Source organism: Bradyrhizobium murdochi, from assembly GCF_000472965.1.
Lineage (GTDB): Bacteria > Pseudomonadota > Alphaproteobacteria > Rhizobiales > Xanthobacteraceae > Bradyrhizobium > Bradyrhizobium murdochi.
Map to the genome: position 1 here is coordinate 959031 of NZ_AXAU01000001.1, position 57671 is coordinate 1016701.

The 57671-nt window shown below is 63.6% G+C and carries 47 protein-coding genes (2 of these 47 cut by a window edge); 31 read left to right on the forward strand and 16 right to left on the reverse strand.

The features are described from left to right. Positions 1-899, forward strand: partial view of an MFS transporter gene (locus YUO_RS0104895; RefSeq protein WP_028346280.1) — the 3' portion only. It extends 349 nt beyond the left edge of the window; the window shows 899 of its 1248 coding nt (coding positions 350-1248); its start codon lies beyond the left edge, outside the window; it ends in the stop codon at positions 897-899. Here the strand turns inward: YUO_RS0104895 and YUO_RS0104900 are convergent, their stop codons facing one another. Further along, the gene (locus tag YUO_RS0104900) at positions 900-1802 is read right to left on the reverse strand and encodes a LysR family transcriptional regulator (protein ID WP_028346281.1); all 903 of its coding nucleotides are present in this window, start codon (positions 1800-1802) and stop codon (positions 900-902) included. It lies immediately after the preceding gene. A 113-nt stretch (positions 1803-1915) separates the two neighbouring features. Between YUO_RS0104900 and bla the strand changes: the two genes are divergently transcribed. Together bla and YUO_RS45960 are read left to right on the forward strand one after the other, a co-directional pair. Continuing rightward, positions 1916-2809, forward strand: coding sequence for a class A beta-lactamase (bla, locus tag YUO_RS0104905; protein ID WP_028346282.1), 894 nt, complete (start codon positions 1916-1918; stop codon positions 2807-2809). Positions 2810-2984: 175 nt separating this feature from the next. Next, on the forward strand, positions 2985-3239 hold the full coding sequence (locus tag YUO_RS45960) for a hypothetical protein (protein WP_156908477.1): 255 nt from the start codon (positions 2985-2987) through the stop codon (positions 3237-3239). 69 nt (positions 3240-3308) lie between these two features. Here the strand turns inward: YUO_RS45960 and YUO_RS39760 are convergent, their stop codons facing one another. Beyond that, positions 3309-6965, reverse strand: coding sequence for a YhdP family protein (locus YUO_RS39760; protein ID WP_051379219.1), 3657 nt, complete (start codon positions 6963-6965; stop codon positions 3309-3311). Positions 6966-7181: 216 nt separating this feature from the next. Between YUO_RS39760 and YUO_RS44515 the strand changes: the two genes are divergently transcribed. Together YUO_RS44515 and YUO_RS0104920 are read left to right on the forward strand one after the other, a co-directional pair. Next, entirely contained in the window at positions 7182-7955 is a 774-nt protein-coding gene (locus tag YUO_RS44515; protein WP_083754460.1) for a peroxiredoxin, read from the forward strand. A 113-nt stretch (positions 7956-8068) separates the two neighbouring features. Continuing rightward, the gene (locus YUO_RS0104920) at positions 8069-9421 is read left to right on the forward strand and encodes a M23 family metallopeptidase (RefSeq protein WP_028346284.1); all 1353 of its coding nucleotides are present in this window, start codon (positions 8069-8071) and stop codon (positions 9419-9421) included. A gap of 44 nt (positions 9422-9465) precedes the next feature. Here YUO_RS0104920 and YUO_RS0104925 read toward each other — a convergent pair whose 3' ends face one another. Together YUO_RS0104925 and YUO_RS0104930 are read right to left on the reverse strand one after the other, a co-directional pair. Next, entirely contained in the window at positions 9466-10659 is a 1194-nt protein-coding gene (locus YUO_RS0104925) for a DUF5666 domain-containing protein (RefSeq protein ID WP_028346285.1), read from the reverse strand. Further along, positions 10656-11528, reverse strand: a complete 873-nt coding sequence (locus YUO_RS0104930) for a DUF6502 family protein (protein WP_028346286.1) — start codon at positions 11526-11528, stop codon at positions 10656-10658. The genes YUO_RS0104925 and YUO_RS0104930 overlap by 4 nt, the downstream gene beginning before the upstream one ends. Before the next feature lie 109 nt (positions 11529-11637). Here YUO_RS0104930 and YUO_RS47005 point away from each other — a divergent pair, with 109 nt between their 5' ends. From YUO_RS47005 to YUO_RS0104950, 4 genes are all read left to right on the forward strand, one after another. Further along, complete coding sequence (locus tag YUO_RS47005; RefSeq protein ID WP_198027967.1) at positions 11638-11793, forward strand: hypothetical protein; 156 nt, start codon at positions 11638-11640, stop codon at positions 11791-11793. A gap of 56 nt (positions 11794-11849) precedes the next feature. Continuing rightward, positions 11850-12299, forward strand: a complete 450-nt coding sequence (locus tag YUO_RS0104940; RefSeq protein WP_028346287.1) for a hypothetical protein — start codon at positions 11850-11852, stop codon at positions 12297-12299. Positions 12300-12818: 519 nt separating this feature from the next. Further along, positions 12819-13268: an SRPBCC family protein gene (locus YUO_RS0104945; RefSeq protein WP_028346288.1), complete on the forward strand. Its 450-nt coding sequence runs from the start codon at positions 12819-12821 to the stop codon at positions 13266-13268. A 263-nt stretch (positions 13269-13531) separates the two neighbouring features. Next, positions 13532-15700 (forward strand): carbamoyltransferase C-terminal domain-containing protein, encoded by a 2169-nt coding sequence (locus tag YUO_RS0104950; RefSeq protein WP_035726128.1) that lies wholly within the window; start codon positions 13532-13534, stop codon positions 15698-15700. Between the two features lie 35 nt (positions 15701-15735). Here YUO_RS0104950 and YUO_RS0104955 read toward each other — a convergent pair whose 3' ends face one another. From YUO_RS0104955 to YUO_RS0104990, 7 genes are all read right to left on the reverse strand, one after another. Next, complete coding sequence (locus YUO_RS0104955; protein WP_198027968.1) at positions 15736-16230, reverse strand: cupin domain-containing protein; 495 nt, start codon at positions 16228-16230, stop codon at positions 15736-15738. Then, positions 16227-16910: a helix-turn-helix domain-containing protein gene (locus tag YUO_RS39765; RefSeq protein ID WP_051379222.1), complete on the reverse strand. Its 684-nt coding sequence runs from the start codon at positions 16908-16910 to the stop codon at positions 16227-16229. Before YUO_RS39765 ends, YUO_RS0104955 begins: the two co-directional genes overlap by 4 nt. Positions 16911-16963: 53 nt before the next feature. Further along, entirely contained in the window at positions 16964-17902 is a 939-nt protein-coding gene (locus tag YUO_RS0104965) for a DMT family transporter (RefSeq protein ID WP_028346291.1), read from the reverse strand. A gap of 224 nt (positions 17903-18126) precedes the next feature. Beyond that, a protein-coding gene (prfB, locus tag YUO_RS0104975) for a peptide chain release factor 2 (protein ID WP_156908478.1) occupies positions 18127-19258 on the reverse strand; the annotation gives its coding sequence in 2 pieces (ribosomal slippage) (positions 18127-19188 and positions 19190-19258; 1131 coding nt in all). A 228-nt stretch (positions 19259-19486) separates the two neighbouring features. Further along, positions 19487-21976 carry a penicillin-binding protein 1A gene (locus YUO_RS0104980; protein ID WP_028346293.1) on the reverse strand — a complete coding sequence of 830 codons (2490 nt, stop codon included), beginning with the start codon at positions 21974-21976 and terminating at the stop codon, positions 19487-19489. Positions 21977-22182: 206 nt separating this feature from the next. Beyond that, positions 22183-24690, reverse strand: a complete 2508-nt coding sequence (locus tag YUO_RS0104985; protein WP_028346294.1) for a penicillin-binding protein 1A — start codon at positions 24688-24690, stop codon at positions 22183-22185. Positions 24691-24929: 239 nt separating this feature from the next. Further along, positions 24930-26255, reverse strand: coding sequence for an N-acetylmuramoyl-L-alanine amidase (locus YUO_RS0104990; RefSeq protein WP_028346295.1), 1326 nt, complete (start codon positions 26253-26255; stop codon positions 24930-24932). A gap of 725 nt (positions 26256-26980) precedes the next feature. On the opposite strand from YUO_RS0104990, the gene YUO_RS0104995 reads away from it, so the two are divergent. Continuing rightward, the gene (locus YUO_RS0104995) at positions 26981-30085 is read left to right on the forward strand and encodes an Rne/Rng family ribonuclease (RefSeq protein WP_028346296.1); all 3105 of its coding nucleotides are present in this window, start codon (positions 26981-26983) and stop codon (positions 30083-30085) included. Between the two features lie 67 nt (positions 30086-30152). Here YUO_RS0104995 and YUO_RS0105000 read toward each other — a convergent pair whose 3' ends face one another. Together YUO_RS0105000 and YUO_RS0105005 are read right to left on the reverse strand one after the other, a co-directional pair. Beyond that, complete coding sequence (locus YUO_RS0105000; RefSeq protein ID WP_051379223.1) at positions 30153-30755, reverse strand: biotin transporter BioY; 603 nt, start codon at positions 30753-30755, stop codon at positions 30153-30155. Positions 30756-30822: 67 nt separating this feature from the next. After that, on the reverse strand, positions 30823-32010 hold the full coding sequence (locus YUO_RS0105005; RefSeq protein ID WP_028346298.1) for a pyridoxal phosphate-dependent aminotransferase: 1188 nt from the start codon (positions 32008-32010) through the stop codon (positions 30823-30825). A 227-nt stretch (positions 32011-32237) separates the two neighbouring features. Between YUO_RS0105005 and YUO_RS0105010 the strand changes: the two genes are divergently transcribed. The 9 genes from YUO_RS0105010 to YUO_RS0105050 all read left to right on the forward strand — a co-directional run bounded on the left by YUO_RS0105010 (position 32238) and on the right by YUO_RS0105050 (position 41513). Then, entirely contained in the window at positions 32238-33641 is a 1404-nt protein-coding gene (locus tag YUO_RS0105010; protein ID WP_028346299.1) for a M48 family metalloprotease, read from the forward strand. 170 nt (positions 33642-33811) lie between these two features. After that, positions 33812-34579 carry a DsbA family protein gene (locus YUO_RS0105015; protein WP_028346300.1) on the forward strand — a complete coding sequence of 256 codons (768 nt, stop codon included), beginning with the start codon at positions 33812-33814 and terminating at the stop codon, positions 34577-34579. A gap of 184 nt (positions 34580-34763) precedes the next feature. Next, positions 34764-35576: a DUF1236 domain-containing protein gene (locus YUO_RS0105020; RefSeq protein ID WP_028346301.1), complete on the forward strand. Its 813-nt coding sequence runs from the start codon at positions 34764-34766 to the stop codon at positions 35574-35576. Between the two features lie 254 nt (positions 35577-35830). Then, positions 35831-36310 (forward strand): type II 3-dehydroquinate dehydratase, encoded by a 480-nt coding sequence (gene aroQ, locus YUO_RS0105025; protein ID WP_028346302.1) that lies wholly within the window; start codon positions 35831-35833, stop codon positions 36308-36310. 86 nt (positions 36311-36396) lie between these two features. Beyond that, the gene (accB, locus tag YUO_RS0105030) at positions 36397-36894 is read left to right on the forward strand and encodes an acetyl-CoA carboxylase biotin carboxyl carrier protein (RefSeq protein WP_028346303.1); all 498 of its coding nucleotides are present in this window, start codon (positions 36397-36399) and stop codon (positions 36892-36894) included. An 82-nt stretch (positions 36895-36976) separates the two neighbouring features. Continuing rightward, a complete protein-coding gene (gene accC / locus YUO_RS0105035; protein ID WP_028346304.1) occupies positions 36977-38329 on the forward strand; it encodes an acetyl-CoA carboxylase biotin carboxylase subunit in 1353 nt (450 codons plus the stop codon). Positions 38330-38455: 126 nt separating this feature from the next. After that, positions 38456-39988, forward strand: a complete 1533-nt coding sequence (locus tag YUO_RS0105040; RefSeq protein WP_028346305.1) for a sensor histidine kinase — start codon at positions 38456-38458, stop codon at positions 39986-39988. Further along, entirely contained in the window at positions 39985-40425 is a 441-nt protein-coding gene (locus YUO_RS0105045; RefSeq protein ID WP_028346306.1) for a response regulator, read from the forward strand. Before YUO_RS0105040 ends, YUO_RS0105045 begins: the two co-directional genes overlap by 4 nt. Beyond that, complete coding sequence (locus YUO_RS0105050; RefSeq protein WP_028346307.1) at positions 40422-41513, forward strand: sensor histidine kinase; 1092 nt, start codon at positions 40422-40424, stop codon at positions 41511-41513. The genes YUO_RS0105045 and YUO_RS0105050 overlap by 4 nt, the downstream gene beginning before the upstream one ends. Positions 41514-41669: 156 nt before the next feature. On the opposite strand, the gene YUO_RS0105055 is transcribed toward YUO_RS0105050, so the two are convergent. Continuing rightward, complete coding sequence (locus YUO_RS0105055) at positions 41670-42458, reverse strand: IclR family transcriptional regulator (protein ID WP_028346308.1); 789 nt, start codon at positions 42456-42458, stop codon at positions 41670-41672. Between the two features lie 171 nt (positions 42459-42629). Here YUO_RS0105055 and YUO_RS0105060 point away from each other — a divergent pair, with 171 nt between their 5' ends. The 6 genes from YUO_RS0105060 to YUO_RS0105085 are packed head-to-tail and all read left to right on the forward strand — an operon-like array spanning position 42630 to position 47252. Then, entirely contained in the window at positions 42630-43607 is a 978-nt protein-coding gene (locus YUO_RS0105060; RefSeq protein WP_028346309.1) for a Bug family tripartite tricarboxylate transporter substrate binding protein, read from the forward strand. Positions 43608-43618: 11 nt separating this feature from the next. Beyond that, positions 43619-44236: a flavin reductase gene (locus YUO_RS0105065; protein WP_028346310.1), complete on the forward strand. Its 618-nt coding sequence runs from the start codon at positions 43619-43621 to the stop codon at positions 44234-44236. Between the two features lie 46 nt (positions 44237-44282). Continuing rightward, a complete protein-coding gene (locus YUO_RS0105070; protein WP_028346311.1) occupies positions 44283-45137 on the forward strand; it encodes a fumarylacetoacetate hydrolase family protein in 855 nt (284 codons plus the stop codon). 3 nt (positions 45138-45140) lie between these two features. Next, entirely contained in the window at positions 45141-45944 is an 804-nt protein-coding gene (gene hpaH, locus YUO_RS0105075) for a 2-oxo-hept-4-ene-1,7-dioate hydratase (protein WP_028346312.1), read from the forward strand. Between the two features lie 29 nt (positions 45945-45973). Then, entirely contained in the window at positions 45974-46354 is a 381-nt protein-coding gene (locus tag YUO_RS0105080) for a RidA family protein (protein WP_028346313.1), read from the forward strand. 22 nt (positions 46355-46376) lie between these two features. Then, positions 46377-47252: an amidohydrolase family protein gene (locus YUO_RS0105085; RefSeq protein ID WP_028346314.1), complete on the forward strand. Its 876-nt coding sequence runs from the start codon at positions 46377-46379 to the stop codon at positions 47250-47252. A 61-nt stretch (positions 47253-47313) separates the two neighbouring features. On the opposite strand, the gene YUO_RS0105090 is transcribed toward YUO_RS0105085, so the two are convergent. Continuing rightward, positions 47314-50640 carry an AAA family ATPase gene (locus tag YUO_RS0105090; protein WP_028346315.1) on the reverse strand — a complete coding sequence of 1109 codons (3327 nt, stop codon included), beginning with the start codon at positions 50638-50640 and terminating at the stop codon, positions 47314-47316. A 666-nt stretch (positions 50641-51306) separates the two neighbouring features. Here YUO_RS0105090 and YUO_RS39770 point away from each other — a divergent pair. The 3 genes from YUO_RS39770 to aat all read left to right on the forward strand — a co-directional run bounded on the left by YUO_RS39770 (position 51307) and on the right by aat (position 54465). Beyond that, positions 51307-52140, forward strand: a complete 834-nt coding sequence (locus YUO_RS39770; protein WP_051379225.1) for an MBL fold metallo-hydrolase — start codon at positions 51307-51309, stop codon at positions 52138-52140. A 51-nt stretch (positions 52141-52191) separates the two neighbouring features. Further along, positions 52192-53577: an FAD-binding oxidoreductase gene (locus YUO_RS0105100; RefSeq protein WP_051379226.1), complete on the forward strand. Its 1386-nt coding sequence runs from the start codon at positions 52192-52194 to the stop codon at positions 53575-53577. Positions 53578-53790: 213 nt separating this feature from the next. Beyond that, the gene (aat, locus tag YUO_RS0105105; RefSeq protein ID WP_028346317.1) at positions 53791-54465 is read left to right on the forward strand and encodes a leucyl/phenylalanyl-tRNA--protein transferase; all 675 of its coding nucleotides are present in this window, start codon (positions 53791-53793) and stop codon (positions 54463-54465) included. Positions 54466-54540: 75 nt separating this feature from the next. Here the strand turns inward: aat and YUO_RS0105110 are convergent, their stop codons facing one another. Further along, positions 54541-55524 (reverse strand): DUF2155 domain-containing protein, encoded by a 984-nt coding sequence (locus YUO_RS0105110; protein ID WP_028346318.1) that lies wholly within the window; start codon positions 55522-55524, stop codon positions 54541-54543. 230 nt (positions 55525-55754) lie between these two features. Here YUO_RS0105110 and YUO_RS0105115 point away from each other — a divergent pair, with 230 nt between their 5' ends. The 3 genes from YUO_RS0105115 to YUO_RS0105125 form a co-directional block, all read left to right on the forward strand. Continuing rightward, positions 55755-56534 (forward strand): SDR family NAD(P)-dependent oxidoreductase, encoded by a 780-nt coding sequence (locus YUO_RS0105115; RefSeq protein ID WP_028346319.1) that lies wholly within the window; start codon positions 55755-55757, stop codon positions 56532-56534. Between the two features lie 125 nt (positions 56535-56659). Further along, positions 56660-57607, forward strand: a complete 948-nt coding sequence (locus YUO_RS0105120) for an alpha/beta hydrolase (RefSeq protein WP_028346320.1) — start codon at positions 56660-56662, stop codon at positions 57605-57607. Positions 57608-57668: 61 nt separating this feature from the next. After that, positions 57669-57671: the 5' end (the start) of a citrate transporter gene (locus YUO_RS0105125; protein ID WP_028346321.1), read on the forward strand. The gene runs 1218 nt beyond the window's last position; the window shows 3 of its 1221 coding nt (coding positions 1-3); its start codon is at positions 57669-57671; its stop codon lies beyond the right edge, outside the window.

The window sequence follows — 57671 nt, forward strand, 5'->3', positions numbered from 1 at the left end:
GCGTCGGCGTCTCGGTCGGGATCGGCATCGCTTTCATCGGCAATGTGCCGAACGCGATACTGCTCGGCCGCTGGTTCGGCCCACGCCTGCCGACCGCGATGGCGGTCGTCTATTCAGCGGCCGGCGTCGGTATGCTGGTGCTATTGCCGGCCTCGCAGCTTCTGATCGATCATGTCGGCTGGCGCGGCGCCTACCAGACGTTCGGTATCATTGCGCTGTGCCTGCTGGCGCCGCTGTTGCTGCTACCGTGGCGATTGTTCGCCATGGGCTCGCCGCACATCGCCAAGAAGGCCAACCCCGAATTCGTCGACGACGGCTGGACGCTCGGCAGTGCGATGCGCCACCACACGTTCTGGGCGCTGTTTTCGACTTTCTTCTTCACGGCGGTCGGCATGTATGCGCTTGCGGCACAGATCGTCGCCTATCTGATTGACGCCGGCTTTCCGCCGCTGCAGGCCGCGACGGCCTGGGGCTTTTCCGGCATCGTGCTGCTGTTCGGTATGCTGGGCGTGACCCAGCTCGATGCAATGATCGGGCGACGGCCGTCGGTGCTGCTCAGCTACGCCATCTCGATTGTCGGCATCATCCTGCTCTGGCTGTTGCAGTTCTATCCGAACTTCTGGCTGCTCGCGGCCTTCGTCGTGACCTTCGGCAGCATGATCGGCTCGCGCGGTCCGCTGATCACGGCAACCGCAATGAAGATCTTTCGCGGCGAACGGGTCGGCACCATCTACGGCACGATCTCGATCGGCAGCGGCCTTGGCTCGGGGCTTGGCGCCTGGGCCGGCGGCCTGATCCACGACTGGACCCATAGCTATAACCCGGTGATCGCGTTCGCGCTGGTGGCCGTGGTGCTCGGAATGATTCCGTTCCTGGTCGTGCCGGCGCTGCGGCGGTAGCTACGTCCCGGCCTGCTTGCCAGCGCTGCTCTTTGTTGCTGCGATCGTTTCAAGCAGCCAGCTCTTGAATGAGAGCATCGCGGCTGTCGGTCGCCGGGAGTGCAGCGACGTGATCCAATAATCGCCGAGCGCTACCTCGACCTTGAAAGGACGTACCAGCCGCCGCTGGCGGATCTCGTCCTGAAACAATGCCGCCGGCAACAACGCAACGCCGAAACCGCGCGCCGCTACACTGGCGATTGTGATGGATGAATCGAACACCATTCCCTTGAGGACCGGACTCTGCAGTCCCGCCGCGGCAAACCATCGCGGCCATTCCTCCTGTCGGTAGGAACGCAGCAGCACCTCGCGCTTGAGATCGGCCGGCCGGCTCAGCCTGCGAGCCAACGAAGGCGCGCAGCATGGCGTAAATGGCGCTGCCATCAAGTGCGTCGCCTCAGTGCCGTGCCAAAGGCCATCGCCAAACCTGATAGCGTAATCGAGGCCTTCACCCGCAATGTCGATACGATTGTTGTTGGTGAACAAGCGCAAATCGATCCGTGGATAGGCTTTCCTGAAAGTATCGAGCCGCGGCAGCAGCCAGCCCGAAGCGAAGGTACCGACCACACCGACCGCGATGACGTCCTGGTAGTGGCCGTCTTCAAACCGATTGAGCGTTTCGGTGAGCCGGCCGAAGGCCTCGACAATACTCGGCAGCAGCAACTGTCCTTCATCGGTGAGCGCAACGCCACGGGGTAGCCGGCGAAACAATTGTACGCCTAGCCGGTTCTCCAGCACTTTCACATGCTGGCTGACGGCCGCCTGTGTAACCCGAAGCTCCAGGCCAGCACGGGTGAAACTGAGATGGCGCGCTGTCGCTTCAAAGGCCCGTAGCGCATTGAGCGGAAGGTGCGAAAGCTTCATCCGGCGCCGCATTGCTCGTTCCTAGTTTTTCTTATGCCTGCCCGCAGAACTCATCGTTTGTCAAGACAGCGGCCTGGCGGCACCTTCCTGCGCGCAGCAAGGAGGGATTCATAGTGATCACGAGAAGACGGTTCCAGCTTGGATGCGGCGCAGCGCTGATAACGACTGCTTTGAGCGCCCGGCAAGCGATACGCGCATCGACCGCAAATCAACGACTGAGCGACGAGATCAAGCGTCTGGAGAGCGAGAGCGGCGGCCGGCTCGGTGTTTGTGTCCTCGACACAGCAACGAACACTCGTCATGACCACCGGGGTGACGAGCGCTTTCCGATGTGCAGCACCTTCAAGATGCTGGCAGCTGCCGCGATCCTGGCACGGGTAGACGCCGGCCACGAACAATTGACGCGGCGCATTACCTTCGACGCGTCCGCGCTCGTCGTGTACTCGCCCATAACCGAAAAGCGCGTCGGCGGCGACGGCATGACGCTCGCTGAAATTTGCGAGGCGGCGGTGACGCTGAGCGACAACACGGCCGGCAATCTGCTGCTGGCCAGCATCGGCGGACCGCCAGGGCTGACGGCCTTCGCACGGAGTCTGGGCGACCAAGTCACGCGGTTAGACCGGGATGAGCCCTCGCTCAACGAGGCTTTACCCGACGATCCCCGCGATACCACGACCCCGAATGCGATGGCGTCGAATTTGCAAGCCCTCGTCCTTGGGACTAAAGCGCTGTCGGCCGCATCGCGCGAGCAACTGACGGCATGGCTGATCGCCAACAAGACCGGCGACACGAGACTGCGTGCAGGCCTTGCGAAAGATTGGCGCGTCGGCGACAAGACCGGCACTGGTGCCCGAGGCACAAACAATGACGTCGCTGTGACCTGGCCACCCGGCAAGGCGCCCATCGTGATCACCGCCTATCTGACCGGCTCCACCGTTTCCGCCGCGCAGCAAAACGCCATTTTGGCTTCGGTCGCGCGGGCGGTCTCCGCCATGGCATCTGGCTAGGTGCCGAATGCAAACACCAACTGCCGAATTATCGGTAGCGACCGTCGTTCTGTGCCTTGCAGGGCCTGGTTCGGCTCCATCGATCGCGTCGGAGGATATCTTTGCCGGCAGGCCCGCATTTTCCAAAGCAGAGCAGCCAGCGCGGACGCCAGCCGACTGCAGAGATGTGAGGCGGATGGCGGACGGTATTCCTGAACTTGACTACCGGATCGATCTCTCCGCGGTCGGCAGTCTCACAGCGGTGCAGACGGATCAAGTCTTGTGGTATCTCGTGCTGTGCTCACCGCCGGATATCAGGATCATGTGCGTGACCTACCAATCCAACGGCGTGGCGGTTGGCGACAGGGTCATCGTAAGAGGCGGATATCGACGACGCGACGCCAACCATGTTCTCTTGGATCCTTGTCTGGCAAGCAGACCAGAGCAGTGACGTCAGGTGAACGCAGCTTCCCACCCTGAAGTTTGCATTCGATCACCCACCGCCTGCGGCGGTGGCTGTCTAATTGTTCGGCGGGAATTCGATCGGGGTGTTGTTCTGCTTGCCGGTGTTGAACTCGAAGATCTTTCTGAGCACGCCGGGCGCCATCGCCGAGATCGGATTGACGCGCAGCACCGGCTGGCCGGGGGTGCCGACCACTTCATAGGTGACGCCGATCAGGCCCTCGTTGCTGCCGCCGCCGAGGAACAGTCCGAGCACGGGAATCTGGCCGAACATATTGTTCAATCCGTACATCGGAACGAAGGTACCGCTCATCCGAACTTGATTGGCCACGGTATCGATGCTGCCTTCGATCGTCGCTCCGACCATCGGTCCTTTCACGACACCATCGCGGATCGTGAGCTGTCCATTCTGCCGCGTGAATTCGGCCCGCAACGCCGTAAAGGAAACGCCGCTCTGGGTGCCGGTAGAACCGCCTGCTGCCACACGGTCGAGCGAAGCCTCGCCCTTGATGGAGAAGTCGCGGACGTTGATCAGGCCTTCCTTGGCGCTCGGTTCGACCGTCGGCGGCTCCATCGCGAGCGAGAGCTGGCCACCAATTACCTTCGAGTACATGTCGGTGAAACGGAAGAACGCACCGGCGTCATTGGTCTGCAGGATGATGATGTCGCGGCCTTGTCCCTGGCCCCGGCCGCGCAGATCGGCCGTCATAGGCGTGTCGCGACCGACTTTTCCGGACAGCGTAAAGCTTCTAACGATGCCGTTACGGCGGGAAAACTTGCTATCGACGCTGCGCAGCGCCTCGCCGTTGAAGCCCGCGACCGCGCCAAGCTTGACGTCGATATCGAGGTCGATGTTCCGCGACTTGCTCTTGGGGTCATCCCTGCCTGAGATCGCCGATTTGAGGAAGCCGCGGCCGTCGAACACGTCGCCGCGCATCGTGACCTTCACGACGCCGTCGGCACCGCGCTCGGCCTTCAACGTCGTCTTGTCACCGTCGGACGGCGCGTAGGTCGGGAAGCTCGCCATTAGCAGATCGCCGTTCTGGTCGACCTCCAGCGATCCCTTGATCGACGCGCCGCCGCCTTCGACCACGATGTCCTGGAACAGCGTCGATTGCTCCTTCTTCACGACATTAAATGTCGCCTTACCCGACTTGCCGGGCACCTTGACCCAACCCGGCAGGATGTTGTCGAGCCGCAGCGCGGTCAGATCGGCCTCGATGCCGACGCGGCTGTCGTTCTCGCCGATCTTGCCGACCACCTTGATCGGGATCGAGCCGCTCACGGCGGGTCCGAAGTCCATCCCGAGGCGCGCGCGGCTGGCATCATCCAGCGTCGCCTGCAGCCTGATATCGGCGTCGCCCTCGCTCGGCTTGCGATAGTCCAGCGAAGCCGGCTGCCCATTGATCTTGACGTCGCCCTTGACCTGGTAGCCCGCGTTGTTGGCGAGCACCTTGAGCGTATTGGATTCCAGCTTCTGGTTCATCACGAGCTTGTCGGCGGCAAACCCGGCCAGATCGGCAATCACGGTATAGGTGGTGTCGGCCTTGGTCATCGAGCCCTTGACCGGCATGCCAAGCGTGATGATGGCGGCAACGTTTCCCTTGCTGGCGTTCGGATCGATCAGCGTGCCGGAGAGATCGCTGATGCGGTCGGACGCCAGGATCTCGGCCGCTGCCGGCACGGACGCATCGACCCTGAACTTCACCCGCGAAGGCGATGGCTTCGGCGCCATGTCCGGCACCTCGAAGATGAAATCGGAAATGTTGATCTTGCGGCCGGCGGGTGTGTCGGCAATTCCCTGCCCGATCGTCACCGTCGCCGTTCGCCCGGTAACGCGCGCTTTCAAATCGGCATCGCGGACCGCGGGCATGTCGTCGACTGGACGCGCGGTAACTCCGGAGGCGACGATGTTGACGGCCAGGCCATCGTCCGGAATCGGCGGTCCCTTGCGCGACAGATTGCGCACCGGCGAATTGACGCCGACCTCGATGCGCTGAAGCGTGCCGCGCTCGATCCGCTCGATCACCCATTCGCGCACTTCGGGCACGATCAGGGTCGGCCACATCCGCTTCAGCGCGGATGCCGACATCGGCGTGCCAGCAAACCCGAGCTGGAGACGCGCCTCGTTCGCATAGTCGATGCTGCCGGTGCCGGCGACGCCGATCTCGCCGTTGCTGATATCGGCCTGGGTGAGCAGCACGCGCTTGCGGTCGGTGTCGAACTTCAGCCCGATCGATATCCGGTTGAAGATCAGCGGCGGTTCGTTGTCGGTGCCGGCCAGCAGGATGGTGCCGCCGCTAAGGCCGGCCTGCCATTCGGTGGTGGCGCCGTTCGGCGGCTCGAGATGGCCGAGCAGCGTAATCCGGTTCGAACCGGAAATGACCTTGAAGGGTGCGACCAGCACGCGCCGTCCGGCATCCCATTCGACGCTCATCTCTGCCGAATCGATCGGCATCGGATAGTCAGGCGTATCGCTGTCGATGAGGTTCCCGGCGCCGGCGGTGATCTTGCCGCGGAAATAGGTCGGCAGACCGTCGCGGCCCAGTTCGCCCTTCAGCTCGCCGGAAAGCGGCAGCTCAGCGCTGTAGGTGAGGTCCTTGACCCGCATCGCCAGCAGGATGTTGGCGGCGGGCACCTTGTCGGCGCGAAGATCGACCGACCGCACGCCGTTCTGCTGCGGTCCGACCACGACCTTGAGCGACCAGGGATGGGCACCTTGCTCGCCAAGGCTCACCGCAACCCCGCCGCCGCTCGGACGGCGCATGCTGAGGCTGATATTCTCGAAATTCCATTTGTTGCCGCGCTGCTGATCGTCGACGATGAGATTGCCGTTCTTGAGGCCGATCTCGTTCAGGTTCTGGCCGTCGAGGCCGGTCAGGCTGAGGCTGTCGAGCCAGTCAAGGCCGGCCAGCAACCCGCTCTGCGTGGTATCGGGAGCCGTCGCAGCAGCACTCTGCGGCGGCTGGCGGGGGAATGTCGGGGCCATGCCGGCATCGCGCTTGGAGGCAACGCCGGTCGCCAGCGGCTTGGCGGTATCGCCGGCAGACACCGTCACCTGGCCATCGGGTGTGATCCGCACCGAAAGTTCGGCATCGACCAGATTGAGGCTCTCGGCGCGCAGCCGCCCCATCAGGAGCGCCATGCCCGACAGCTTCACCTCGGCCTTCGGCGCGGTCGCGACGACGACCTGGTCACGGTCGCGGACCACGATGTCGCGGATTCGCACCGCGATTCGAATCCGTCCGGCCCGCTCGATCTGTGTACCGCCAACCTCCACGGTGTTGCCATGGCCGATATTGTCTTCGATCGCGGTCGCCAGCCACGGCGTCGCGATGTCGAGATTGATCGGCCCGGCGCCGAGCCGCCACCACAGACCGCCGAAACAACAGGTGAAAATCACCGCCAGCACAGCGATCACGATCGCCACGCGCTTGACCCAGCGCTCGCCGGTCATCCATTGCTGCAGGGTCGAGAGCTTGTCGCCGAACCGGTGGAATCGGGAATTGGAGCGCGACAACAGCCGTCGCGCACGATAGCCCGCCGCCTCGTCCTGCTCCCAGCCCGCCGCGTCATCCCATTGCTGGGCCTCGGCACGCGGATTCGACCCCTTGGGCGTAGTATTCCTAGCCATTGCCTCTCGGTGCCGGCGCTGAGATTGATCGCCGCCCAGGGCGCACTCTTCGATCGGTATCGAGCGCTCCTGTGCCGGCATCGCTGCCAATCCTCGATTAATACTGTTACTCGTGGTTGGGCCCAAGGATTGATTGGGCGGTCCCATCGACGAGCGGACGGGGGTAGCGTCGAATTCCTTGTAACCATACTCCGGGGTCATCAAACTTGCCCAGCAGCCGGAGCGAATCCGACAGTCAAAGGCGAGACCCGCAATACCCTAATGGTTGATCTGCGGAAAGCGACGAAAGGAAGGCGTATGTCCAAGAAAACGCGCAAGAAATCCTCCATGCCATCCCCCAAGAACCGCAAGGCCTCCGCGGCAAAACCGGCCGCGGCCAAGACTGCCGCCAAGACCGCCAGCAAGACCGCCCGCCGCAGCACCCCGGCATTGACCAAAAAGCCTGCCGCCAAGGCAGCCAAAACCGCCGCCAAGGCAGCCGCCGGGAAACCGGCCAAGAAGCCGGCTAAGACGGCCAAGACCGCTTCAGCCAAAGCGTCGCACAAGCCGACATCGAAACAGTTAATAAAATCCAATCTATCGGATGCGCCCAAGCTGGCTGCCGGAACCGGACTGGTCGAAGGCGCCATGGCGCCCCCCTTCAGCCTGCCGCGCGACGGAGGCGGCAGCGTCTCGCTGGCAGACTATGCCGGCAAGAAACTGGTGCTGTTTTTCTATCCCCGCGCCGACACGCCCGGCTGCACCCGGGAGGCGATCGACTTCACGCGGCTCGATAGCGCGTTTGCCGATGCGGGAGCGGTGGTGCTCGGGATCTCGGCCGACACCGTAAAAGCCCAGGAATTCTTCCGGAACAAGCACCAGCTTTCGATTCCTCTGATTTCGGACGAGCAGCATGAGATGCTCGAGGCCTATGGCGCTTGGGGCGAAAAATCGATGTACGGCAGGACCTTTATGGGGATCATTCGAACGACGGTTCTTATCGGCTCCGACGGACGGATCGCCAAAATCTGGCGCAATGTGCGGGTCGATGGCCATGCCGAGGAGGTGCTGGCTGCCGTTCGCGCCATGTGATCGGCAGGTTCTGATCGGCAGGTTCCATTTCCCAAAAATTAACCATGAACGGGTCAAATCGGCACGCAAATTGAGCCGAACGGAGCTGATTTCCGACCGGCGCGGGAGTGCCGATGTCGTACCGTTCCGGTCATTATGCCGATCACCATCATCCCCACGATCATGGCCGGACGCCGCCCCGCCGCCCGGCACCCCATGCGGCAAAAGCCGCAGCGCTGGACGGCAACGGCTACACCATCGTCCATGCCGGCAGGCAGGTCAGGCTCGGGCCGGTCGTGTTCTGGATCGTTGTCGGCACGATCGTGCTGCTTGGCATGTGGTCCGCCGCCACTGCCACCTATTTCGCGTTTCGCGACGACGTCCTGACCCGGCTGATCGCCCGGCAGGCAGAGATGCAATACGCCTATGAAGACCGCATCGCGGAGCTGCGCGCCAAGGTCGACCGCACGACCAGCCGCCAGTTGCTCGATCAGGAACAGTTCGATCAGAAGCTCGACCAGATCATGCGCCGCCAGACCGCGCTCGAATCGCGCGCCACGGCCCTTGGCACGATGCCGGATATCGCGGCGACCGGTTCGATTCGGCCTCCACCGCGCGGCGCGGCCGTGGAGACGCCCGCTTCCGGTAGCCTAAAACCCTCCCCGATCAGCGACACCGTGATCTTCGTGGCGCCGCCGGATCGCGAGGCTCGGCTGGAATCGCGCGCGCCCGCCGTCGCCAAGCCGCAGCCAAATCAATTCGCCAAGGTTCAGGGCGTCGACAATGTCTTGATCCGCCTGCAGACCTCGCTTGACACCGTCGAGCGGCGGCAGATGGCGGCCTTGAGCTCGGTCGAGGACAGCATGGAATCGCGGCTGCGCCGCATGCGCGGCGTGTTCACCGATCTCGGCCTCAATATGGCCCAGCTCGAAGCCGCCACGCCGCGCTCGGCTATCGGAGGCCCGTTCGTGCCGGTGAAGCTGCCGGCGGATGCCGGTGCGTTCGAACGCCAGCTCAACCGGATCAATCTCACCCGCGCGCAGATGCAGCGCCTCAACGCGACGCTCGCACTGGTGCCCTACCGCAAACCTGTCGTCGGCGAGGTCGAATTCACCTCGGGCTTTGGTGTTCGCAGCGATCCATTCCTCGGCCGGCCCGCGATGCATACCGGCCTCGATTTCCGGGCCGCGACCGGCGATCCGGTGCGCGTCACCGCGAACGGCAAGGTGGTGTCGTCGGGATGGATGGGCGGCTACGGCCGTATGGTGGAGGTCGATCACGGCAACGGCCTGTCGACCCGCTACGGCCATCTGTCGGAGATTCACGTCAGGGTCGGCGACTTCGTCAAGATCGGCCAGGTCATCGGCGCCGTCGGCTCAACCGGCCGCTCCACCGGTCCGCATCTGCACTATGAAACGCGGATCGACGGCGACGCCGTCGATCCGCAGAAGTTTTTGCGCGCGGGCGTCAGGCTCAGCGCGGGCTGAGAACCCATCTCCGAAGGAAGCCCTCACCACGCTCACACCAGACGTCAGCGGCGTCCCCCTCCGCCCATTCCGCCACGGCCGCCACCGACACCACCGGGACCGCCACCTGGGGGGCCGAAGCCACCGGGACCACCACCCGGAGGGCCGAAGCCACCGGGACCGCCACCCGGAGGGCCGAAGCCACCGGGACCACCACCCGGGGGGCCAAGGCCACCGCCATGTCCGGCGGGACCACCGCCAGGGGACTCGCCAGAGCCTGGGCCTCGCCCGCCGGGCGCGTCAGGGCGGCTGCCGCCGGGGACATTGGGTCCGCCGCCACCTTGATCCGGCGTTCCACCGGGTGCCCGATCGGGCCCGCGCGGGCCCTGCATTGACGATCCCGGAAAGTGACCTACTGACTGGACCGATTCGACGCGCAGGCCATGCGAGCTGTCGCGAACGGCATTCACCACCACGCGCATGTCCCGGCCCGGTTCGAAGCGCGACGCATCGCGTGCCACATATCCTGAACCGAGTTGCAGATTAGGACCGACGCGCCGCACATAGGCTTCGATCGACAAGCGCGTGGCGCCGGACAAATCGAAGAGGTCATCGGCTCTCGCGCGCGCGACCTGCATCGCCCCCCGTAGAATACTTCCCTCGACCTGAACGCGTTGACCGACGAGCGCAGCATCGACGCCGCCGAGCCGCAAGCCGCCGATCCGCAAGCCAGCACGATCCCGTTCCAGCGGTCCCGCCACCCGCACGGTGGCGCTGCGGCGCTGCTCGATCAGGCTTGCGACGATCACGCCGTCCGTACGCCGCAGCCCCGAGACCGCCACCTGCATGCCGACGCGCCAGTCTTCACGACCCGTCCACGCGACCTTCTGGCCGAGGACAGTCATCTCGCCGCCCTTGACGCTTTCGATCGGCCCCACGACCTCGCTGACCGCGTCGATGCGCCTAGTAGTCAGTGTGCTGTTCGACTGGCGGTGCGCCACCACACGCGCGACATGCCCGATCCGCAACGCCTTCGCCGATGCGGCTTCACCATCGATCCGCACGGGCACGTCTGGCGCGTAGCCAATGCGCTCACCGTTGACGAAGATGCTGCCGAACCGCTGAATCACGCCGACGATACCGGTGCCGCCGATGCCCTGGTCATTGCCACGCCTGACCTGCGCCCACAGCGAGGAGGTCCCGGCGAGCCAAAATCCCGCCAGCAGCAAGCGCCGCGAGATGATCGGTGGCTTTGTCATGACGGACCGCCTTCGCTACCGTCATCGGGCGCACCGTCGAGGTCTTCGTGAAAGACGTAGACGCCGAAATTCCACCGGCTGTTGCCGCCCTTGTCCTTGGCGAGCGCGCGGTTGGCTTCGCGGTTCGCGACCTTCAATGCCTCCATCGCAAGCTCGCGCGAGCGCGCCTCCAGCCGCTTCGCCAGTTTCGGCGACAGGCCGTCATAGTGCACCGCGCGCTCCAGGAAGCGCGGCGCCGGCCCGGAAACGTTTTCCGCGGCCGCCGCGACGTGATCATGCAGGTTGCGGCCGAGATAGTGCCATTTGCGATCGTCGTCGCCGCGCGGAACAAAACCGGTATCGACCAGAACGATCTCGTCATCGCCATTGATGGCGACGAGCTTGCGGTCCAGCCATTCGTCGAGCACCGCGCGCGGGCGCACGTCCTTGGTGATCGACTCGACCAGTTGCTCGAACGACGGTGCATCGCCCTCCGCCGTGCGCGGCAGCGGCAGTGGCTCGCCTTTCGCATCGGTGAATTCAGGCGCGGCGAGCCAGCGCGCGATGATCGCGCTGGTACGTGAGAGCGTGGCCGGGGCCTCATGGACCGGAGCACCGGCGCCGCGCAGTCGCGCCACCTCCTTGCGGTGGATCCCCGTGAGCAGGCTGACGCGGCTGTCGGTCTGCTCCTTGCCCCCCAGCGCGAAGTCGTGCTCGGCGACGTTGACAAAGAGCTCACGCAACAACTGCACCAGTGCCGGAAATGTCATGCCGCTGCGGATGCAAAGCCGGACCAGGGGACGCAACAGCCGCGCCAGCGGCGCATGCAACTTCGACGCGGCGTTCGGCTGATGCGAGGCCGGCTTCGAATCCCGGGGCTTGGCGTTCATGGTGAAATCGTACCGGCCTTCGGCGTGGGATACAATCCCACCTTTCGATTGACGTGTGAATTTTTCCCACATATCAAGGAAGCATCAACAACCACGGGGAGATCGACGCATGTCTCGCCTTTCGCTCCAAGTGCTCGCCTCCGCCACCGGAAATGTTCTAACCGAGCGCGACAGGCGCGCAGCCGTCGTGCCGGCGCTGCTGTGCGGCGTGATCTTCCTCGCCGGATTGGCGCCGTCGTTCGTCATCGCGCTGCTCGCCGGCTGACAGGCTCCCGACACTTGCGCGACGGCGGATCAACCAACGGTGATCGGTATAATTCTATGCGGTTCGACTTGTGGCTAGCGGATGCGTGCAGGACTGCGGATGTCTGCTATGACGACTTCATCCTGACGATCGCTATCGGCGGTTATCCCTGCCTGCCGGGCGCTGCCCCCGGCTCTCCCCGCACGTTCGACGAAACCGATCTGCTTACGCTCTACGTCTACGGTCGGCTGCTTGCCTTTGGTTTCGACGTCTTGCACGCCGGCGAATATGCCGGCCGCGTGCATTGCGAGCTGAGAGTGAACGCCGACGCGACGTCCATCGCTATCGTCCTGACGCCGCACGGAGGCAAGCGTGTTGTGGTGGAGCGCAAAACACGTACGCAATCGCCGCCGGCGCGGCCCGAGAAGATCGAGTTCAACATCTCCGCGATTCGGAAATTCCTGAACAGACGGGTCGAACGCCACTGCGAAGAGCAAAACTGTGAGGAGCAAACCCGGAACCCATAGCTGTCCGTGATCCCCGCAAACCAGGCCGCCGCGGCGTCCGTCGGTGCTTCACATCTTCAAGGACTATTACCCCCGATTTGTTGGCATGGATCGGGCTTGTCGTCGTCGTTCAAAGCGTCGTCAGCTCAGTTCTGAATTTGCATCTGTTCGATTTTCCACGAAGGCTGGATCTACGTGCTGGGCGTCGGCATCGCCGGCGGCATATCGCTGCGTGCCGCTCAGCGCCGCCCGGCGGGGGCGATGCCGTCTACCCGCAGAAGTTTTTGCGCGCGGGCGTAAGATTCAGCTCAGGTTAGCATCGGGCCGTCAGAACTGGCGGCTCGCCTGTGGATCGCGTGCGGGATACTCGCCCTATTCGCCGTTCTATAGTCACATAAAACGGAACCGGCGTATGCCCGCGTCGGATTTTTTTTGGCACCGTGTCGGATCGCATGGAGGCCGGGCGTCCTTGTGGCATAGACTGAGCTAACCCAAGCAAATCCCGCGATACACCGCGCTCAGTATTGGAGAAACAACGTCATGTCCCAAGGCAATACCGTTCGTTTGCATCGTGTCCTCGCCACCAAGCCGGAGAAGGTTTTTCGCGCCTTTCTTGATGCGGATGCCATGGCCAAGTGGCTGCCGCCCTACGGCTTCACCTGCAAGGTCCACCAATTCGAGGCAAAGGTTGGCGGCACGTTCAGGATGTCGTTCACGAATTTCACCACGAACAACGGCCATTCGTTCGGCGGCGAATATCTGGAGATCGTGCCCAACGAGCGTATCCGCTACACTGATCGTTTCGACGATCCCAATTTGCCCGGCGTTATGGAGGTCACGGTGACGCTGAAAGCGGTTTCGGTCGGAACCGAGATCAACATCGAACAGAAAAACGTGCCGACGGTGATCCCGGTCGAAGCCTGCTATCTCGGCTGGCAACAGTCGCTTGCCCAGCTCGCGTTGCTCGTGGAGCCGGATATTCAGGAATAGTGACGGTCGGGGAGAGGCACCACGCTGTGGTGCCTTATCCTCTACTGCCCAACCTCGCCGGATCCTCTACTGCCAAACCTCGCCGGTATGATGTCGCCGAATACTTCCCATACCTCGCCGTTGTCTCGCCAGCCGCTTCAGCGCTTGCAAGCACACGCTATTCCGTATGACGAAACGGCATTGTTGCCCGGCGCCAATTGTGGTTGATGCGGGCTGCAGGCATGACCTTGCGCGATGGCGAGGCCCAGAGGTTGGACGAAGGCTTGAAACCGAACACACGAATTGGTCCGCGACACCCAAAACTCGCGGCGGGTGGATTTCGCTTTGCGCGCTGGCTCGCTGCAAAAACCATGGGCGCTGCCGGTTTCCATCAACTCGGCTCGGAATTCGCCGATGCGCGGATCGCACACGTTCGCGACAAACTCGCGCAGGGCGAAACGGTGTATCTCGCAGGTTTCGGCGCGCCCGGCACGCACAATTCAGGTCTGGCGCTGGTCGAAGTGACACGGGCGGATGGGCCACGGCTGATCGTCAACAACGAGGAAGAACGCTTTTCCGGCAACAAGCACACCACCGAATATCCGAAGCTGTCGATCGACGCGGCGGTGGCGACGCTGCGCGACATGGGCCGCGACATCGGCGACATCGATGCCTGGCTCACAAGTTGGAATTACCCGACGCTCGCCGGCACGCTGGCCCGCTCGGTGCTCGAGGAACTACCGCAGAGCATAAAACTCCTGCGCACCACCGAGGCCGCAGGCTTCGACGGCCGCCGCCTCGACCAGATGACGCGGACGCCAAAAATCCTCGCCCGCCAGCTCGGGCTTGCCGAGCGCGTGCCATTGATCTGCCTGCCGCATCACGACAACCATGCATGGTTTTCCTACGCTGCCTCGCCATTCGCCGACGATGGCGCGCCAACCGCGATTGCGGTGCTCGACGGCACCGGCGACCAAGGCTCGATCTCGCTCTATGTAGTCGAGAACGGCGCAATGCGCCGGCTCTACTGCAACGACAGCATGTTCGATTCACTCGGCGCATTCTATAGCGTGATCTCGTCGACACAGGGCGGCTGGACCTGGCTGTCCAGCGAGGGCCGCTACATGGGCGCTGCCGCCTGGGGCGATATGGACCGCGGCAGCAATCCTTATTACGCGCGGCTGCGCGACGTTCTGCATTTTGGCGCGAACGGCGACATCAGGCTCAATCGCGCGCTGGCCAACTGGTATTGCGACCCGTTCGACCATCCCTACAAGGAACCACTCACCAAAATTCTCGGCGAACCGCTTAAGCCGGACCAGCTCTGGAATCCGGATGCGGTGCTGCGTGTCGAGGACATCCACCACCGTCCCGATACCAAAGATCGTCTCGACAAGGCGGCCGCGACGCAACTGGTGTTCGAGGACGCCATGATCCACGTCGTCGATCATTTGTTGCGCACGACGGGGGCCAACCGGCTGGTGCTGACCGGCGGCGTCGCGCTGAACGCGGTCGGCAATATGCGGCTGCTCGAACATTTCAATGAAGGGTGGTTTGCGAGCGCGCAGCAGCGCAATGCGCGGCTGCATCTGTGGGTGCCGCCGGTGCCCGGCGACCCCGGCGTCACCATCGGTGCCGCCTGGCTGTTCGCGCATCTGGCCGGCGCCCCGCGCGGCGCGCCGATGACGCACGCCTTCTATTGCGGCACGCCGCCCTCGCAAGGCGATATCGTCCATGCGGTCGCGGCCGACGACATCTCCTCACAAAGGATCGGCGATATCTCCACGCCTGAAGGCCTTGAAGCGATCGCCGATCTGATGGCATTCATGGTCGCCCAAAACGGCGTGATCGCGCTGTATCAGGGCGCGGCCGAGACCGGTCCCCGTGCGCTCGGCCATCGCTCGATCCTCGCCAATCCCTGCGATCCGGCGGTGCGCGAACTGCTCAACGCGCGCGTTAAATACCGCGAGGCCATTCGCCCGCTGGCGCCGATGGCGACACTGGAGACGGCGAAAGAATATTTCGAACTGCTGCCCGGCGCTGCGGATGCCGACTACAACGCCTACAATTACATGGTGCTGACGGCGCATTCGAAGCCGCATGCGCGCGAAAAAATCCCGGCTGTCATTCACGCCGACGGCACCGGCCGCATCCAGATCGTGCGCGCCGGCGACGATCCCCTCACCTATGCATACTTAAAGGCGCTCGGCCGCCACATCGGCGTCGAACTGTCCGTCAACACCTCCTTCAATGTCGCAGGCCCGATCGCGCAGACGCCGCAGCAGGCGATCGATACGCTGCGCCGTTCCAAGGGGCTCGACGTGGTGCTGTTGGTGGCCGGCGACGGCACGGTCACCGCAGCCTGGCACGGCGGCGAGCGCGACAGCGGAAGGTTCAGAAACTGGATTGCCGACTGGAAGACGACATCGGCTTCCAGCCAGCCTACGCGATAATTCGCTTCTTCCCTGATATCGGGCGATCCGCCGGTTCAGAGATCGACGCGTTCGCTCGCAACCGCCTTGCGTTCCGCCATGTTGAACCGGCCGCTATAGATCGGGCGCTCACCGGTCGTCGGACCGGGATACTGGACGATGAATATCTCGCCGCCCGTTTCGGTGCGGAATTCACCCTCGAAGTGCGGGTCGGGATGGAACAGCACCGTTCCCGGACCATGCAGCGTTCCGTCGATTGAAAACTCGCCTTTCAGGATATGCCAGACCTGTGCGAAGCCATGATAGTGCTCGGGGTGATAGGCGCCGGGTTCAAGCCGCAGAATACCCGCGTTCGGTTCGGTCGGGCGTTCCGGTCGCGGATGAAAAAGCATTTTGCCTGTCTCGCCCGGCCACCGGATCGTCTCCCATTCGACTTCGTCGAAATGACGCGTCTCGTAGGGTTTGTGATCCTTTCGCGACGCTTCGCGCGCGGTCGTCAATTCCGCATTTGCGGCCGCCGTATCGGGAATCTCCTTGCTGACAGCACTCATTTTGCTCTCCCTTTTGCTGTGCTTTCTCGTTCGCTTTTCCTGCCCGCAATATTGCTCCACCACTCAACCGCGATGGCCGACTGATTTTCGATTGATGTCACCATGAGAAGGCGCGCACTGCCCGACTCCCGCGCCCACGCCATATGCGGTACGTCTGAGCGCAAATGAATCGAATCGCCGCACTCCAGCGCGATGGTTTCGTCGCCCACCTGAAATTCGACACTGCCTTCGAGGACGAAGCACATTTCTTCGCCGGGATGCGCGACCAGCGTCGGCTTTCGCGGTTTTGCCGACAATTCGAGCAGGAAAGTTTCCAGCCGCTGCTCGCCCACGCCTGAAGCGAGTTTGCGCCAGGCATAGTTTGCGTCAGCGCTCTTCGAAGGAACGGCATCGATTGACCGCACCACGCGATACGCGCGCGTCCGGTCCTCTCCTTCGATGTCGGCAAACAATTCGGCTGGCGGCAACTGAAGGACGCCGGCAATTTCCAAGAGATTGCCGATCGAACACGCGATGAGTCCGCGCTCGATCCGCGAGAGAAATGTCACTGACAGACCGACCATTCCGGCGAGTTCATCGAGCGTCAGGCCGCGCGCCGAACGGGCCCTGCGAATGACGGCTCCAATTGCGGCAAGGCGCGCCGCCTCGCGGGCGCGCCGGCCGGCTTCTGCCGAAACCACGCTGACCCTCCGGTTTGCTTATATGGCAAATCGTATTGCTATATAGGCAAATGTCAAGTTGGCTCGCGCCGCCTGGGGAAGCCAAATAAACGTTCGAGAAACTTCAGCACGCGGCCGTCGATCAACAGCAGCGCGCTGCCGATCACCAGTGCGCCCGCGATTTCACGAGGCGAAATCTGCTCGCCGAGCACGAGCGAGCCGAGCAGGATAGCTGTGACCGGCACAAGCAGCGTCACCAGCATGACGTTGGTGGCGCCGGAGCGCCGCAGCACCTGGAAGAAAACGATATAGGCCAGCGCCGTGGACAAGCCGGCAAGACCAAGCACCGCGAACCATGTCACCGTATCAGGCATTGGCAATTGCCAGGGACGCTCGAAAATGCCGGCCACGACAGTCATCATCAGGCTCGAGGCCATTAATTGAAACGTGGCGGTGGAAAGCGGCGGCGAATCTGACAACGCGCGCCGCGCTATCAGCGCGGAGATGCCGTAGCTCAGCGCCGCCGCGAGACACAGCAGGACGCCGAGCCCCTGCCCGCTGGCAAAGCCCACTCCGCTGCCGCGAAGGATCACGACGCCGACAAGGCCTGTGATCACGCCGGCCACACGCCTGATGATGAGCTTTTCTTCGCCCGCCGCCGCCATCACCGCCACCGTGAACAGCGGCGTGGTGGCGTTGAGGATCGAAGCCAGCCCGCTCGGGATGTACATCTGTCCGGTGACGATCAGCGAGAACGGCAGCACATTGTTGAACAAGGCGACGAGGAAGAACGGCCTCCAGCCCATCCACCCTTTCGGAAACGGCAGTCGCTGCGCGCAAAGCGCCGGCAGCAGGATCATGGCGGCCAGCAGCACGCGCAACAGCACGAGCGTGAACGGCGGCAGCTCGCGTAGCACCACGCCATTGAAGAAGAACGACCCGCCCCACAGGATCGAGAGCAGGCCAAGCAGCGACCAGTCGCGGGCGTCGATCCGGTTGTCGTTGGCGGCCATGGCGGTTCAAATCGAGAAGACAGCCGGGTCTATTAAGTCGCGCTGGACTTTGCCACCCGATTCCCGAAGACGATTGTGCAGCGGCTATTTCGGCCGCGAGACGATCTCGATCATCTTGCCTTCATCGCCGTCGGGCATCTGGGCCTTTGCCCAGCCAGACGGCTCGCGACGCCTCGTCGTCGGCGACCATGGCCGAGCCCGATGAAGCCGACCTTTGCCACCGGCTAGTCCACGTCCTCGACCTGGCCTGGCGCGGTGCCGAACGCGCGCTGCGCCAGCGTCGCCGCCATGAACTCATCGAGGTCGCCGTCGAGCACGCCCGACGTATCCGAGGTCTGCACGCCGGTGCGCAGGTCCTTCACCATCTGGTAGGGCTGCAGGACGTAGGAGCGGATCTGGTGGCCCCAGCCGATATCGGTCTTGGCGGCCTGATCGGCGGCGGCTTGCTCTTCGCGCTTCTTCAGTTCGATTTCATAGAGCCGCGCGCGCAGCATGTCCCACGCCTGGGCGCGGTTCTTGTGCTGCGAACGGCCGGCCTGGCAGACCACGGCAATGCCGGTCGGAATATGCGTCAGGCGTACCGCCGACTCGGTCTTGTTGACGTGCTGGCCGCCGGCACCGCCGGAGCGCATGGTATCGGTGCGCACATCGGATTCCTTGATCTCGATCTTGATGGAGTCGTCGATCACCGGGAAAATCTGCACCGACGAGAACGAGGTATGCCGGCGTGCGTTGGAATCGAACGGCGAAATCCGCACCAGGCGATGCACGCCGGCCTCCGTCTTCAGCCAGCCATAGGCATTGTGGCCACTGATCTGGATCGTGGCCGATTTGATGCCGGCTTCTTCGCCCTGGGACTCTTCAAGATATTCGATCTTGAAGCCGTGGTTTTCGGCCCAGCGCGTATACATGCGCAAGAGCATCGCGGCCCAGTCCTGGCTTTCGGTGCCGCCGGCACCCGCATGCACTTCGAGATAGGAATCGAACTTGTCGGCCTCGCCGGACAGCAGCGCTTCCAGCTCGCGGCGGGCGACCTCCTTCTTCAAGGCTTTTAGCGCGTTCTCGGCCTCGACCACCACGCCTTCATCGTTCTCGGCCTCGCCGAGCGCGATCATCTCGACATTGTCGTCGAGCTCGCGCTCGACCTTGCCGATGCCCTCGAGCGCATCCACCAGCGAGGTGCGCTCCTGCATTAGCTTCTGGGCTTTCTGGGGATCGTTCCAGAGGTTGGGATCTTCGGCGAGCTTGTTCAGCTCGGCGAGCCGTGCCGTCGATTTCTCGACGTCAAAGATGCCTCCTCAGCAGCCCGACTGACTGCTTGATCTCTTCAACAAGGCGTTCGACTTCGGCGCGCATGGTCTCTTCTGTCTGCGGATGGAACCGCTACCGGATAGATGTTCAACGGGCCGGATGTAGCGGCGTACGCCGCAAAGCGCAATCGGCTCAGGCCGGTGAATTCGGGTTTTGTTTGATGCCGGCGGGCTAGAGCCTTTTCGGTTCTGATTGAATCAGAACCGGGCTCTAGGTTTTTGTTTTGACGCGTTTTCTTGACGCGAACCGGTGTCCACTTCGCTGCAAAACGCTCTAATACAGCCCGCCGGGGCGCATGACATTGGTGGCGTCAGGCGGGATTCCCGGCTGCATCGGCACCCCTCCGTCGTCGACCACGCCGACAACGGCGTAGTTGTCCGGCGGCGCGGTGCCCGGCTTGAACGCTTCCAGGATGGTGCGGCCGCCCTCGCCCGGATTGGGGCGCATGCCGCTCTTGGCGTCGACGCGCACCAGCCTGATGCCGGGCGGCACCTTGAACGGGGTCGCCGGCTTGTCGGCGAGCGCGAGCTTCATGAAATCCTTGACGATCGGGGCTGCGGTATGGCCGCCTTGCGCGGCTCTGCCCAGGCTGCGCGGCTTGTCATAGCCAAGATAGAGACCGACGACGAGATCAGGCGAAAAGCCGATGAACCAGACGTCTTTTCCGTCAGAGGTGGTGCCGGTTTTGCCCGCGATCGGCTTGCCCACCTGCCGCAGCACCGATGCAGTGCCGCCCTGCACCACCCCTTCCATCATCGAGGTGATCTGGTAGGCCGTCATCGGATCGAGGACCAACTCGCGGCGATCCACCAGTTGCGGCTCGGGTTGGTTTTTCCAGCCGCCGGGCGCATCGCAGCCGCGGCACTCGCGCGCGTCATGCTTGAAGATGGTGCGGCCATAACGGTCCTGGATGCGGTCGATCAAGGTCGGCTTCACGCGACGGCCGCCATTGGCGAGCATCGAATAGGCCGTGACCATCCGCATCACCGTGGTTTCACCGGCGCCGAGCGAATAGGAAAGATAGTTCGGCAATTCATCATAGACGCCGAAACGTTTGGCATATTCGCCGATCAAGGGCATGCCAACGTCCTGCGCCAACCGCACCGTCACGGTATTGACCGACCATTTGAGGGCTTCACGGAGCGTAATGGGACCCCGGTAGCTGCCAACCGAAAAATTCTCGGGACGCCAGACGCCGACGCCCGGCCCCTGATCGATTTCGATCGGCCCGTCGACCATGATGGTCGATGGCGTGTACCCATTGTCCATCGCCGCCGAATAGACCAGCGGCTTGAACGTCGACCCCGGCTGCCGATAGGCCTGCGTCGCGCGATTGAACTGGCTTTGGTCGAACGAGAAGCCACCCACCATCGCGAGTACGCGCCCGGTCCACGGATCCATCGCGACCATGGCGCCGGACACTTCAGGCAATTGCCGCAGGCGATACTGGCCTTCGACCGGCTTGCCCTCCTTGTCGAACAGCGGGTCGGCATAGATCACGTCGCCCGGCGACAAAATTTGCGCGATCGAGGCCTGCGTCTTGCCGCGCGCCGAACCGGAGGTCGGTCTCGTCCATCTGATACCTTCCGGCGTGATGAGGCCGGTTTGCCGGTCCTTGGAAATCGCGCCCCCCAGTTCGCGGCCGGGCTGGAAACCGATCCGCGCCGACTGATCTGATGTCTCCAGCACCACGGCCATCCGCCAGGGCGAGATGTCAGAGAGCGATTTGACGTCGGCGAGTTTCACGCCCCAGTCGCCGGAGATGTCGAGCTTGCTCACAGGTCCGCGCCACCCCTGGGCCTCGTCGAAGTTCACGAGGCCCGCGGCCATCGCTTTGCGGGCCATCACCTGCAGCTTCGGATCGAGCGTGGCGCGGACCGAAAGGCCGCCTTCATAGAGTTTCTTTTCGCCGTAGCGCTCGAAGATGTCGCGCCGGACTTCCTCAGCAAAATATTCGCCGGCAAAAGTATGCGCGGCGTTGGACCGGCTGGCCACGACCAGCGGCTCCTTGCGGGCCTTGTCGGCGTCGGCCTGCTTGATCCAGCCGTTTTCCAAGAGGCGATCGATCACATAGTTGCGCCGCTCGATCGACCGGTCGCGGTTGCGCACCGGATGCAACGTGCCGGGTGCCTTCGGGAGCGCTGCAAGATACGCCGCTTCCGCAACCGTCAGCTCATTCACCGATTTGTCGAAATAGACCAGCGACGCCGCCGCGATGCCGTAGGCGCCGAGACCGAGATAGATTTCGTTGAGATAGAGCTCGAGGATGCGATCCTTCGAATACGCCCGCTCGATGCGCATCGCCAGCAGGGCTTCCTTGATCTTGCGGGTGAAGGAGACCTCGTTGGTCAGAAGAAAGTTCTTCGCGACCTGCTGGGTGATCGTCGACGCGCCCTGCGGACGCTTGTTGGAGCCGAAGTTCTGCACATACGCCACGGCCGCGCGCGCCATGCCGGTGAAGTCCATGCCGCCATGCTCGTAGAAATTCTTGTCCTCTGCCGCGAGGAAAGCGTTGGTGACGAGTTTAGGCATCGCCTGGATCGGCAAATAGAGACGCCGTTCCTTGGCGTATTCGCCGAGCAGCGCGCCGTCCGACGCATGGATGCGCGTCATCACCGGTGGCTCGTAATCTTGAAGCTGCGAATAGTCGGGCAAGTCCCTGGAGAAATGCCAGATTGCGCCTGCAACGCCTGCGACACCGACCAGAAACACCACGGTGCCAGCAGTAAACAGAAAACCCACAAACCGCACCAGCAAGCGCATTACCGAAATTCCATTCCAACCCTTGCGCCGTAACAGCCGGCGTTTGCCCTCGTGCGAAGGCTTTGCGCTATCCTCCGACGCCTATCTCGACCTCGGGCATTTTCGCTCTGCCGCGATACCAACCATCGGGACCCACCCGGGTCCAGACGCGTGTATCACGCAATGTCCAAGGGTACATCTTGAGATTGCCGACGATTCGTGCGGGATCAATAAAGCCCGCCGGTGCCGGGCCGCATGATGTTGCCCGCATTATCAGGCTGGTAGCCTTGCGGGTATCCCTGCGGCGCCCGGCCGTCCATGTCGGCAACGCCGATAACCGAGTAGTTGTCCGGCGGCGCGGTACCCGGCTTGAACGCTTCGAGGATGGTGCGGCCGCCCTCGCCCGGACCGACGCGCATGCCGCTCTTGGCATCGACGCGAACCAGCTTGATGCCCGCGGGCACCTTGAACGGGACCGCCGGCTTGTCGGCGAGCGCGAGCTTGAGGAAATCCTTGGCAATCGGCGCGGCGAGATGACCGCCGGTCATACCGCGGCCGAGATTGCGCGGCTTGTCGAAGCCGACATAGATGCCGACCACGAGATCCGGCGAAAAGCCGATGAACCACGCGTCTTTTTCATCGTTGGTGGTGCCGGTCTTGCCGGCAATGGGCTTGCCGACTTCCTTGACCACCGTCGCAGTGCCGGCCTGCACGACATATTCCATCATCGAGGTGATCTGGTAGGCCGTCATCGGATCCAGCACTTGTTCGCGGCGATCCACCAGTTGCGGCTCGGCCTGATTCTTCCAGCCACCGGGCGCGTCACAGCCGCGGCATTCGCGGGCGTCATGCTTGAAGATCGTGCGGCCGTAGCGGTCCTGGATACGGTCGATCAGAGTCGGCTTCACGCGGCGGCCGCCATTGGCGAACATGGAATAGGCCGTGACCATCCGCATGACCGTGGTTTCACCCGCGCCGAGCGCATAGGACAGGTAATTCGGCAGTTCGTCATAGACGCCGAAGCGCCGCGAATATTCGCCGATCAAGGGCATGCCGATGTCCTGCGCGAGCCGCACGGTCACCGTATTCAGCGATTGCCGCAGCGCGTTGCGCAGCGTCGTCGGTCCGCCGTATTTGCCGGACGAATAGTTCTCCGGGCGCCACACGCCGGCGCCCTGCCCCTGGTCGATCTCGATGGGCGCATCGACCACGACGGTCGACGGCGTATAGCCGTTGTCCATTGCCGCCGAGTAGACCAGCGGTTTGAACGACGAACCCGGCTGTCGATAGGCTTGCGTCGCGCGGTTGAACTGGCTCTGGTCGAACGAGAAGCCGCCTACCATCGCCAGCACGCGGCCGGTCCACGGATCCATCGCGACCAACGCGCCGGACACTTCCGGCAACTGGCGCAGCCGGTATTGACCCTCGACCGGCTTGCCCTCCTTGTCGAACAGCGGGTCGGCATAGATCACGTCGCCCGGCGACAACACCTGCGCCACGGAACTCGGTGTCCTGCCCTTGGCGGGCCCGGATGCAGCCTTGGCCCAGCGCACGCCGTCGAGCGTGATGATGCCGGTCTGCCGCTGCTTGCTGACGGCGCCACCGAGTTCGCGGCCCGGTTGGAAACCGATCCGCGCCGACTGGTCCGATGTCTCCAGCACCACGGCCATACGCCAGGGCGAGATATCAGAGAGCGATTTGACGTCGGCGAGTTTCACGCCCCAGTCGCCGGAAATATCGAGTTTGGAGGGCGCGCCGCGCCAGCCGCTGGCTTCGTCATACCGGACCAGACCGGCGACCATGGTCTTGCGCGCCATCACCTGCATTTTCGGATCGAGCGTGGCGCGGACCGACAGGCCGCCTTCGTACAACTTCTTTTCGCCGTAACGCTCGAAGATGTCGCGCCGGACTTCCTCGGCGAAATATTCGCCGGCGAAGATATGCGCGCCGTTGCCGCGGCTGGTGACGTTGAGCTGTTCCTTGCGGGACTTTTCGGCGTCGGCCTGCTTAATCCAGCCGTTTTCCACGAGGCGGTCGATCACGTAATTGCGCCGCTCCACCGCGCGATCGCGGTTACGCACAGGGTGCAGCGCCGCGGGCGCTTTCGGCAGCGCCGCCAGATAGGAGGCTTCTGCGACGGTGAGCTCGTTCACCGATTTGTCGAAATAGACCAGCGACGCCGCCGCGATGCCGTAGGCGCCGAGGCCGAGATAGATTTCATTGAGATAGAGCTCGAGGATACGGTCCTTGGAGTAGGCGCGCTCAATGCGCATCGCCAGCAAGGCTTCCTTGATCTTGCGGGTGAAGGAGACCTCGTTGGTCAGGAGGAAGTTTTTTGCGACCTGCTGGGTGATCGTCGACGCGCCCTGCGGACGCTTGTTGGAGCCGAAATTCTGCGCATAGAGCACGGCCGCGCGCGCCATGCCGGTGAAGTCGATGCCGCCATGCTCGTAAAAATTCTTGTCTTCGGCCGCGAGGAACGCGTTGATGACGAGTTTTGGCACCGCCTGAATCGGCAGATAGAGCCGGCGCTCCTTGGAATATTCACCGAGCAGCGCACCGTCAGACGCGTGCACGCGCGTCATCACTGGCGGCTCGTAATCCTGAAGCTGCGAATAGTCGGGCAAGTCCTTGGAGAAATGCCAGATCGCGCCCGCGACGCCTGCCACGCCGACCAGGAACACCACGGTGCCGGCCGCAAACAGGAAACCCAAAAACCGGACCAGCAAGCGCATTATCGAAGTTCCGTTCCAACCCTGCGCGCCGTCATCCGCAGCGCCTATCCTGATACGGCAATCCCGCCGGACGGGTTGCCGTTACGCGGTCGAACAATAAAAGGTCCGGCGGACAATATTGACCGATTCCAAAGACCAGCAGTCCGTTTTCTATACCGTTGCCGCTGTGGCCAAACTAGGGCTTGGTCCTTCGGACGCCCCCTTTTCAATCCACCCTTACGCCACGCGTAACGGGCTTTTCACTTGGCCGGTCCGGCAGTTGCCAGCCGTTTGGCCAGAAAAGTATCAATTGCCTGCGCCATCGCGCCGACCGTCTTGTTCCGCCAGTTTTCCGATACCAGAAGCTCGAGGTCGCCCTTGTTCGAGACATAGCCGAGTTCGACCAGCACCGACGGCACGTCCGGGGCCTTCAGAACCCGGAAACCGGCCGACTTCAACGGATGCTTGTGCATCCGCACGGTATTCTTCATTTCACTCATCAGCGTCCGTGCAAACCGGTTTGAAAAGGTTTTGGTCTCCCGCTGCACCAGGTCGATCAGGATGTCGGCGACTTCGGTCGGCTCGTCGACGAGGCTTACGCCGCCAATCGCGTCCGACTTATTTTCGGTATCGGCCAGGCGCTCGGCCTCGGAGTCGGAGGCCTTATCGGAAAGCGTGTAGATGGTGGCGCCATGGGCATCGCCCTCGCCGCGCGGCAAAGCGTCGGCATGGATCGAGACGAACAGTGCCGCCGCCTCGTTGCGCGCGACCTTCACGCGGTCGGCAAGCGGTATGAACGTGTCGTCCGTCCGGGTCATGACGACGCGATACTTGCCCGATTTCTCGATCCGATCGCGCAGCGCCAGGCCGAAGGTCAGCACCAAGTTCTTTTCCATGATATCGCCGCCGCCGGCCTGGGTACCGTTGTCGACACCGCCATGACCGGGATCGATCACGACCACCGGCCGCTTGTCGGGCGCTTGCGGCGGCTGGGCGATTGACGAATCCGGTTGGGCGGCGTTGGCCTCGGCGATCGCGGGCCGCAGTTCGGGGCGGCTTTCCGGCGGCAGCGACTGGACAAAGGCGGTGCGATCCATCTGTTCGAATTCGATCACCAGCCGCGGCGGTTGGCCGTTGGCCGCTTCCAGTATGTAGGATTTGGCGATCTTGGCCGGCCCCGTCAGGTCGAACACGATCCGTGATCCGCCTGGCATGACGAGACCGTAACGGAACGCCTTGACCAGCCCCCGTCCTCCGGCGCCGATCCCGGCGGGAAGATTGAAGGTGATCTGGGGAAAATCGACGACCACGCGATAGGGGTCCGCCAGCGCGAACGCGCGAAACTGCACCGGCTTGTCCAGATCGAGGATGAAGCGGGTCTGCCTGGCATCGCCAGCCAGCCGGGCATCAGACACGATCGGGAAATTCGATACGGCCTTCGGGCCGGGAACGGCGGCGACAGAAGCCGGTGGTTGGGAAGCTCCCCCTTGGGCCGCGCAGGAGCCAATCATCTGGGTGCACAGCAATGCTGCGGTGCACAATAGCCCACATCCCAGCAAAACGAGGTGATTTGCGCGGCTCGCCAACGATTCGGTGCCTCCGGAGGAGCCTTCCCTTACCGCATTAGAACCGCAGGGTTAATCGAACCTTAACGCTTAACCACCGAAAAAACAGCATGTGTTGCCATGCAGCGACGCCCGGCGGCGGGTTCCCTTGCGCTTCCCTTGCACGGAGCCCCTGATCCACGTATGTACGAGGTGCTGACGGCTAATACTCCCGGTTGTGTCGCGTTCAGCCTCCCGGTGCAGCGCCGGAACCTTCGAAGCCCGGAGGAACCTGCGTCTTTCCCGATCCCTCCACAGCCAGCGCCGCGCGCGGCTGACACGGAGGCGGCGGTTTCGAGCCCGAGCGGCGTCCGGTCCCAGGTCCTTTTTCCAGGGGCGGTTTAAGACACGGCAAAACTGATTATCCGGACCCGAACGGTCCGATATGCGATGGCCGGCGGGCGTTTAGGCGCCGAACCGGGCCTTCAGCGATAAATGCGGCGGTATCCCTTTCCGCCAACATGTTCAGATGGGCCGACGCTTGATGCGCCAGACTGTGTTGCCGACCAAGATCCACGGAACGATCGCGCCGACGCGAGGCGGAAGCTTCGCGCGTCACATCGCTCTGGTGGGCCCCCGTTCGGCGCGGCGCCAAGAAGTGCGTTTTGGCCTTCCCCTCACCCCCGAATCAGGTGGACCGTCGCGTCACCGGGCCGCGCAATTTGCGCGCGCCATGCACCGCGCCCGCCCCCGTCAAGAGTTCCAAAATGCCCAACAAGATGTTGATCGACGCCACCCACCCGGAAGAGACCCGGGTCGTTGTGGTCCGCGGCAACCGCGTCGAAGAATTTGATTTCGAGACCGCCCAACGCAAGCAGCTCCGCGGCAATATCTATCTCGCTAAGGTCACGCGCGTAGAGCCATCGCTGCAGGCGGCGTTCATCGAATATGGCGGCAACCGCCATGGCTTCCTGGCGTTCAGCGAAATTCATCCGGACTACTACCAGATCCCGGTCGCCGACCGTCAGGCGCTGATCGAGGCCGACGAGCGTGCCCATCGCGAGGCCGAGGAAGAGAGCGAGAACCGCTCCAGCCACCGCCGCCGCTCGCGCCACCGCAATGCGCGCCGCCGCGGCCATGGCGACCGCGTCCAGAGTGACCTGGTCGAGGGTACCAGTGAGGATCCCTCGCAGGCCGCCCAGCCCTATGAGCGCCAAGAAGCTTTTCAAGATCAGGATTTTCAAGAACATCCGCACGAGCCTGAGGCCATGCAGGCCGGTGATACGCCGGCGCATGACGCCGAACATCACGCCGAAGCGGCTCCTCACGATCGTGATGCGCACGACCATGAGGCGCATGGTGACGAGCGGACGCATGATGGCGACCGCCCCGCACAGGATCACGACGAGCCCGAACAGGCGCGCGCCGCGAGCGACGCGCCGGTCGCGGAGGTGCAATCCGATGCCCCTGCTCCGGTCGAAGCCGCCGAGGTGCAGGCCGAGAACGGCCATGACGACCGTCATGACGAGGAGCGCGCGCAGGAAAACGCCGCCCATGCCGACGACGTGCCGCACGTCGAGCACGTCGGCGATTATACTCCGCCTCCCGATGAACCCGCCGCGGCTCTGGAAGCCGACGACGGCCATGACGATGAGGACGATGGCGAGGACGCCGAAGAGGAAGTCGTCGAATCCGTCGGTGGCGACGACGTGCTGGAGGAAGTTCCCGAGCGCCCGTTCCGGCCACGCCGCCAGTACAAGATTCAGGAAGTCATCAAGCGCCGCCAAGTGATGCTGGTGCAGGTCGTCAAGGAAGAGCGCGGCAACAAGGGCGCGGCGCTGACGACCTACCTCTCGCTGGCCGGCCGCTATGCCGTGCTGATGCCCAACACCGCCCGCGGCGGCGGCATCAGCCGCAAGATCACCTCGGCCCAGGACCGTTCGCGGCTGAAGGAAGTGGTGCAGGACCTCGACGTGCCCGAGGGCATGGGGATCATCCTGCGCACCGCCGGCGCCTCGCGGACCAAGCCCGAGATCAAGCGCGACTTCGAATATCTGATCCGGATGTGGGAGACCGTGCGTGATATGACGCTGAAGTCGCAGGCCCCCACCCTCGTCTATGAGGAAGGCTCGCTGATCAAGCGCTCGCTGCGCGACCTCTACAACAAGGAAATCGACGAGATCCAGGTCGCCGGCGAGTCCGGATACCAGGAAGCGCGCGACTTCATGAAGATGCTGATGCCCTCGAACGTGCGGGCCGTGAAGCAGTATCGCGATGGCCAGCCGCTGTTCTCGCGGATGGGGGTGGAGAGCCAGCTCGACGCGATGTTCTCGCCGACCGTGCAGCTACGCTCCGGCGGCTACATCGTCATCAACCAGACCGAGGCGCTGGTTTCGATCGACGTCAACTCCGGCCGTTCGACCCGCGAACATCACATCGAGGACACCGCGCTCAAGACCAATCTCGAGGCGGCCGAGGAAGTGGCGCGGCAGTTGCGTCTGCGCGATCTCGCCGGCCTGATCGTCATCGACTTCATCGACATGGACGAGAAGCGCAACAACCGCGCGGTCGAGCGCAAGCTCTCCGACTGCCTACGGCAGGATCGCGCGCGCATCCAGGTCGGACGCATCTCGCATTTCGGTCTTCTGGAAATGTCGCGCCAGCGCATCCGTGCCAGCGTGCTGGAAAGCTCGACCGAGCCCTGCCCGCAATGCGGCGGCAGCGGCCATGTGCGCTCGGTCTCCTCGGTCGCGCTGCAATTGCTGCGCGGCATCGAGGAAATCCTGATGAAGGGCGCGACCCACAATCTGGTGGTGCGCACCCGCACCGACGTGGCGCTCTATGTACTCAACCACAAGCGCGGCCACCTGCGCGATCTCGAAAACGCCTTCAAGGTTACGCTCGCCGTCGTCGCCGACGCCACCGTGAGCGGCCAGCAATCATACGTCATCGACCGTGGCGAGCAGGTCCACACGCTGGAAGCCGCCAAGGCGTTGCTGGCAGCGCAGGCTGCCGCCTTCCCGCCGCAGGTCGAGGAAGCCTATGACGACGACGAGGCGTTCGACATCGAGACCGAATCCGAGATCGAAACCGAGGAGACCGAGGGGCTGACCGACGATGCCGCCGAGGCAGCGGCGGGTGAAGGCGAAGGAGACGGTCACCGCCGCAAGCGGCGCCGGCGCCGGCGCGGCCGTGGCGAGCCGCGTGAAGGTGGTGGTGCCCCGCGCGAGGACGCTGACGCGATGCGCGTCGCAAGCGAGACCATCGAAGGCGCGATCGCCGAGGACGGCGAAGCCGACGAGGACGAAGGCGACGAACAGGCCGGCACGGTCCGTGGCGATCTACCTGCCAGTGGCGAGCGGCGCCCGCGCCGCCGCGGCCGTCGCGGCGGACGCCGCCGGCGTGGTACCGGACTGGAAGATGGTCTTGCCGGGTCGATCGCAGACGAACTCGGGCCGCCCCCAGCTCCGGAGGCGACCAGCGCGGTTGCCGATTTCGAGGGCGCCTCGTCCGAGCCCGCGCCATCACTGGTGCAGGCCGACACCCAACCCGAACCGGTCTCGCCGCCGGCGGAGATGCAGCCTGCGGCCGATGCCCAGCCGGAGCCGGTTGCGAGTGCGCCGGCGCCAACCGCTGAGGAAACCAGGCAAGAGGCCGAGCGCGCCGCGGCGCGGCGGCGCTCGACCGTGCGCGAGAAAGTCAGCTTCTTGACCAGCGCTCCGACTGAGCCGGCGCCCGCCGCCAGCCAGAACGCGCCAGAGCCGGTCGCGCACCCCGCGCCCGCTCCAGCCGAACCTGCGCCGGCCTCATCGGGCGAAGCCGCGCCACGCAAGGCGGGCTGGTGGTCACGGCGCTTCGGCAGCGGCGAGTAAGGAATCGAACCCAAAAAGAAAACCGCCCGGCGAAAACCGGGCGGTTTTTGTTGTCTGACGCGATGGCTTAACCGCGCGGATCAAAAATCCGCCGGATCGCCGGCACGAGAGCAGCGCCGAGCGCGTTCTTGATCAGCGATGCTGCGATGAATGGCACAATGCCGACCAGCCACGCCTTTTCGACGCCGAGCTTCATGCCGAATGCAAGCCAACCAAATCCGGTGGCAAGAATGAGAATGTGCCCGAACGCCATCGCCACGAATAGCCGGAGCACCGATCGATCCCAGCCGCGCTCGCTCAACCATCCCGTCACGAAGGCCGCTGCAACGAAGCCAAAGAGATATCCGGCCGTCGGACCGACGAACGGCGCGAGGCCGCCGACCGGGCCTGCGAACACCGGAAATCCGATCGCCCCCTCGGCCAGATAGGCTACGAGGGTAGCGCTGCCGAGCCGCCAGCCATAGGCTGCACCGATCACCAAGACGACAAGCGTCTGCAGCGTCATCGGCACGTAGGGCAACGGCAAATTGACCTTCGCCGACAAGGTCAGCAGCGCCGTTCCCAGCGCAACCAGGATCACGCTGCGCAACAGGCCCGATGATCCATCGGCGCGATGCGGCCATAGCAGCGCGGCGAGCGGGAAATGCGATGGCGCGACGGTTTCAGTCATGGTTCTGGACACGGATAGCTCCCGGTTGGTTATAGGTGCGGATGAGATGTATGACAGGCTGGAGGTATTATCGCAGCCAACGCGCGATGCGCATCACCGCTTCGCGCATCTCGTCGGCCGAGCGCGCATATGAGAAGCGAATGAAGCTGCGGCCGTGGATCGGATCGAAATCGACGCCCGGCGTCGCCGCCACATGCGCCTTCTCCAACATGCGGCCGGCAAACTCGAAACTGTCGGAGGTGAAATCCGAAACATCGGCGTAGAGGTAGAACGCGCCATCGGCCGGCAGGAACTTGGCGAGACCGGCCTTCGGCAATCCCTCGATCAGGATGCGACGGTTCTCCTGGTAGCCGCGCTTGATCGCCTCCATCTCTTCGCGGCCTTCGAATGCCGCTTCGGCCGCGATCTGCGACAGCGTCGGCACCGAGATCGACAGGTTCTGCTGCAACCGCTCGATCGGCCGCACCAGAGACTCCGGCACCACCATCCAGCCGACCCGCCAGCCGGTCATGCAGAAATATTTCGAGAACGAATTGATCACGAGCGCATGCGGCGAAAGCTCCGCCGCCGTCACCGCCGGAAACGCATAGTCGAGCCCGTGATAGATCTCGTCGGAAATGAAGCGGATGCCCGCGCCTTCTGCCGCGTTGATCAGGCCGGTGAGCGCTTCGCGCGACATCATCGTTCCCGTCGGATTGGCGGGGCTGCCGACCAGCACGCCCTTCAGCGGCGACTTGCGGTGCGCTGCCAGCAACGCCTCTCCCGTCAGCGCATGGCGTGTTGCGCTCGAGGTCTCGATCAGTACCGGCTCGCAACCGAGCGCGGTCAGAATATGCCGGTAGGGTGGATAACCCGGCACCGTGACCGCCACGCGATCCCCCGGCTCGAACATCGACAGGAACGCCAGAATGAATCCACCGGATGAGCCGGTCGTGATCACGATGCGGTCGGTATCGACCGTGCAGCCGTAAATGTCGCGGTAGTGCCTGGCAATCCGGGCACGCAGCGTGGGCATGCCGAGTGCGGAGGTGTAGTCGATCCGCGCCTCATCGAGCGCCGCGTGCGCGGCCGCGATCGCGGTTCTGGGTGCGGGCGCCGCCGGCTGCCCCACTTCCATGTGAATGACGTGGCCGCCGGCCGCCTCGATGCGGGCTGCGGCCGCCATCACGTCCATCACCATGAAGGGCGGGACGTCGCTCCGCGCCGAGGGGGTCAGCAGCGCTGTCGCGCGGTCTCTAAGTGTCGATTCCAGCATCGATCTCTGCTATTGCACGGGCGCCATCCGAATTCGGGTTCCCGAGCCGGTAAGCGCCCCAGACTGGCCGTATTCGATGGCTTGTTATAGCGTTTTCAAGCGAAGTGATACCGGCTCGGTGAAGAAACGCGTTGAAACAACAAACTGGGACCCGTTTCTGATCTAATCGGAAACCGAACCGGCGTCCGGGCAAATCCGGATGCACCGCCAATCGCCAAAGACTGTTCATGCTGCTCCGCATCGCCCTACGCAAGAAATCACTGAAATTGACCACGTTGACGACTGCGGTCGCCCTTGCCGTCGCGCCGATGGCCGCATCGGCGCAGGAGAACAGGGGCCCACCGGTGCTGCGCGACACCGAGACGGAACAATTGCTGCGCGAATATACGCGCCCGATCCTGCGCGCCGCCGGTCTGGAAAAACAAAATATCCAGATGGTGATCATCAACCAGGGCGTCTTTAACGCCTTCGTTGCGGACGGCCGACGCATCTTCGTGAACTACGGCGCGATCATGCAGTCGGAGACGCCGAACCAGATCATCGGCGTGATGGCGCACGAAACCGGCCATCTTTCCGGCGGCCATCTCGCCAAGATGCGCGAGCAGATGGCGCAGGCCCAGACGCAGATGATCATCGCCATGCTGCTTGGCGCCGGCGCCATGGTCGCGGGCGCGCAAGGCGGCAGCAACAGCGGATTGGCCAACGCCGGCGCGGCGATGTTTTCCGCGCCGGGAGAAATTATCCGCCGCAACCTGCTCTCCTATGTACGTCAGCAGGAGGAGAACGCCGACAAGGCCGGCGTCAAGTTTCTGACCGCCACAGGCCAGTCCGCCAAGGGCATGCACGAGACCTTCAAACGCTTCACCGACGAGAGCCTGTTCGCCGCGCGCGGCTCAGACCCTTACGTTCAGTCGCATCCGATGCCGGCCCAGCGCGTCGCCGCGCTGGAAGAGCTGGCACGGTCGAGTCCTTATTGGGACAAAAAGGACGACCCTGCCCTGCAGCTACGCCACGACATGGTGCGCGCCAAGATCTCGGCCTTCATGGAGCGGCAGGATACCGTGTACCGGCGCTATCCGTTGTCCAACAACAGCCTGCCTGCGCGCTACGCCCATGCGATCGCGACCTATCGGCACGGCGACCTGCGCAGCGCGCTCGCGCAGATCGACGCCCTGATTCACCAGCAGCCCAACAATCCGTATTTCCACGAGGTGCGCGGCCAGGCGCTGCTGGAGGGCGGCAAGCCGCAGGAGGCGATCGCGCCGCTGCGCAAGGCCGTAGCGCTCTCCAACCACGCGCCGCTCATCGAGATGATGCTTGGGCAGGCCCTCGTGGCAACCGGCAACAACGCCCACACCGACGAGGCGATTGCCATCCTGCGCGCGGCGGTAGCGCGCGAGAGCGAGGCGCCGATCGGCTATATGCAGCTTGCGATCGCCTATGGCCGAAAAGGAGATTACGCCCAGGCCGATCTGGCGTCGGCCCAGGCCGCCTACCTGCGCGGCGACAGCAAGACCGCGCGCGATCTCGCCTCACGGGCAAAAACACGCTTCGCGATCGGAACGCCGGGATGGGTCAAGGCTGACGACATCGTGAACACCAAGCCGTTGCCCGGCCAGAAGGGCAACTAGAATTAAGCTGCATTCGGCTATAATCGGACTTGGTCGCCAAAGACTTGATCATCAAGGACTTGGTATCAAGGACTTCACTATCAAGGATTTGGCCAACCCGAACCAAGATATTCTCGAGAAGCCGGCCTTCAGCAGAATTGCCCGGGAACTCGCCGCATAAGGATTTACCGATGCCCTCGTTCCGTCTTCTCATCCCCGCACTGTTCGCATTGGCGCTCTGCGGCGCGCCGCTGTCCGCCTCCGCGCAGAGTTTTACCGATACCCAGCGCGGCGACATCGAGGCCATCATCCGCAATTACCTGATCGCGCATCCCGAGGTGCTCGAAGAGGCAATGACCGAACTCAGCAAGCGTCAGGCCGCGGCCGAAGTCGCCAAGCACGAAGCCGGCGTCGCCAAGCATGCGGACGCGATCTTCAACTCGCCGCGCAACGTTACTGTTGGCAACAAGGACGGCGACGTCACCTTCGTGGAGTTCTTCGATTACAATTGCGGCTATTGCAAGCGCGCGATGCTGGACATGATGGAGTTGATGAAGAGCGATCCGAAGCTCAAGGTCGTGCTCAAGGAGTTTCCGGTGCTGAGCGCGGGCTCGGTCGAGGCCGCTCAGGTCGGCGTCGCCGTGCGCATGCAGGATCCGACCGGCAAGAAATATCTCGACTTCCATCAGAAGCTTCTCACAGGCCGCGGCGCCGCCGACAAGGCACGCGCGATGGCTGTTGCCAAGGAAGTCGGCCTCGACATGGCGAAGCTGGAGAAGGATCTGAACAGCCCGGAGGTGCGCAGCACGCTAGAGGAAAACTTCAAGCTCGCCGAGGCCATGGGCATGAACGGCACGCCGAGCTACGTGATCGGCAAGCAGGTCGTGATCGGCGCGGTCGGCGTCGAGGCCCTACGCGAAAAGATCAGCAACGCCCGCTGCGGCAAGGCGACCTGCTGAGGCGACGCTTCGTGCATGGTGTGAAAGGCCGGCTCGACAGCCGGCTTTTTTGTTGCCGATTATGCGGCGCAGCGGTTCATCACGCGTTCACAAAACAAAGTCGGCGGAACCGCCAAGTATCAGGAACATCAGCTAATTCCTTTCGTTGTCGGCGCGGGCAATGAGACACGCGAGGAGACATTCGATGAGTAATCGCTTTCTGATGACGGTCGCGGCAGCGGCCCTGATCGCCGGAACCGGCTTTGCGAACGCTCAAGGCACCGGCATGGGACGCGGCGAGGCAGGAGGGGCCGGTTCTGCGGCGCAGCAGGGCGCGCCTTCTTCTGAGCGGGGCGGTGCATCTTCTGAGCGGGGCGGTGCCATGCAGCGCGAACCCGGCGGCACCACCGGCCAAGGGCAGTCCGAGCAGAAGTCGATGGGCGGTGAAAAGGCCCAGCGCAGCGAAGACCGCATGAAGGGCGACAAAGGCATGAAGGCCGAGGGCAAAGAGGACCGCGGCACCATGAAGGGCGACAAGGGCCAGACGACCGGCCAAGGGATGCAGCGTGAGCAGGGCACGACCCAGCGTGACCGTGACCAGACCACGACCCAGGGCCGTGAGGGCCGTGACCAAATGCAGCGTGACCAGAAAATGCAGCGTGACCAGAAGGTCCAAGGCCAGCAGGACCGCGACCGCACGCAGACCCAGACGCAGGGCGGAGCCGCGGGCGAAACGACCACGACAGGCCAGGCCGGCGCGGGCGCCAAGCTCTCGACCGAGCAGCGCACGCAGATCACCACCGCGATCAAGGAGACACGCGTTCAGCCGGTGACGAACGTGAACTTCTCGATTTCGGTCGGCACCCGCGTACCCCGCGACGTGACCTTCCACACGCTGCCAGAGCGCGTGGTGACGATCTATCCGGAATGGCGCAGGTATAAGTACATCCTCGTCAAGGAGCAGATCGTGATCATCGATCCGAACACCTACGAGATCGTGGCAATTCTGGAAGCCTAACAGCGCCTTTCGCAAGGACCAGGGCGGGCAGCAATGCCCGCCCTTTTCGCCTATCAAGGGCATGACCAAGCCGCGCCAGACCCGGCAATCGATTCACTCCATTGGCTAATGAATAAATTCAGCGGGTTATATCCGCCTTTTTATGAACAGGGTAAGGCCCTTGAAAGGCTCCCAGGACGGCCTAAAGGCTTCCCCTTGGCCGCGTTGTTACCTATAACGCCGCGACCTGCCTGCCCCTTTTTGCTGGAATCCGGATGGCCCAAGGAAGCGCCCAAGCCTCTGCCGCGACGATTTATGTGCTCAACGGCCCGAACCTCAACATGTTGGGGACGCGCGAGCCGGAAACCTATGGCCATGCGACGCTCAAGGACGTCGAAAGGCTTTGCGTCGAAACGGCAGCACAATTCGGCCTGAAGGCCGATTGCCGCCAGTCCAACCGCGAGGGCGAGCTGATCGACTTCATCCATGAGGCGCATGCGAAGAAGGCGGCCGGCATCATCATCAATGCCGGCGGTTATTCGCACACCTCGATCGCGTTGCACGATGCGCTGGTCGCGGTCAAAATCCCGACGGTGGAAGTGCACATCAGCAACATCCACGCCCGCGAGAGCTTCCGTCACCACTCCTTCACGGCCATGGCTGCCTTTGCGTCGCTCTGTGGCTTCGGCGTCGACGGCTACCGGCTCGCAATATCAGGCCTGGCCGCCAAACTCGGCGCCAAGGCCAAAGACTGACTTCAAAAACTGACCTCAAACATCTGACGTCGAACGACACCTGACGCTTAAGCCGTCACCCACATCGAGAATTCCGGATCAAGAGCATGGCCCGCCAGCCCGACAACAAATCAGCGGACAAATCAGCCGAAAATCTAAAGAGCGACGATAGCGCGCTCATTCGCGAACTCGCGCTATTGCTGGACGAGACCAGCCTGACCGAGATCGAGATCGAGCGCGCCGGGCTGCGGGTGCGCGTCGCGCGCAACATCAGCGTGTCGGCGGCGATGCCGGCGAGCTTCCAGCCGGCGCCGGCTGCGGCGGCAGCCATCGCTGCGGGAAGCGCAGCGGCTGTGGACCTGGCCAAGCATCCGGGCGTGGTCCCCTCGCCGATGGTCGGCACCGCCTATTGGGCGCCTGAGCCCGGCGCCAAGCCGTTCATCGAGGTCGGCACCAAGGTTTCGGCCGGCCAGACTCTGCTGATCATCGAAGCGATGAAGACGATGAACCAGATCCCGTCGCCGCGCGCCGGCACGGTGACGCAAATTCTCGTCGAGGACGGCCAGCCGGTCGAATTCGGCGAACCGCTCGTGATCATTGAATAGAGGCGCATGGCGAGTAGCGAATGGTGAAGAGAGTGTTTCCCTATTCGCTATTCGCCATTCGCTACTCGCGGCTTGGAAAAACATGTTCGACAAGATCCTCATAGCCAATCGCGGCGAAATTGCCCTGCGCGTGCTGCGCGCGTGCAAGGAGCTCGGCATCTCCACCGTTGCCGTGCATTCCACCGCCGACGCCGACGCGATGCACGTGCGGCTCGCCGACGAGAGCGTCTGCATCGGGCCGCCGCCTTCCAAGGATTCCTATCTCAACGTCCCGGCGCTGCTCGCGGCCTGCGAGATAACGGGCGCGGATGCCGTGCATCCCGGCTACGGCTTTCTTTCCGAGAACGCCCGCTTCGCCGAAATCCTCGCCGAGCACAATCTGCATTTCATCGGCCCGAAGGCCGAACACATCCGCCTGATGGGCGACAAGATCGAGGCCAAGAAGACCGCCAAGCGGCTCGGCATTCCGGTGGTGCCGGGCTCCGACGGCGCGGTCTCTTCCGATGACGATGCAATGGCGATCGGCAAGGCGATCGGCTTTCCGGTGCTGGTGAAGGCGGCGGCCGGCGGCGGCGGACGCGGCATGAAGGTGGCGCGCACCGCCGACGACCTGATGCTGGCGCTGTCCACCGCCTCCAACGAGGCGAAATCCGCTTTCGGCGACGCCTCGGTCTATCTCGAAAAATACCTGCAGAAACCGCGCCACATCGAGATCCAAATTCTCGGTGACGGCCGCGGCGGTGCGATCCATCTCGGCGAGCGCGATTGCTCGCTGCAGCGCCGTCACCAGAAGGTCTGGGAAGAAGGCCCCTCGCCGGTTCTCGCAGCCGCCGCCCGCGCCAAGATCGGCCAGACCTGCGCCAAGGCGATGCGGGACATGAAATATCTCGGCGTCGGCACCATCGAATTTCTCTATGAGGATGGCGAGTTCTATTTCATCGAGATGAACACCCGCATCCAGGTCGAGCATCCCGTCACCGAGAGCATCACCGACATCGACCTCGTGCTGGAGCAGATCCGCATCGCCGCCGGCGGCGACCTGCCCGCAAAGCAGGAAGAGATTGCTATCATCGGGCACGCCATCGAATGTCGCGTCAATGCGGAAAACCCGCAGACCTTCCGCCCCTCGCCCGGCAAGATCACGCAATTCCATCCGCCCGGGGGGCTCGGCGTGCGGATCGATTCCGCGGTCTATCAGGGCTACGTCATTCCGCCCTATTATGACTCGCTCGTCGGCAAGCTGATCGTGCACGGCAAGACTCGCGCCGAATGCCTGATGCGGCTGCGCCGGGCGCTCGACGAGATGGTGGTCGACGGCATCGAAACCACGCTGCCGTTGTTCCGGGCACTGGTCCGGGAGGCCGATATCATCAACGGCGACTACCACATTCACTGGCTCGAGCAGTACCTCGCCGGCCAACCCGCGGACGGCTAGACCTCTGGCGCGAAAATCGCCTGAAATTTTCGACGGCCGATGGAACCGATGGGTTCCATCGCACGTTGGGATGTTCAGGGGGCTGCCGGGGGCGCGTATTCCGCTTGTCCATGACGCGAGATCACCGTGATCGCTGATGTCCAGCGCAAGCGCGCCATGGGCCACATCCTGCTGTTTGCGGCGGGGCTACTGGTGTTGACCGCCATCAGCGCGGGTTCGGTCCATCTGGTGAACGAGGCGCGTGAGGACGCGCGCGCGGTCCAGCGCACCCTTGAGGTCGAGAACCAGATATCGCTCGTCCAACTGCAACTGCGGCGTGCCGAAAGCGCACAGCGCGGCTATCTCGCGACATTGCGCCCCGATTTTCGGACCGACTTCGAGCAAGCCATGTCCGAACTGGCGCCGGCGCTGACGCGGTTGGGCCGGCTTGTCAGCGACAATCCGGTTCAACGGGCGCTCATCAACGAAATCATGCCGCTCTACGACCAGCGGGTCGAGGAATTCCGCACGACGATGGAGCTGGCCCGGGCGCAGCGCCTGAATGATGCCTCCAAGATCGTGCGCGAGGGCATCGGGCGGGACACCATGAAACATATTGACGATCTCGCCGTGCGGATGCGAACCGAGGAGGACCGTCTGTTCGTCGAGCGCACGACCAACGCCGATCGCAGCCAGACCCTGGCGGCCTCGATCACCGGCATCGGCTCGGGTTTCGTGGTCGTGTTGGCCGGCATTGCGATCTTCCTGGTCCGCCGTTCGTCGCGCGCACGCGACCAGGCCGATGCCAGGCTGCGCGACAGCCACCTCAACCTCGAGGCCACCATCGACGAGCGCACGGCGGATCTGCGTGAAGCCAATGACGAGATCCAGCGCTTCGCCTACATCGTCAGCCACGATCTGCGCTCGCCGTTGGTGAACATCATGGGCTTCACGAGCGAGCTGGAAGAATTGCGCGGCGACATCTTCAAGCGGATCGCAGCGCTTTCCCGCGTGCAATCCGAAGCGCCGCCCGCCCCGGAAAATGCCACCGATACCGCCGAGCCCGTACTCGAAGGTCCCGACCAGAAGCTCTCGGAGGATTTCTCCGAAGCGCTCAGCTTCATCAAATCGTCGATCGGCAAGATGGATCGGCTGATATCGGCGATCCTCAATCTCACCCGCGAGGGGCGGCGCGAGTTCGAGCCGGTCTGGATCGACACCAAAGAGCTGATCGAGGGCATTGTGGCGACCGTGGCGCACCAGGCCACGGAAGCCCAGGCCGAGATCCGGGTCGACTCATTGCCGAATATCGTCAGCGATCGCCTTGCGCTGGAGCAGATATTCTCCAATCTGATCGACAATGCGCTCAAATATCTCAAGACCGGCGTGCCCGGCGAAATCACGGTTCGCGGTCGCACCAAGCTCGGCTTTGCGGTATTCGAGATATCAGACAATGGCCGCGGCATCGATCCCAAGGACCATCAGCGTATTTTCGATTTGTTCCGCCGCGCGGGAACCCAGGACAAGCCGGGACAAGGCATCGGACTTGCCCATGTCCGCGCATTGGTCCGCCGCTTGGGGGGAACCATGTCGGTCGCATCGGAACTTCACCAGGGCAGCACGTTCACGATCACACTGCCTATTAATTGGCCAGCAGGTAACCGGAACATACGGATATGAGTAATCCAGTCACCATCATCATGATCGAGGACGACGAGGGCCATGCTCGCCTGATCGAACGGAACATACGCCGATCCGGCGTAAACAATGAGATAGTAGCGTTCACCAGCGGTACAGCAGCGCTGAACTACTTGTTCGGCAAGGACGGGACGGGCCTCGACCACAAGGGCGGCGCGCTCCTGATCCTGCTCGATCTCAACTTGCCCGATACGTCCGGTATCGACATTCTGAAGCGAGTGAAGGAAAACCAGTATCTCAAGACCACGCCGGTCGTGGTACTGACCACGACCGACGACTCCTACGAGATCAAGCGCTGCTACGAACTCGGTTGCAACGTCTACATCACCAAGCCCGTGAACTACGAAAGCTTCGCCAACGCCATTCGCCAACTCGGTCTGTTCTTCTCCGTCATTCAGGTCCCCCCGGCCGCCATATGAAACCCGCGACGCCGACGCTGCTCTATATCGACGACGACGCCGGCCTCGCCCGGCTGGTTGACCGCGGCCTGACGCGGGCAGGCTTCAACGTCGTGCACGCGGCGGGCGGCGAAGAAGGGCTGGCGCGGCTGGCGCAAGGCGGTATCGACGTGATTGCGCTCGACCAGTACATGCCGGGTCTCGACGGCCTCGAAACGCTCGAGCGCATCATGGCGATACCGGACGCTCCGCCGGTGGTGTTTGTCACGGCCGCGCAGGATTCGGCGATAGCTGTCACGGCGCTGAAGGCCGGCGCCGCCGACTATCTCGTCAAGGATACGCGGGGCGATTTCATTCCGCTGCTTCAGGTCGCGATCTCCGGCGCGCTCAGGCAGGCCGAGCTTCAACGGGCTCGCGACGAGGCCGAAGCCGAGGTTCACGCCTCGCGCGACCGCTATGCGGCGCTCGCCGCCGAACGTGAAGTGCTGCTGCGCGAAGTCAACCACCGCGTCGGCAACTCCCTGCAGATCATCGCCTCGCTGCTGCACTTGCAGGCCAATTCGGCGACCCAGGACGACGTCAAGGCGGCACTGACCAATGCGATGGGCCGCGTCGCGGCGGTCGCCCAGGTCCACCGCCGTCTCTACACCTCGCACGATCTCAAGAGCGTGTTGTTGAACCAGTATCTCGAAGCTCTGCTGGAAGATCTCCGCCGTTCGGCCGAGGGCAACAGGATGTCGCGGCTGACGCTCAAGGCCGAGCCGATCGAGATCGACCCGGATCGCGCGGTGGCGATCGGCATCATCGTCAACGAACTGGTGATGAACGCCGTCAAATACGCCTATCCCGACGGCGCCGGTCCCATTCACGTCGAGCTCAAGCCCGAGGGCGAAGACCTCGTGGTCTCGATCGCGGACGACGGCGTCGGCCTCAACGCCAAGTCGGACCCACGCTCCACCGGCATGGGACAACGCATCGTGAGCGCCATGGCCGCCAAACTGGATGCCAGTGCCGAGCGCGATCCCAACCACCACGGCACCAGGATCGTACTGCGTTTCCGCCGCGTCGCGGCCGCGGCGCCGAAATCGACCAACGCCGCGGCGAGTTAGGGATTACTGCGTCATAAGCCCCTCATGGTGAGGAGCGCGGAACGCGCGTCTCGAACCATGAGGCCCCATCTGTGGCCTACATCCTTCGAGACGCCCGCTTCTCGCGGGCTCCTCAGGATGAGGGGTTTGAGCAGCTATGACGCAGTAGAACTAAAGCTAGTCCCTCGCCGTCGCCGCTTCGATCGCGCGCGCAGCCGAAACAAGAACGTCCGCCACCTCGATCGCGCGGCGTGGGCCCAATCTGTTGCGCATGGCGGAGAGCGTAATCGCGGCGGCGGGCTGGCCGTCAGGAGTCCGGATCCAGGCCGAAAGCGACTTCGTTCCCTGCACGAGGCCGACATCACGCAGATTGTAGCCTCGGCGCCGCGCGAGCTGGATCTGTCCGAGCACGGTGGCCGTATCGGTCCGGTAAGCGCCAAACCGCGTTTCGTTGGCGAGCACGATCTTGCGCGCCTCGGCTGACGGCATGGCGGCCAGGATCGCCACGCCAGCACTGCTGACACCCAGTGGACGCCGGACACCGACCTCGATCGACAACACCTGGATCGGATAGCTACCGATGCGGCGCGCCACACACAGCGTATCGAGGCCGGTGCGCACCGTGAGAAACAAGGTATCGCCGAGTTGCGCCGACGCTGCCGCCAGATGCGGCTCGGCTGCAACCATCAGGGGCGAACGCGATGGACGCGCCAGCGCCAGTTCGGGCACCTGGCGGCCGACGACATAGTTTCCCGTCCGCTCGCTGCGTTCGACAATCCCCTCCTCGATCAGCACATGCACGATGCGATGCACCGTCGGGCGAGCGAGCGAGGTCGCCTGCACGACTTCAGCCAGCGGTACGCCTCGTTCCCCACCAACCGCGAGCGTCCGCAGCACCGCCAGCGCGCGGCGGACCGCCTGCCCACCCTGCCGCGGCCCTCGTGTCTTTAACCGACCATTCGTCATACGCGCTGTCCGCTGTCCACAATGTGGACAAAAACACCACAATTTGGTCGACAGCGGAAGGGCTGCGCGCAAGATCGCTGACGCGGAACAATACACGCGCATGCCGCTCGGGACGGGGCTCGCGCAAAACAAGAATGTAGCGGCAGATGTGCCGCTTTTCGGGAGAATGCGATGAAATTTTTCGCGATCGCAGGCGTCGCTCTGTCGACACTAATCACGGCAGCGTTGAACACACCGGCAGATGCCCAGCAATGGCCGGCGCGTCAGGTCAAGCTGATCGTTCCTTACCCGGCAGGCGGCAATGTCGATAGCGCTGCGCGCGTCATCGCCGACAGGCTGCAGGCGAAGCTGGGCCAGCCGTTCATCGTGGAAAACAAGGCTGGCGCCGGCGGACTGATCGCCGGCGAGGCGTTCGCGAAAATGCCGCCCGACGGCTATGCCTTGTTCGTCGGCGCCAATGGTCCCGTGCTGTTCGCACCCGAGATCGCCAAGCGCGAGGCCTACAACTGGAAGCGGGACTTCGTTCCCATCACTTCGATCACGATGACGCCGCTGGTGCTCGAAGTGCATCCGTCGGTGCAGGCCAAGGACCTGAAGGAATTCATCGAGCTCGCGCGCCGCGATCCGGGCAAGCTGACGATGGCCTCGCCCGGCCAAGGCACCACCAACCATCTGCTCAGCGAGCTCATGCAGTCGACGTTGGGCCTGCAATGGCTGACGGTGCATTACCGCGGCAATGCGCCTGCTCTCAACGACCTGATCGGCGGGCAGGTGCAGTTTGCCCTGGACCAGATCTCGGTCGGATTGCCTTCGATCAAGAGCGGCATGCTGCGTGCGCTCGCCGTCACCGGCAGCCGCCGCGCCTCCTGGCTGCCGGACGTCCCGACCTTCACCGAACTCGGCCACAAGGAATTTGACGGCCAGACTTTTACCGGCCTGTTCGCGCCCGCACGCACGCCACCCGAGATCGTGACTAAGCTCCACGATACCCTCGCGGAGATTCTGAAAGATCCCGCGGTCGTCGAGAAGTTCAACGCGCTCGGCGCCGAGGCCGTGTCGATGACGCCGGCAGCGTTCACGAGCTACCTCGAACGCGAGGACGCCAAATGGATTCCCGTCGTCCGCAAGGCAAACATCAAGGCCGATTGAAGCGCATCCCGATGCGGATCGATCCTGCATATCTCGACGCTGAAACGGCCTATCGGCTGATCACCGGCGTCGTGGTGCCCCGCCCGATCGCCTGGGTGACCAGCCTGTCGGGCGGCGGGGTGCTCAACCTCGCCCCATTCTCTGCCTTTACGTTCGTCTCCCCGAAGCCACCGATGCTGGCCATCAGCGTCGGCTGCAAGGGTGGAATCTACAAGGATACCGCGCAGAACATCCTCAACAACGAGGAGTATGTCGTTCACATCGCGGACTCCAGCCTGATGACGGCAGTGCACGAGAGCTCCACCGAACATCCGCCCGACGTCAGCGAGGTCGAGGAGTTGCGGCTTTCGACGCTACCGGGAGAGCGCATCAAGGTGCCTCGTCTCGCGGCCGCACCGATTGCGATGGAATGCCGCTTCCGGCAGTGCCTCGAATTCGGCGAGACCCGCAGCCGGCTCATCGTCGGCGAAGTGCTGGTCTTCCACATCAGGGATGGCCTTTTGAACAACGGCAAGATCGAAACCGAGGCGCTCGACCCGATCGCCCGCATCGCCGGTCCCCGTTACGCCAAGCTCGGCGAGATCGTCACCTTAAAACCTGTATTCCAGACGTCGAAAACTGAATCCTGAAGCGTGCCGCGCCATCACGCGCCGCGCTGATCCGGAGACCGATCGCATGCATCTTCTAAGCTATCTTGCAAACGGCAAGCCGCGCTTCGGCGCGAGCATCCCGGGCGGGGTCGTCGACCTGACCGAACGGACGAAGTTCGCCGACCTGCGGGCGCTGATCGCCGGAGGCGGGCTGGATATCGCGCGCCAGGCGATTGCCGGGCAGAAGCCGGATCATGCGCTCGATGAGCTCGTGCTGCTGCCGCCGATTCCGGCTCCGGAAAAGCTCTGGTGCATCGGCGTCAACTACAGGGATCGCAACGCCGAGTACAAGGACAACTCGGACCTGCCGAAATATCCGAGCCTGTTCGTCCGCAACCCCTCCTCCGTCGTTGGCTCCGGCCAGCCGATCGAGAAGCCGAAGGTCTCCGAACAGCTCGACTATGAAGGCGAGCTTGTGATCGTGATCGGCAAGGAAGGCCGGCACATTGCACGCGAGCGCGCATGGGAGCACATCTTCGGCATGACGCTGTGCAACGAGGGCAGCGTTCGCGACTGGCTGCACCACGGCAAGTTCAACGTCACTCAGGGCAAGAACTTTGACCGCTCGGGCAGCATCGGGCCGTGGATCGTCACGACAGACGAATGCGATCCGCGCGGCCCGCACGACATCATCACCCGTGTCAACGGCGAAGTGCGCCAGAGCGACTCCACCGAGCGGCTGATGTTCCCGTTCGATTACCTGATCGCCTACCTCTCCACCTTTGCCACCTTGAAGCCCGGCGACATGATCGCGACCGGTACCCCGACCGGGGCCGGCGCCCGATTCACGCCGCCGCGCTGGCTCAAGGTCGGGGACGTCGTCGAGGTGGAGTCCGGAAAGATCGGCATCCTTCGCAACACCGTGGCGGCGGAGCAATAGAAGATGCTCGATCAACAAATTATCGAACGGCTGGCGCAGCGCCTCGATGACGCCGAACGCAGCAAGTCGCTGATCCCGGCGTTCACGCGCGAATATCCTGATCTCACGATCGAGGATGCCTACGCCATTCAGCGCGCCTGGACCAGGTTGCAGCTCTCCCGCGGCCGCATTGTCAGGGGCCACAAGATCGGCCTGACATCAAAAGCGATGCAGAACGCCGTCGGCATTTCCGAGCCGGATTACGGCGTGCTGTTTGCGGATATGTTCTACCCCGATGCGTCGCCGATCCCGTTCGACCGTTTCAGTGCTCCCCGCATCGAGGTCGAACTGGCCTTCGTGCTGAAGACGCCGCTGAAGGGCCCGGATTGCACACTGTTCGACGTGCTCAACGCCACTGATTACGTCACGCCGGCGCTCGAAATCCTGGAAACCCGGATGCATCGCGTCGATCCCGAGACGAAGGCGCCGCGCAAGGTGATGGATACGATCTCCGACAATGCCGCGAATGCAGCGCTGGTCGTCGGCGGCCGGCCCATTCGGCCGCTCGAGGCCGACCTGCGCTGGATCGGCGCGCTGTTGTTTCGCAACGGCCAGATCGAGGAGACCGGTATCGCTGCCGGCGTGCTCAACCACCCCGCCAACGGCGTGGCCTGGCTCGCCGACCGGCTGGCTGCGCAGGGCGAGCATCTCGAGGCCGGCGAAGTGGTGCTGGCGGGATCGTTTACGCGCCCAGTCGATATCATCAAGGGCGACACGTTTCATGCCGATTACGGCAGGTTCGGATCGGTGTCCTGCCAGTTCATCTGAACAAGAAGCATCCCGGATGGAGAGCAGCGATGAGGCGCAAGAGCATTCACATCGGCGAATTCAAGCACGCCAATCCCATTCCGAACGCCTGCCGCATCGGCAATCTCCTGATGTCCGGCGTCATTCTCGGCCGTGATCCCGCGACCGGCGCAATGCCTGAGCGCATCGAGGACCAGTGCGCCAACATGTTCGCGCACATGAAGACAATCGTCGAAGCCGGCGGCGGTACGACCGATGACATCATCAAGATGACGGTATGGCTGCAGGATCGAAAGCAGCGCGCGCCGGTCAACACCGAATGGCTGAAGATGTTTCCCGACGAGCATTCCCGCCCTGCCCGCCATGCGCTGCAGATGGACATGGAGAATGGCGCGCTCGTGCAATGCGATTTCACCGCCGTGATCGACTGACCCCGATCAGAAGGAACCCGAGATGCCGACCTATCTTCCGTTCGATCCGAACCCGCGCCGCCCCTCGAAACTGCCGCCACCGAAGAGCGTCGACAGCCAGTTTCACGTGCTGGGGCCGCTGGAAAAATATCCGGTGCGCCCGGGCGCCGCCTACCAGATGCCGACTGCGACCTGGGAGGCCGCGCTTCGCGTCCACAAGGCGCTCGGCATCGAGCGCGGCATCATCGTGCAGACCACTACCTATGGCGCCGATCATTCGGTGGTGCTCGATGGCCTCGCCGCGATGGGACCGAACTATCGCGGCTGTGCCAACGCGCTGGTGTTTGCCGAAGCCGATGACGCCCATCTCGCCAAGCTGCACGATGCCGGTGTCCGCGGCGCCCGCTTTAGCTTCCGGCAGGAACTCGGCGCCGTGCTCTCGGACAAGGATTTTGCCCGCGCCATCGCGAAGATTCGCGAACTCGGCTGGTACGCAAAAATCCAGCCGGAGAAAGACGGCATCGTCTCCAGCGTCGCGAAGTACGAAAACCTCGACGTCCCCGTGCTGATCGATCACATGGCGCGGCCGGACCCGACGCGCGGCAAGGACGACCCGAACTTGCAGAAGATGCTGGCGCTTCTGTCCAAGGGCAATTTCTGGGTGATGCTGTCGCTCGGCGAAAAGACCTCGAAGAAGGGCCCGCCCTGGGACGACGTCATTCCGATCGCGCGCGCCTATATCGAGGCGGCGCCCGACCGTTGCGTCTGGGCCAGCGACTGGCCGCACCCGGTTTCGGTGGTGCAGCCGCCCAACGATGCCGATCTGCTCGAACTTCTCTACCGCTACGTAGCCGACGAAGCGGAGCTGAAGAGGATCCTGGTCACCAACCCGGCCAAACTATTCGGCTACGAGGATTAGACTCGATCCGTACTACCAGACAGCTTGCCACACGACCTTCGCGTGCTTTTTCCAGACGCTGTCAAATGCCATCGAGCAAGGCTCTGGCCTCACGGTGATCGACGGTTTCGAAACCCTCGGTGAACGAGCCATAGATATCGGCGAGTTCATCATAGGCTTGCGCTTTTCGATCACTCGCCGCCAGAAGCCGCGCGAGCCTTGTACTGGCCCGCAGGAGAAGCGTGCGGGCATTTTGGACTTGTGCGCTCTCGATGGCGCGCCGGAGACATCGTTCCGCCTCCGCTTGGTTGTGGGTTGTCAGCGCGAGATCCCCCTCGAGCAGGTGCAGACTGGCGTCGGCCCAGTGCTCCTCGTTGCGATCGGCGGCAGCGCGGGCCTCGGCGAGAGTGACGATCGCGTCCTCAAGCCGTTGCGCTCGGCGGTAAAGGTCAGCAAGGATTCCCAAATAATGCGGTAATCGCAGCTCAGCCCCGGTGGCCCGCAGATCCCGCACACCGACGCGAACGCGTTCGATACCATCCTCGATGTCGCCGTCCTCGGCGACGGCCCAGCCGTTCATGATCGCGGCCCAGGCGTCATAATAGCTGAATCCGTGTTCGGTACAGATTGAGCGGGCCGCGTCGGCACGGGCGCGGACTTCCGTCGGCTCGCGGCGGAACTGGTGAAGCATCGCCGCGTAGGCGAGTGCCACCGCCAAGCTAAACGGGTGGACGAGCCGATGGGCCAGATCGATCGCATCCTGCATCGACCGAAGCGCGGTGTCCGCGAACCCAAGATGCCAGTCGACGTGAGCCCTATAGGCACGGCCGAAGACGTGAATGTTGACACCGCGCGACAAGGCATTGGCGGGATCGCCAGCCTGCACGATCTTTGCACTGCTGATCTCCAAGTGCTCGCGCGCCGATCGATGCTCGCCCTGGTGGAATAGATTGAACGCCAAGGCATTGTGCGCGTCGGCCTGCATCACGAGATCGTCGCCTTGCTCGGCCAGGTCGACGAGCTCGGAGCACAGCTCACTCGTGCGCTGGATGTGACCGCGTACGTGATTCACATAGCACAGTCCGCGCAACGCTCTGGCGAGATGGCGACGGTGTCCATACCGTCGCGCCAGGTGCTCCGCTCTGACGTGCGCCGTTTCGACCTCGGGAGCGGCAAAGCCCTTGGTTGCGGTCAGCGGGGGACCCAGTGCAATCTGCACCTCGAGCTCGCGGCACAACTGCCCATCGGTGGGCGGGCGGTTCCCGAGCATCTCAAGGGCCGTGGTCAGATGACTTATCGCCTCCCTGTTTGCCGATCGGCCAACCGCTAGCTGTCCGGCCCGTAGCCAAAAGTCGATCGCCCGATCGGCATGCCCGGCTGCTGTGAGATGGTGCGCAAGAAGTTCGGGCTGACGCGCGACAAGGTCGGCGAACCGCGCCTCGAGGATGGCAGCAATCCGGCCGTGGAGCTCGCTTCGTCGACTCTTAAGCAGCGACGCGTAGGCGACGTCTTGGACCAGCGCATGCTTGAACGTATAGACCGCCTCGGGCGGTGTGCCGCGCTGAAAGACGAGCTCTGACTTCACGAGCCGGGCGAGCGCCTGGTCGAGATCAGCCGGTTCTCGTCCGGCGACCGCATCGAGAAGCTCGTAGGTGAACTCGCGGCCGATGGCGGCGCCGACCTGAACCAGATCCTTGGCCGAAGCCAGGTGATCGAGCCGGGCCATCAGCGAGTCCTGCAGACTCGCCGGAATAGCAAGCGCGCCACGCGACGTGACCGGCGCGAGACCCTCGGGCGTATTGCGCAGCATGCCCGATTCCAACACGGTCTTGGTGAGTTCTTCGATGAAGAGCGGAACGCCCTCGGTCTTCGCGGCAATTTCGTCCACCACTCTCGGAGAAAGGCGGCGTCCGCCTGACGTTTGCTCGACAAGAGCTGCCGCTGCCCGGCGCGCAAGGCGATTAAGCGTTAAGGCCGTTACGTGCGGGAAGGACGGCCAGCGCTGCGTCAGCTCCGGCCGGAACGTGATGATTGCGAGCATCGGCAGGCGCTGGACCCGCTCTAGGATCAACTCGAGAAGCTCGAGCGATGTTGGATCGAACCAGTGCGCGTCCTCAAGCACTGAGAGAACCGGCCGTCGCTGGGCCAGGCCTTCGAGCTGTGCGAGAAGCACCTCCAGTGTCTTGCGCTTCTGGGTCTGCGGCATGAGGTCGAGCGGCGGGTATCGACCGTCCGTTGGAATGCCGAGGAGAGCCGCGATGAGCGGCACGGCTTCGGTGAGATCGTCGGTCCCTTGCGCAAGCAAAGACACGAGCTTTGAGAGCCTCATCGGAGGCGTGTCGTCGCGCTCGAACGCCGCCGCTCGCTCAAGCTGGTCGATGAATGGCCAGAGCACGGTATTGGCGTGGTAGGGCGAGGCACGATGAGAGATCCGGATATGAGGCTCGTCGGCGATCCGCTCTCGGAGTGCCTCGATAAGTCGCGACTTGCCAATCCCGGCCTCCCCGGCGAGGAGCATCGCCTGACCCTCGCCGCTCTTGGCGAGATGCCAGCGCTCGAGGAGAAGTCCCAGTTCATGCTCCCGCCCAACGAGCGGGGTCAGGCCCGCTGTGTGGAGTGCCTCAAAGCGGCTCTCCGCTGCGCCCCTGCGGACGATCCGCCAAGCGTTGATCGGTTTTCCGAAGCCCCGCAGTTCGCATGGTCCGAGGTCTTCGAGCTCGAACAGCCCGCCGAGCAGGCGCCGTGTTTGCTCAGCGACGACGACTTCGCCGGTCCCGGCTACGGCCTGCAGGCGGGCGGCGAGGTTCGGGGTGTCACCGACGACCGCTTCCTCCTGCGCCGCACCAGTACCGAGAAGATCACCTACGACGACGAGCCCTGTCGCGATCCCAATCCGCGCGGCAAGCGGGTGGCCGTCTGGCGACCGCAAACGGCCCACGGCCTCGACGGTCGCGAGACTGGCTGCCACCGCCCTCTCAGCCTCGTCCTCGTGCGCACGCGGCCAGCCGAAATAGGCCAACACGCCGTCACCCATGAACTTGGCAAGGTGTCCCTCGAAGCGTGCGATCTCGCCCGCGACTGCGTTCTGGTAGGCGGTCAGCGTCTCCCGCATGTCCTCGGGATCGAGCCGCGTGGAAAGAGATGTCGAGCCGACAAGGTCGACGATCATCACTGTGAGTTGGCGGCGCTCCGCGTGCGACGGCCGCCGGATTGAGGCGGTGGACGACGGCGCGGCCTCCAGGGCAGCGATCGCAGTTAGCAGCTTTTTTCTGTGTCCGAGCGGCAGACCAAGCTTCTCGAAGTCGGCGTCCGTGAGCGACGGCAGCACGTCAGCATCGATGGCCTGCTCGCGGAACAGCGCCGAATATTTGGAAAGGCCGAGATCTTCAAGCCACTGCGCGACGTCCATTCCGCGACGCTCCGCCAGCCAGTCCCGTTGCGAAGTTTAGCAGAGAATGGGACACTACGCGGGGATCGCTTGCCTGCGCTTGCTCGCCGTCGACCGGAGATCCCGCCGGCAACGGCCAGCCATCGACAGGCTACGCGAGGCAAAGACCAAATCTGCCGCGTGATCCTGACGCCAGCACGCCGCAATAGGATCCGAACATATGCCCTGCAGCATACTTCCGTGGTCCAGAAATCTCCGCCACTGGTTCGGGTCTGGACCGGCCTCCAAGATGGCGGTGCAATTTAGCAACCTTCCCGTTCAAAACTAACCGACGCATTGATGAAGAATTGATCGGAGCGAGTGTCGAAGCAGGTTTAGTGCGAGCACCATTGTGCTAAAGTAACGAGCACCATTGGGCTAAAGGAAAAAGCATAACTTCGAGTGGGACTGCTCTTGTGGGGCGGCCTGCATCGTTAGCGAAGTCTGCCGTCCCGCGGTCAACACCGTTCAAGGGAGGATGAGATGTCGCTTGATCGTCGTCATTTCCTTGCAGCTGCCGGGGGCGCTGTGGTTGGCCTCGTTGGTGAGTCATCGAGTGGAGGTGGTGCCCGAGCTCGCGCACCAGTCTCGAGAAGTCAGGCGCCAGGATTCTATCGGTTCAGTCTCGGGCAGTTCCAACTCACGGTCGTGAGCGACGGCACAATTGCCTTTCCAGCTGAGGCGCTCTGGCCAGAGGCGCCTAAAGCGGAACGTGATGCCGTCCTTGCGTCGGACTTCCAGCCCACGGACAAATCTACGCTCCAGGTGAATGTGTTGGTCGTGAATACGGGCGATCGCCTTGTACTCATCGACGCAGGCTCCCGCGGAAAGATGCAGCAGCAGCCGACCGCAGGCCGTTTACTTCAGAAACTTGCGGCCGCCGAGATCAAGCCGGAGGAGGTCGACACAATCCTGATCACACATGCCCATCCCGATCACCTGTGGGGGGTTGCTGACGCGAGTGACACCGAACGGACGTTTCCAAACGCCGAGTATGTGATCGGCGAAGCGGAATTGAACTTCTGGATGCAGCCCGACCACCCGTTGGCAAGTCATGCTGTTTGGGGCGACATTTACGGCCAGAACATGAAAACACTCGCGGCGATCAAGGATCGCATCCGGACTGTGAAGCCGGACGGCGAGGTGGTCCCGGGCATAACGGCGATAGCGACACCCGGGCACACGCCCGGCCACACCTCGGTCCAGATCGCGTCCGGTTCTAGCCAGCTTCTCTGTACGGCAGACGTTGTTGGGAACCGCGCTGTAGCGTTCCAGCACCCCGACTGGCGCGGCGGGTTCGACTTGGATCTCGATCAAGGCGCGAAGACGCGCCGAGCTTTTCTGGATCGATGCGCGAGCGAGAAGGTGATGGTCTCGAGCTACCACTTGCCGTTCCCCGGCGTCGGCCATGTCGTTCGCGCCGGAGCAGCGTTCAGTTGGCTTTCAAGCGATTGGACCTGGGACGGCGTAAGTCCCACTTAAGTTCCCACCTTGCCCAACTGGCCGATCATTGTGTGAAAAGAGGAGGAGATCATGCAAGCCATGGCCACTGAAGCCTTTATCGGCAACATGCGCGGCCCAGTCATCAGGCAAACGGATGCCGATTATGACGGTGTGCGGAGCCTCTACAACGGGATGATCGATAAGAGCCCCGTGATGATTGCGCGATGCACCGACGTCGCTGACGTTGTCACCGCCGTCAATTTTGCAAGGCAGAATGATCTTCGGGTCGCCATCCGTGGAGGCGGGCACAATGGGCCAGGCCTTGGTAGTGTCGACGACGGGCTGATGATCGACATGTCTATGATGAAGGGCGTGCGGGTCGATCCCACCGCCCGTACCGTGCGGGTCGGTCCTGGCTGCACACAGGGCGATGTCGACCACGCAACGCATATTTATGGGCTCGCCGTGCCGGCCGGCATTGTCTCGACCACGGGTATCGCCGGCCTCACGCTGGGCGGCGGCACCGGGTACCTCACCCGCAAGTATGGCCTCACCATCGACAGTCTGCTCGAGGCGGATGTCGTGCTCGCCGACGGTCGTATTGTCACGGCCAACAAATCGGAGAACGCCGATCTCTACTGGGGACTGCGCGGAGGCGGCGGCAATTTCGGTATTGTTACGAGCTTCCTGTTCCAGGCTCATCCGGTGAACATGGTCTATGCCGGTCCAATATTCTGGGATCTCAAAGATGCCCGGACGATCATGCAGACGTACCGGGATTTCCTGCCTGGCGCTCCTGAAGAGCTTGGGGCCTTTGTCGGGTTGAAGACCGTTCCGCCGGTAGACCCGTTCCCGGCGGAGCATCAGGGCAAGCGCGCCTGCGCGATCATCGCTTGCTACAATGGCCCGACAGAAGACGGTCAGGCCGTCATGACCAAGTTGATCGGAAGGCTGCCCCCGCCGCTCTTCAACTGGATGGGCGAAATGCCCTATCCGGCCCTCCAGTCCATGTTCGATCCGTTCTTCCCGAAAGGCCTGCAATGGTACTGGCGCGGCGATTTCGTGAAAGAACTGACTGACGAAGCGATTGACGCCCATATCGCCCAGGCACAGAAACTGCCGAGCCCGCTCTCGCTCATGCATCTTTATCCGATCGACGGCGCTGTCCGTCGCGTCGGCAAGACCGACACCGCCTGGAACACGCGCGACGCGACCTGGTCGATGGTCATCGCCGGCATCGATCCCAATCCGCAAAAGGCGGGCGAAATCACCCGCTGGACCAAGGGATATTGGGAGGCTGTGCATCCCTACTCGGCTGACGGTGGCTACGTCAACTTCATGATGGACGATGGAGATGACAACAGACTCAAGGCCACCTACGGTGACAATTACGATCGTCTCGTCGCCTTGAAAGCCAAATACGACCCGACGAATTTCTTCCGCGTGAACCAGAACATCAGACCGCTGCACTCGTAAGCGATCACGTCCGCGCGGCTCGAGTATGCCCAAAGGATCGGAGCGTTCTTTTGTTTCATGGAACGAAGGAACGCTCAGGCTTCCCCCAACCATTTGCATCGGCGCGGCCCAACCTGATTGAGTTTTGACGGAAGGAACTCGCCGCCGCGATCCGGCCGTGGTCGTCGTTTCGGCACGTAGCGCTGGCGCGCTGCGTCCTGCTATCATTGGCACATGACCTCGCGCGAGTCTGCTGCTTCCGAAATCACGCCCGAAGTGCTGCTGCGGGCCTATGCCTGCGGCATCTTCCCGATGGCCGAGAGTGCCGGCGATCCGACGCTGTTCTGGGTCGAGCCGGAAATGCGCGGCGTCATTCCGCTCGACGGCTTCCGCATCGCCTCGCGGCTTGCCCGCACCGTGCGTTCGGACACTTTCCGCGTGACCGTCGATACCGCCTTCAAGGCGGTCATCGCGGGCTGCGCGGCGCCGCAGCCGGGCCGCGACGACACCTGGATCAACAAGCGCATCCGCGATCTCTATCTCGGGCTCCACGAACTCGGACACTGCCACAGCGTCGAGGTCTGGCAAGACGGCGATCTCGTCGGCGGCCTCTATGGCGTCAGCCTGGGGCGGGCCTTTTTCGGCGAGAGCATGTTTCACCGCGCCCGGGACGCTTCCAAGGTGGCGCTGGTGCATCTGGTGGCGCGGATGATCGCAGGCGGGTTCGAGCTACTCGACACGCAATATGTCACTGAACATCTGCGCAGCTTCGGCGCGGTTGAAATTCCAAGGCGCCGCTATCGCGCCTTGCTCGACAAGGCGATCGCGGGCGAGCCAGCGGATTTTATGCGATTGTCGCCCAGCGTCAGCGGCGCGGAGGCGCTCGCGATCATTGCGAAGCGCATGTGATGCGCATGTCCCGGACGCAGTGCAGCGTGCAACGCTGCACTGCCGAGCCGGGACACTGATGCGCCGTGTATGGTGCTAATTCCCGAACAACCCGCCAAACAACCCGCCCGGCCGCTGTTGCGGCGGAGGCGGTGGGGCCTGCTGCGGCTGCTGCTGGAATTGCGGTTGCGGCGGCGGTCCTGGCGGGCGCGGCGCCGCCTGCTTCGGCGGCGGCGGACGCTTCGCAGCCGGCGGTGGTGCGGTCGCCTTGGCTGGATCGGGCTGCGCGCTGACGATGGTCTGGTCAGGGCCTTTGCAGTCGGTGAGCCAGATATCGTAGACCGGGTGCTCGACGCCGTGCAGGCCAGGACTGGCGGCGAACATCCAGCCCGAGAAGATCCGCTTCACCTCGCCTTGCAGCGTGATCTCGTCAACCTCGACGAACGCATCGGTGTTGGCAGCTTCCGTCGATGGGCGCGTGTAGCAGGCGCTGGTCTTCACGCGCAGTGCGCCGAACTGCACGGTCTCGCCGATGTCCTCGTCGAAATTGATGATGCGGCCGGTGATCTTGTCGAGACCGGAGAAGCTCGCCTTCTTGTTGGTGATCTTGGTAGCCGGCGGTTCGGACACGACCTCGTCGCCCGGCTGCAGGGTCGCCGGCGAATTGGGCACGCCCTTGGCCGGGGGCTGGCGCTGTCCCGGCGGCGCGTTGGCGACGCCCGGACCTCCGGGCTGCGGCGGCTGAACCGCGACGCCCGGCTGCGTCCCCTGCGGAGGGGCGGTGGTGCCGGGCGGCGGCGCCAGCGGCTGCGACTGGAAGCTTCCGGGCGGCGGCGCGCCCTGCCCCGGCGGCGGGCGGTTCGGGGTCGGCAGCAGCCGGCCGCGCGGCAGTTCCGGCACTTGCTCGTCGTCGTCGGGGAATTGTTGCTGCTGTTGATTGCCGCGGGGAATGGCGCCCGGCGGCCGCAGCGGAGGATCGGAAAAGATATTGCCGATCTGCGCCTGCGCGGGCGGCGCAAGCGAGGTCATGGTGGCGGCGATCAGGGCCGCAAGACCGGTCAGGGCAATGGTTCGAAGCATCTCGCGCGGCTTTAACAGGCGAATCGGGCTCGCGACATAGTACAGACTTGTCCGCCGCTCGCGTCCCTCCCGGTTAACACGGTGAATACGGCGGGGAAAGGGCGGTTTGCCCCCTTGCCGCCGCACTGGCCATACCCGGTTTCAGATGAAATAGTGGCTCCGTTCGCGCCCCCCGCGCGAAAACCACCAAAATCCGGGATAACCGGACGAGCCAGAGGAAACCTCAAGCTATGCCCGATCGAATTCGCCTCGATGGCCGGGTCGCCGTCGTGACCGGCGCGGCCGGTGTCATTGGAACCGCGACCATCCGCCTGTTGGCCGAGCGCGGCGCCCGCATCGTCGCCGTCGACCGCAGGGAGCAGGATCTTGCGGCCGCCATCAAGGACCTGCCGGCCTCGGCCGAAGCGCTCGCGGTCGCGGCGGACGTCACCCGGGAAGAAGAAGTCGCGGAATATGTCCGTGCCAGCGTCGACCGGTTCGGCACCATCGATGTCTTCTACAACAACGCCGGCGTCGAGGGCGATATCAAGCCGATCGCGGAATATTCGCTAGAGAGTTTTCGGCGCGTGCTCGACGTCAACGTGGTCGGCGTCTTTCTCGGCATGAAGCACGTGCTGCCGGTAATGCTGAAGCAGAACAAGGGCAGCATCATCAACACCGCCTCCATCGCCGGCCTGATCGGCTCGCCGATGATCGCCGTCTACAGCGCCAGCAAGCACGCCGTGATCGGTCTCACCAAGAGCGCCGCCTGGGAATGCACCGGCACCGGGGTGCGGGTGAACTGCGTCTGTCCCGGCCTGATCGACAGCCGGATGCTGAGCACGATCCTGCAGGGCCGCAATCCCGGCAATGAGCCGCCGCCGACCGAAAAGATCGTCGACCGGATTCCGGCGCGGCGGCTCGGTCAGGCTACCGAAGTCGCTTCCATCGTTGCGTTCCTGGCATCCGATGAGGCGAGCTACGTCTCCGGCTCCGCCTACACCGTCGATGGCGGCCGCACCGCGGCTTGATGCAACGACCGTCATTCCGGGGCGGTCCGAAGGACCGAACTACGGTGCGCAATTGCGCACCTGAGAATCTCGAGATCCCGGGTTCGCTGCGCGCCCCGGGATGACAACTCAAAACGCGAGGTCCCATGCCCGTCACGCTCGATCCCGATGCCGCCGCCGTCTACAAAGCTTTCCAGGAGGCGGGCCGTCCCGCCTATGAGACGCTGACCGCGCCGGAAGCGCGCGAATATTATCGAAGCGCCCGCGTCGTCAGCAATCCCGAACCGCCCGCGCTCGAATCGACCAAGCCGCTCGCGATTCCCGCGCCGCACGGCACGATTCCGGCGCGCATCTACGCGCCGAGGACGTTGCGCAGGAGCAACGGCCTTGCGCCGTGCCTGGTATTCTTTCACGGCGGCGGCTGGGTGATCGGCGATCTCGATACCCATGAAGTGGTCTGCCAGAAGCTTGCCCACGAGGGCGAGTTGATTGTGATCTCAGTCGACTACCGGCTGGCGCCGGAGCACAAATTTCCCGCCGCCGCCGACGACGCCTTCACGGCGACGAAATGGGTTGCCGCCAATGCCGGCCAGCTCGGCATCGACGCCGGCCACTTGCTGGTCGGCGGCGACAGCGCCGGCGGCAATCTCGCCGCGGTCGTGGCGCTCGCCGCACGCGACGGCGACGGCCCGAAACTCGCCGGCCAGGTGCTGATCTATCCCGCCACCGATTTTGCGATGACGCATCCCTCGCACAGCGAGCCCGAAACCAGCATCCTGCTGACGCATTCCGTGATCAAATGGTTCTGCAACCATTATCTCAACGGCGCAGCCGACATCGAGCATTGGAAGGCCTCGCCCGCGCGCGCGAAAACGCTGGCAGGGTTGCCGCCGGCCTATGTGCTAACCGCAGGCGCCGATCCGCTGCGCGACGAGGGCGCCGAATATGCCGCGCGGCTCAAGGAAGCCGGCGTGCCCATGACCTACCGACATTTCCCGGGCCAGTTCCACGGCTTCTTCACCATGGGCAAGCTGCTGCAGCAGGCCAACGTCGCCGTCAGCGAGATCGCCGGCTGGCTGAAAACGTTGAAATAATGCACATTGCGCAACGCTATCGGCAAACCGTGAATTTCTCCTGCGCGCATTTGGGGCCGCTGTG

Excerpts from the sequence above, each read along its gene's own strand:
- YUO_RS0104980 (WP_028346293.1), bottom strand. The coding sequence starts at position 21,976 with ATGCGCTTGCTGGTGCGGTTTGTGGGTTTTCTGTTTACTGCTGGCACC.
- YUO_RS0105020 (WP_028346301.1), top strand. The coding sequence starts at position 34,764 with ATGAGTAATCGCTTTCTGATGACGGTCGCGGCAGCGGCCCTGATCGCC.
- YUO_RS0104965 (WP_028346291.1), bottom strand. The coding sequence starts at position 17,902 with ATGGCCGCCAACGACAACCGGATCGACGCCCGCGACTGGTCGCTGCTT.
- YUO_RS0105100 (WP_051379226.1), top strand. The coding sequence starts at position 52,192 with ATGCAAGCCATGGCCACTGAAGCCTTTATCGGCAACATGCGCGGCCCA.
- YUO_RS0105115 (WP_028346319.1), top strand. The coding sequence starts at position 55,755 with ATGCCCGATCGAATTCGCCTCGATGGCCGGGTCGCCGTCGTGACCGGC.
- YUO_RS0105050 (WP_028346307.1), top strand. The coding sequence starts at position 40,422 with ATGAAACCCGCGACGCCGACGCTGCTCTATATCGACGACGACGCCGGC.
- YUO_RS0104900 (WP_028346281.1), bottom strand. The coding sequence starts at position 1,802 with ATGAAGCTTTCGCACCTTCCGCTCAATGCGCTACGGGCCTTTGAAGCG.
- YUO_RS0105015 (WP_028346300.1), top strand. The coding sequence starts at position 33,812 with ATGCCCTCGTTCCGTCTTCTCATCCCCGCACTGTTCGCATTGGCGCTC.
- YUO_RS0105080 (WP_028346313.1), top strand. The coding sequence starts at position 45,974 with ATGAGGCGCAAGAGCATTCACATCGGCGAATTCAAGCACGCCAATCCC.
- YUO_RS0104920 (WP_028346284.1), top strand. The coding sequence starts at position 8,069 with ATGTCGTACCGTTCCGGTCATTATGCCGATCACCATCATCCCCACGAT.
- aat (WP_028346317.1), top strand. The coding sequence starts at position 53,791 with ATGACCTCGCGCGAGTCTGCTGCTTCCGAAATCACGCCCGAAGTGCTG.
- YUO_RS0105045 (WP_028346306.1), top strand. The coding sequence starts at position 39,985 with ATGAGTAATCCAGTCACCATCATCATGATCGAGGACGACGAGGGCCAT.
- accB (WP_028346303.1), top strand. The coding sequence starts at position 36,397 with ATGGCCCGCCAGCCCGACAACAAATCAGCGGACAAATCAGCCGAAAAT.
- YUO_RS0104945 (WP_028346288.1), top strand. The coding sequence starts at position 12,819 with ATGTCCCAAGGCAATACCGTTCGTTTGCATCGTGTCCTCGCCACCAAG.
- YUO_RS0105010 (WP_028346299.1), top strand. The coding sequence starts at position 32,238 with ATGCTGCTCCGCATCGCCCTACGCAAGAAATCACTGAAATTGACCACG.
- YUO_RS0104955 (WP_198027968.1), bottom strand. The coding sequence starts at position 16,230 with ATGAGTGCTGTCAGCAAGGAGATTCCCGATACGGCGGCCGCAAATGCG.
- YUO_RS0105090 (WP_028346315.1), bottom strand. The coding sequence starts at position 50,640 with ATGGACGTCGCGCAGTGGCTTGAAGATCTCGGCCTTTCCAAATATTCG.
- YUO_RS45960 (WP_156908477.1), top strand. The coding sequence starts at position 2,985 with ATGGCGGACGGTATTCCTGAACTTGACTACCGGATCGATCTCTCCGCG.
- hpaH (WP_028346312.1), top strand. The coding sequence starts at position 45,141 with ATGCTCGATCAACAAATTATCGAACGGCTGGCGCAGCGCCTCGATGAC.
- aroQ (WP_028346302.1), top strand. The coding sequence starts at position 35,831 with ATGGCCCAAGGAAGCGCCCAAGCCTCTGCCGCGACGATTTATGTGCTC.
- YUO_RS0105000 (WP_051379223.1), bottom strand. The coding sequence starts at position 30,755 with ATGACTGAAACCGTCGCGCCATCGCATTTCCCGCTCGCCGCGCTGCTA.
- YUO_RS0104925 (WP_028346285.1), bottom strand. The coding sequence starts at position 10,659 with ATGACAAAGCCACCGATCATCTCGCGGCGCTTGCTGCTGGCGGGATTT.
- YUO_RS39760 (WP_051379219.1), bottom strand. The coding sequence starts at position 6,965 with ATGCCGGCACAGGAGCGCTCGATACCGATCGAAGAGTGCGCCCTGGGC.
- YUO_RS0105085 (WP_028346314.1), top strand. The coding sequence starts at position 46,377 with ATGCCGACCTATCTTCCGTTCGATCCGAACCCGCGCCGCCCCTCGAAA.
- YUO_RS0105055 (WP_028346308.1), bottom strand. The coding sequence starts at position 42,458 with ATGACGAATGGTCGGTTAAAGACACGAGGGCCGCGGCAGGGTGGGCAG.
- YUO_RS0104985 (WP_028346294.1), bottom strand. The coding sequence starts at position 24,690 with ATGCGCTTGCTGGTCCGGTTTTTGGGTTTCCTGTTTGCGGCCGGCACC.
- YUO_RS47005 (WP_198027967.1), top strand. The coding sequence starts at position 11,638 with ATGTCTCGCCTTTCGCTCCAAGTGCTCGCCTCCGCCACCGGAAATGTT.
- YUO_RS0105110 (WP_028346318.1), bottom strand. The coding sequence starts at position 55,524 with ATGCTTCGAACCATTGCCCTGACCGGTCTTGCGGCCCTGATCGCCGCC.
- YUO_RS0105065 (WP_028346310.1), top strand. The coding sequence starts at position 43,619 with ATGCGGATCGATCCTGCATATCTCGACGCTGAAACGGCCTATCGGCTG.
- accC (WP_028346304.1), top strand. The coding sequence starts at position 36,977 with ATGTTCGACAAGATCCTCATAGCCAATCGCGGCGAAATTGCCCTGCGC.
- YUO_RS0105120 (WP_028346320.1), top strand. The coding sequence starts at position 56,660 with ATGCCCGTCACGCTCGATCCCGATGCCGCCGCCGTCTACAAAGCTTTC.
- YUO_RS0105005 (WP_028346298.1), bottom strand. The coding sequence starts at position 32,010 with ATGCTGGAATCGACACTTAGAGACCGCGCGACAGCGCTGCTGACCCCC.
- YUO_RS0105070 (WP_028346311.1), top strand. The coding sequence starts at position 44,283 with ATGCATCTTCTAAGCTATCTTGCAAACGGCAAGCCGCGCTTCGGCGCG.
- YUO_RS44515 (WP_083754460.1), top strand. The coding sequence starts at position 7,182 with ATGTCCAAGAAAACGCGCAAGAAATCCTCCATGCCATCCCCCAAGAAC.
- YUO_RS0105060 (WP_028346309.1), top strand. The coding sequence starts at position 42,630 with ATGAAATTTTTCGCGATCGCAGGCGTCGCTCTGTCGACACTAATCACG.
- YUO_RS0104930 (WP_028346286.1), bottom strand. The coding sequence starts at position 11,528 with ATGAACGCCAAGCCCCGGGATTCGAAGCCGGCCTCGCATCAGCCGAAC.
- YUO_RS0104940 (WP_028346287.1), top strand. The coding sequence starts at position 11,850 with ATGCGGTTCGACTTGTGGCTAGCGGATGCGTGCAGGACTGCGGATGTC.
- YUO_RS0104995 (WP_028346296.1), top strand. The coding sequence starts at position 26,981 with ATGCCCAACAAGATGTTGATCGACGCCACCCACCCGGAAGAGACCCGG.